Genomic DNA, 57,671 nt, shown 5'->3' with positions numbered 1-57,671 from the left:
CTCGCTGATCTAAGAAAACTGGACCTAGCCACATTTTCTTTTTTTGTATCTTTGGCGGGAACATCATCCTTATATGCTATAGCTTCAAGCGACCTAGCCTCTGGCTTATCTTTTTTACAAAATAAAGCAAAGTTGTCTTCTTCAGACGTGTTTTTAACAGCAAGCCTTAGTAAGGGCACCTCATTTTCTTCATTATCTTTTTTGATTTTGATAAGTAGTCTTATTTTTTTATTTTCTGGATTTTTATTTGTTAATGTTAAGTGTCTTAGCTTTTCGTCTTCATCAAAGCTTTCATCTTTTATTGTAAGGCCCTTATCTTCAAGGGAATATGAGCCCTTAATCCTCCTTAATTCTTCTAGGAGGCTTTGAATTTCTTCTATATTATCTTCTTTTTCATTTTCTCCAAGATAAATTTCTAATCTATTAAGGATATCTTGTATCCTATTGATTTCTTCTTCTGTAAATAAGTTTTTAACTACTTCTAGCTTTTCATTAGCATATAAATTTATCTCATCAATTCTTTTATCATCCCTCGCCTCTAAAACTAAGTCTTGATATCCCTTGTATTTTTCATTTTTTTTAGCTACTAAATTTGTGTACTCGTTTTCATCCTTAACTTTAATAATTTTTAGCTTCTTATCCTCGCCCTGATCTTCTGATTCAGATGTTTTCTCTTCATCATCCTCTTTTTCAATCAAATTATAGGCTTTATTAGCAAGGATAGCTTTATACTTGTCTATGAGCTTCAAATCTTCTTTGGACAAAGACGCTTTTTCTGTATCTTCTAGATTTTCATTAGAAGGATTATCCTCATTTTCACTTTCTCCATTATAAATATTAGGGTCACTTTGATTAGAATCTAGTTGATTTGATGCCAAGAGCAAGTTATTGTTCAAATAATTCTTCCTTAATAGACTTTTGCTTACACATTTTTTTATACTAGCATGATTATAGGCTTTGGGAAAGACACTTTCATTACAAGCTTTTGCCAGTGCGAATGGAGAATTAGAAACTAGAATTACTAACGCCAAAAATATACTAAAAATTTTTGATATTCTTTTTTTCATTCCTTAGTTCTCCTTCCTTTTTCTTTGATATATCCTATTACAATACTAATAATCCCCATAGCTGATAGAAAATATACTGGCCTCCATTCTTGTCCAGTTTGTGGTAGCATAGGCGGCTTTTTAAAAGCTACTTCTTGAGGAGTTGGATCTGGTTTTGGTGGAGTAGCTGGTTCTTTAGGAGTAGCTGGTTCTTTAGGAGTAGCTGGTTCCTTAGGAGTAGCTGGTTCCTTAGGAGTAGTTGGTAGATAAATATTTGTGATAACGAAGCTATTTTCGTAATTCTTAACTTTGACTTCGTATTTTTTTCTATTAAAATTTTTCTCAACCACTGTCCAAGAGATGCTAGAATCGAGGTTCTTCCAAACATAAGTCCAATTATTGTCCTTGTTTAGTCTTACACTCTCTTTTGATTTTCCATTGCCCAATAGTTCCACTTCTATAAAGCTTGGCCTTTCGTTTTCATAACCATCATCATCCCAAACCTTCAAGACATCTATGTCTATGGTCTTTTTGGTGCGAGTTTCTTTGGTAAGTTTAGGATATGCCCTTGATTTATCTAAATATATGCCTGTTTCTGTATCCTTTTCAGGAAGTAAAACAATAAAGGGATTACTCATATACTTGTCGGATCCTGTAAATAAATCCTCTCCAACAATAAGATATAGACCCTTGTTTAATCTCACATTCAATAAGCCCTTATCGTCGGTTTTTCCCTTACAAAACGCTTTAATCTTGTCTTTTTTTACATAGCCTTTTAGGGTATTAGCATATTCATTCCACTGACTTTTCTTAACTTTATCATAATTTATGGGGTATTTACTAAAGTCTTCACACAAGCTGATATTGTTATTTTTATCAATATTTCCTATTTTATATATGCTAAATTCAGCATCTTTTATGCCATAACTTCCATCAGTATAAGAAATTGTAAAATCTATTTGTTCTGGAGAATTAATATTATTACTTGCGTAAATATTTTGAAAATTAGAAATAAAGCTAAATAGCAATACAAAAAGACAAACTAGCTTGCTTTTATTTAGTTTATTCATTTATTCCTCCTCCATTTCATAAGTATGCTTATCGCTATTTTTCTTTTAAGCTTTTCTCTTTTCTAAGATCTATGAAGTCTTTTATCATAGAAAGGATGATTATAATAATCAAAGCAAATATTGAAACTAGTTTTATAATAGTTAGGAACATATTTTTCTTAACTTCTTCTTTTGCCTCTTTTCCCTTTGAGCTTTGTGGTGGATAGATTCTCTCTCCCCTAACTAGTAGCCTATGAGTATTAATTCCATAAGGCGTACATGTGAACAAAGTTACATAATCTTTTCCTTCAAAAACCTTTAGGGGTTCTACATTTTTAGGCAGAACCGTTTCTTTATTGATTACCTGATAATATAAATCTTCACCAAGAACTGACACTACAAATTGATCTCCGACTTCTATCTTGTGCAAATCTGTAAAAAGTTTTGCACTTGGCAAACCACAATGAGTTGACAAGGCAGCATGACTTGACGCTCCACCGATAGGCAAGGATGTTCCAGGCAAGTGGCCCACCCCCTTTTGGATAACTCCTTCATTTACCCCATGATAGATGGGAAGATAGACACCGATTTTTTCGATTTTAAGGTAACCCATCATCCCATCCTTAAATGGATTCAAATTTTCTTTGTAATTTTTAACTAGATTCGGATAATAAATAGCATCTTTTTCCTCAAAAATCTTTCTATTGTATAGACTAGCTTCATCCTTGATTTTTTTAATATCAATATTGGCAAATTCGTCTAAAGACTTTTCGTAATTTATAATCCCCCTGCTTTGGGTAAAATCATTTACATAATCACTTACATTGGGGTAGAAGAAAATAACGAAACCTATTACAAGTAATATTTTTAGAAAAATAGCTTTCTTTTTCTCCATAATCAATCTATGGGAAGGATCTTAATTCCTCCTCACCATTACCTTTCTTGTAATTTTATTTTTCCTCTAATTAGGCTAAAGCCTGCATAAAGAATAACTAGTCCACCAACCAAGGCGAATAACTTAGTTCCTGCTCCACCCACTTTAGGTAGTTGGGTACCTGAACTATTCTCTACATCAGAAGTTGCTTCCATAGTTACTGTGTCTGCTCCATTAGTGCCATCTTTCAAGACAACTTCTTTTTCTTCTGTAAGTAGGTTGTATCCGTCTGGTGCCTTTGTTTCTTTTAGCTTATAAGTTCCAGCCTTTATTCCTGTAAATTCGAGTTCACCATTCTTATCTGATGTTAAAACTGTTGCGTCTTTTTCTTGGTCAACCCAAGTAACCTTCTTTTGATTATTGGAATCATCTAATTTGTAGAATTTTCCTTCAGAGTTTTTAAGAACAAATTGTGCACCCTCAAGTTTTTTCTCCTTATCGCCTTTTGCATACTTCAAAACTTTGATTTTTCCTGAATATATTTTTACCTTTTCATCTGGAGTCTTTTCTATTTTGTTTTCATCTTTAGGGTCGTTTGAAAACTCGACATGGGCCTTGTTTTCTTCACCTTGATTTCCAAGAACAAAGTCTTTATTTACTCTTGTATCATAAGTAAGCTTTATTTCTTGACCAACTATAGCAGAATTATTTTTTACAAGCTCTAATATATTGAATGTAACACTTAAATCTTGACCATTTACAGCCTTTGTTATATTTGCTGTATTATCAGTATCTCCAATGGTAACTTTGATGCTATCTTTATCAATAGTTAATCCCTTAGGAAGGCTATCTTTTAGAACATATTCATACTTCTTATAGCCAGTTGGATCTGGAACTTTTCCTGTAATTGTGAAGCTTACCTTCTCGCCATAATCTGCAGATTTTGTTTTTGCTTCCTTTTTGATTGTTGGATAAATTCCCTTTACCTTAACTTCGCCATTAGGTATTGTAGATGTTAAAGAAACTATGGAACTTTGACCCTGGCTAGCTTCAGATGCTCCTTCAGGATGAACTAAATAATATCCAAGCTCTAAGCCTGTAAATGTTAATGTATCACCGGTTGCTTTTTGAACAGCTTGTCTAGTTTTATCAGCTATTTCACCCATGGCTGTTTTTGCAAAGTCAGCTACATTATCCTCAGTTATATTGATATACTTAACTTCCCCATCCACTACAATAGGATTAAGGTTTTTACCTGTATTATTTTGATCAACTATATAGGCTTTACCCTTTCCTGTAGTGAAAAAATCTTTCCAATCATCTGCTATCGTATAAGATACATTGTCATCTTTGTAAGTTAAGTCAAATATCTTATAAATTCCATAAGTCTTATCTTTAGTTGTTCCATTTACAGTTATCGAACCATTGCCTGCTGCGAAAGCGTTATTTATTCCCATACTTGTCAACAAAAGAACAAGGGCAAGTAGCATTTGAAATATTTTTTGAATCCTATTTTTCATATATCCTCCTTAAATAAAATAATTTCTATATTAATCTTCTTAACACATTTCATTTCTTAATAGCCTTAACTCGTATTGCCATTAACACATATCTTCTTCATAACTTCCTCCTAATTGATAAGTTAGAAAATTAATTATCTATGTTCTGTATTATAAAACATTTGAGAAATCCAGTCATTTTTTTATATATTTTTCTTTTTTACCATAAAAAGTTAGTTTTTTAATTGCTTTTTTAGTCAAATTATGTGATAATGATTATGTGTTTCATTCGATAGTGATTATGTATATCACATATTAGTTTTTGGAGTTATATTATGTTAGTAAATGGACAAGATAAAAAAATGATGAATCTGATGACTCACTTATATAGGTATAACAATGAGTGGCTAAACATTAGAAGTCTTATGCATTATTTAGGGGTTTCCAGAAAAACATTATATTCCTACCTAAACAGCTTAGAGCTCATATTCCAAGATCTAGTAGACTTTAATTATTGCGGATCAATGATAAAGTCAAGCTTCGATTCTAAATTTGGGCTTTTAACAATGCAGAGAACTTTTCTAAGCAAGTCTTTAATTGTAAATATATTAAAACTTACATTTTTCCAAAAAGATATTAATAAACTAGACCTTGCCATAGACCTTAACGTAAGCGAAACTTCGTTTACAATAGTGTCAAATTTTTAAATGACTCTTTGGAAGGTGTCTATAATCTCGACTATTCTTACTCAAGCCTACAATTTGTCGGTCAAGAAGAAGAAATAAGAAAATTCTTTATTAATTTCTTTATAGAAACAAACCCCTACCCTAATGAACGGATTTTTAATGACTTATTAGATGAGGAGTCTGTAAAAATTATAGTCCGTAATTTAGCACCATATATCCATGGCAAGATATATTACGCTCATTTTGAATACATTAAAATAGGCTTAGCTGTATCAATCATAAGACTAAGACAAGGATATAAGTTAGAAACAGACGAAAAAAACGCCATACTACTAAAAATAGTTAAAGATCTTTCTAAAAATAAAGATATAAGTAATTTTATTGAAAAGGAATTCCCTCACTCAGAAGACAAAGTAGAAGATATTTTGTACCAAATCTTAACCTACTTCTTTTACAATGACTTCTTATTCTTTATAGAAAAACCAGAAGTAATTCTAGATAATTCCTATGATTCGAATAAACTCTATGAATTTTATGACAAAAGCATAACTTATTTAATTAACAAGTATAAGCTAACTATAAGGGACAAAAAAGAGCTATATAGGTTGATATTCACCTACTTTAAATTCAAGATATCTAACATTGATGGAGTTGACTTCTTTGTAGACCATTCAGAATACTTTTTAAATTATGTAAAATTTTTCAATGTAGACTTCCACAAAGACTTAAATCGAATATTAAAAGAATACTTGGATATGCTTCATCCAAAGTTTAAGTATAAATTAAGGGACTTGGTCTATACAACCTACACCCTTCGGCCTGACCTAATACCCCAACTCATTAAAACATCAATGAAACCTAAGGCTTTAATCATTAGCCACGACGACCATTATTATACAAAATCCCTAGAAAATATAGTTAATCTATGGTTTGGAAATGTAATGGATGTGGACACCTTAGATGAATGTGAAATTGATTTCAAAAAAATAAAAAACTCAAACTATGACCTTGTAATAGCAGATTTTATAATAAAAGATGATATAGGTGATAAAATTATCTTTACCTTTGAGCAAATGCCTCTGATAAATGAAATTGCAGAGCTCGTCTTAAAAGTATCTCAAAAAAATATAGAAAAAGTCCTAAAAAAATATCCCGAAGAATTTGACCAATTTAGGATAATATTGGGCTATTAAAATCATACGATATGAGACTGTGTAAAATTTTGTGTATAGAAACCTCCTGATTAGGGTAAGTAAAAACTAATCAGGAGGAATTTTTATGCCAGAAAAAGATCAGAAACAAAACAAGCAAATATTGGCTCTTAGTATTAAATAAGCTAAAAGAAAAAGGAGTATAAGATATACTAATAATATCAACAGACAACCTACCTTTTTTGTATAATTCTATACAGTTCTTTTTAAATTCATATCTATATTTCATAAAAATACCCTCCTTACTGCTTTGTCCAGTAAAGAAGGTACATATCAATATCAGGATTTAGGTTGATACACAAAATTATTTACAGACCCGATTAATACTATAATACGTTTTTTAGCAACAAATAAACAATTTTCATAATGAATTTTCAATCTTTCTTTAACGCCATTATCTTTTAGCTTGCCTAAATAAAGATAACAGCACTAATCTAGCATCAAATCATAAATACCTAGTTCATCTTTATGCCCTGACTTTTTTATAGAGTCAATAAGTTTTTCAATATCATCCAAATAATTGATAGTATACTCATAATTTTTACGGTAATTCTTATTATGCGATTTGTAAAATTCACTAGCCTTAACAATAGATTTCTTTTTTTCAAACTCCTTATATAAGTTATCATAGTGGATAAAAACTAATTCGATTTCATGACTAGTATAGAAGTTAAATACTTGTTATCTATTGTAGGGTTTCTTTATGCATAAATTCTCATTTACAGAATCTAATATTCTAAATATTATTAATTCTTTATCATAATCAAATTGCAAGAATTCTCTCGTTAACTCATCTCCGCTCATCCTTAAATGAACTTTTCCCCTACCAAGGCTTCTCTGCTAAACTTTAACTTCTTATTATCTAACAAAATATCGATTATTGCCCACTCTGTTTTACCTTCGCATAAACATAAAATATAACAATTATTAAAATCAACTTCAATAAGCTTCTTAATTTTGTTCATTAATGACCTCGTTTTTAATGTAATTCTTGAAAGTCATAACACTCTTGTAGCTTGGCGAAGTTCCCTTTATATAATTAGACAATATAATATCACTCTTTTTAATGTCATTTCTTTTCACATATTCGCTCAACAAATTAAGTTTAGCCCTATTACTTTCATTCCTAGTAAGAAGATATATATTATCTAACCTCTCCATAAAATCCATTAATTCTGGATAGTGGGTAGAAAAAATAATAGTCGCACCCTTCTTATTAATAAGTGGATCTTTAAATAAATCAATAAAAGTCTTAACCAATTGCTTGTTAAAGTGGTTTTCCAATTCATCAATAATTAAATATCCCCCTGTTTTCAATACATCAAGCGACATATCAACAAGACTATTGCCCTTGATAGTACCAGAAGAAATAATCTCACCCCAGGCATTCCTATTACTAGATGAATAAAAACCCTTCGAATTTTTGAATTTTAATACAACATTACTATCAACATCATTATTCTCATGCCTAATATAGTCAATATTGCTATCAAATAAATTCAAAACCTCTGAACTTACACTAGAATCTACACTCAAAAGATTCAGGTTGACATTATCAATCATTTGTCTAAGTGGCAAATTCACACTTTTTGTTATAAGGGTAACTATACTATCATCACTTTTTAATAATTGGGTTGTAGTATCATCTAGATTATTCCTTACAGAATCTGCATTAATCTCATCCAGTCTTTGCTCAATAAAAGCTTTCAAATTGACCTTGGATTTAATATTTGACTTATTGATACTCCTCAAAAATTCATTTCTATAAACAAACTCAGGATGATTTTGATTTAATCTTTTTTCTATAAAACATGACAACTTGTGATAATTTTCCTTATAATAAAAAACAACGTCAAACTCAAAATCATTACTAGAAGCTAAAATCAAATTATTCGTCTCATTCAAACTCTTATTATTAATCACAATCCCTAAGATAAAATCAAGAATCTTGAGTAAAGATGTTTTTCCAACAGCATTCAACCCAACCATGGAAATAATAGAATTAGTATTTATACTCCCAGCAATATTATAGGTTCCAGTATTTTCTACAACCCTATCGTTAGTAAAAAAGTCAAAATTGACTTCGCCATCAAAAATATTAATATTTCTAAACTTGATATTTAAAATCTTGATGATCTCCATATGCCACCTCCTAAAACTATTATACCATAAAAATTAGCTTTAAACGTATTTTGCGTTTAAAGCTAATATAGAATTTATGACGATATTCACTTAACTTAGGATATGCTAGACCAATCAGCTCCCTACTTATCCTTATAGTTTTTCTTGTCAAAATTATCTATATAAGTCTTGACTCTCCTTGGTAGGTCTGACCATTCTTCCTTGCTATATTTGATATACTCCTTCATTAAATCCTTGTTATCAGCTACTTCTATCTTATCGGCATTTACTCCTGGTCCATCTGTTTTAACTAGGGGAACTCTTATATGTGGTTTTTGTTCAGTCTTTGGGGGATGGGCTTTTCTGTAAGATATAGCAATATCTAAATCACTATCTAGCTTTTCACATTCCTCTTTAATCTTATCTTGCAAAGAATCACAATTTTTATTTTCTTCATTCAGATACAATTCTGCTGAATTCTTGATAGCCTTATTTCTAGACTTATAATATTTTAGAGTCTCGAGGCTTCCTAGTTCAGCTTTGTTATCCAAATCAACCTCTGCCTGCATATTTTGTAGGCTTAACACATCCTCTTCCAGATGCTCTAGATCAGTCTTATATTTTTCAACTAGCAAAGAATTTATACTAGAAAACTGAGACGTCTTTACTGTCTCATAAGCTATTATTACAGATACAATGGATACGACAATAGGCGTAAATTTTTTTAGTAATTTATAAAATTTTTTAAATCCTTTGTGAAGCCTTTTCTTAAATACCGATTTCTTATTATTCGATTTATTTGTCATAATATTTTCTCCAATTAACATACTAAACCTCAAGGCTTAAAATAAAAGAGGCAAGCTGCCCCTTTTATTCCTATTATCCTACTGTATATACTGACATGTAAGATTCTTTTTAATTATTAGGCTTCTCTAGCCTCAGATCTTTTGTAAGCTACGAATGCGAATGCCATGATTGCAACACCAGCTACGATAAAGATTAGAGATCCGATACCACCTGTTTGTGGAATTGATACTTTCTTGTTGACGATTTTTTGTGCATTATCAGCTTGATTATCATCATCTATACCGAAGTCTATATCTTTTAAGTCTTGTTCACCATTTTTACCTATTGTAAATCCAAATTCAAGTGTTGCTTTATCAGCATCTACATAGTCTTTTGGTGCTTTTACTTCGACTAAAGTATATTTTCCAGGTTTTAGACCTGCAATTTCAAATTGACCAAGTTCATTTGATGTTAGTTTTAGTACACCTGCATCGTTTTTCTTCTTAGCTGTGAAGCCGTCCATGTTTTGTAGAGTTGCATTCCATGCAGCATCTCTTGCTTTTTCAAGCTTTTCTACATTTGCTTTTTCTTCAGGTGTTGGAGTTTCGCCTTTTTTAACTTTTGCATTGTATGCTTTAACTGCATCAACGAATGCTTCTTGTGCTTTTTCATATTCTGTACGTGTAGCTTTGGTACCTTCTACTAGGAAATTACCATCTTCATTTTTAACTACAAATTCTGCACCTGGAAGTCTTTCGCCTTCAACGTTTGTTTTAACGAATTTTGCACCATAAGTTACAACTTTTGGTTCTGAAGGGTTAAGTGGTTTTGGGTTGTTTGTTAGGTAGTTTGTAATTTTTGTTGTACCTTTACCATTTACTGCATATTCTGCTTCCCAACCTGTTAAAGTTTGTTCTTTTCCTTTTTCGTCTGTATATGTTACAGATGTTTCTACTACTTTGTATTCTCTATTTTTATCTAGATATTTCCATGTAGCTTCACCTTTTGTTTCACCTTCTGTGTATCCAATTTCTTGTTCATTTACAAATGTGTAATCTTTTGGTGCACCTACTAGGTCTTTTGCTTCAACATCTTTACCTGTTTGAGCATCTACTAATTTAAATTTAGCCTTTTCGTTCTTAGCCCATTTACCATCAGCCCATGTTTTGGTCACTTTTAAATTGCCATTATCATCTGGTTTGTTTGGTTTTGGTGTATTACCGTGTCCTGGGTTGTTACCATAGTGGAAGGTAATGTCGTTTGATTCTGGAACTTTTACTACTGACTTATCATTTACTTTTGCAGTGTATTTAAGTGTTAGAGTTTGTTTTTGCGCTTTGTTGTTTAGTTTTTCTAAACCTGCTTTTTCAAAATTTAGTACAAAGCCATCATCAGTTTGTGTTAAGGTATAGTCAGTATTTTCAGTTAAAGCTACTGTATCTGTTCCTTTTTTAAGTTCGATTGTTAGGTCTTTGTTATATGTTAGACCTTCTGTCATCTTATCGTCCCATTTTGCTGTTGCCCATTTTGTTTGAGCTGGGATTTCTGTAACTACCTTATAAGGAACTGATTGACCTACGCTCTTAACAGCAGTTGGTTTTTCTGATTTTTCATTTTCTAAATTAATTTCTAAAGATTTATCTTTTGTATCAGTTGTTAAGTCATCTTTAGTGATACCATTTACATCACCATTTTTAGCAGTGTCAAAGTTTTTATCGATTTTTGGTTTATCTTCAGTGTTCTTTGGATAAACGTGAGCAGCTGTTACAACACCTTTAGCATTTACTAATGGTAGTGTGATTTCAACTGGAACTGCTAACTTATCTGTAAGAACTTTACCATCTGCACTCTTGTATGAAGATAGGCTGTGGATTTCCACGATTTTATAAGTTGTTGGTTTGCTTTGATCTAGTTTAGATGTATCAAATTTATAACCATCAGCTGCTGTTGTTTCTCCACCTAAAACTTGATCCGCAAATCCTTTAGTTGTAGGATCTTGAATTCCAGCCACTGATGTTCCGTCTTTAGCGACGTATTTCCATTGTCCATCGACTTGTTTTTGCAAAGCAAAGAAAACACCACCGATTTCTGTTGCTTCATCAGTATATAAGCCTTTAATATCTTTTTCTTGATCACCATCAATATATTTGTCTGAACCTACATACTTATCCTTTAAAGCATTTTGAATATCTTCCAAGGTTTTGCCTTCTTTTGCAAGCAATTTGTGAACTGTAACAGACTTTGTTATTTCGTCTGTCCCAGCAGCTTTTGCACTTGTAAACGGTGCTACTAGGATTCCTAGGACCATTGCTAGTGCTGTGAAAATTGAAAATAATTTATTTTTCATATTCTCTCTCCTTTACTTATTTTTCAATTTTGTTGATATAACCTACGTACTAGGCTCCCCTCTTGTCCACCTATCAACGGGATTGGACAAGTGAATGATTTACTCATTCTTCTATATAATCCTCACCTTTGGTGGGGCTTACATACTAAGTCTTTCTGTGTAGAAAGCTATTACAATACTATTATATCAGTTTAGTACAACTTTTGTACACAGGCTTTTAATTTTTTTTATAACTATTGGTTTATTTCTCTTATAATTTTTAAAATCTGGCTCTTTTGGCAGTTAGCTTGGAGAACTTGGGATTATCCAAGTTCCTCCTTGCTTTTTTCTTTGTTTTTCTTTGCCAAGTAGACGCCAGCTAGGGTCATTAGCAAACTTCCTAGGATTGCGAAGCCAATCCAGACTCCAAGTCCTCCTGTATCAGGGTAGACTGATTTGTGGTTTTCGACTTCCGTTGCCCTTAGGTCAGACTTGTCTACATAGACTCTTTTGCCAGATTTGATTCTGTCTAGGTTGAGCTTGTAGCTTAGTTGGTCTAGGATTGTTAGGTCGTTGTAGAGGTCTTGTTTGACTTCTGCATTTACTCCATCACCTTTTTGGCTTGCCTTATCTAGGATTTGTCCCGTGTATTCTATTACTATGGACTTTTTGCTTTTGATTGTTCCCTTTTCTTTGTCGGCTACTGTGTAGTTTCCTTCTCCTAGCAAGTCTTTGATTAGGTATTTGGATACTACATTTGGGACAGTCTGTCTTGTGTCGGCATCGAAGTCCTTGTAGTCGGTCGGTTTTAGGTCATCAATTTTCTTTCCTTCATCGAGGACTGCCACCTTGATTTTTCCACCAATTTTTAGTTTAGGTACAATCTCCCAACCATTACCGAAAAATCTCAAGTAGGTTTCCTTTCCATCGTAGGTTACTTCGTTGTGGAGGTAGTTTAGGACAATCCTTTGGGTGAATTGTTTTTTATTTTGGTCTACAGATAGGATACGAGATTCCATCTGATCGTTTTTGCCAATTGTGAGGCTCGCCTTTAGTGGATCTTTTTCAAGTATTTGTATCTTACCATTTTTGAGTCTGAATTCTCTGATGAATTTTTTTGGTTTGATGTACTTGTCTGGAGCCTTGGTTTCTTTTAGGGCGTAGTAGCCTTCTTTGGTAACGTGGACTTTGAACTTACCATCTTTGTCAGATTTGATTTCTTTGCTGTATTCTTCATCTGTTAGTTCTCTGTACTTGTCACTTTCATTTTCCTTATACCAGAGTTTGAAGGTTGCTCCCGGAAGTTTTTTCTTATCCTCAGCATCTATTTTTACAAAGTCAATGTCCTTGTAGTTGATTACCTCGATTGGGTTTGTTCCTACTGGCTCAGTTACAAGTTGTGCTTTGCTTGTTTTGGTTGCTTTTCTTTTCACTTGTCTAGTAATTATTCCGCTTTTTGATACGTCAAATTCTAGGATGTGTGTTTCAATTCTCGTGTAGCCTTCTGGTGCTTTGGTTTCTACTAGGGCGTATTTACCTTCTGGTAGATTTTCAAATCGAAGTAAACCATCAGGACCTGATTTTTGGGTTAGTGCTTTATTATCAGAGCCTTTTACTGCTTCCCAAGCTGTTCCATTTTGTTTTTCTAAGCCAAATTCTGCTCCTTGAAGAGGTCGGGATTGTTGATCAATCTTTCTAAATACTATTGTATTTTTCGGATTTATTGCAGTAATTTGAAGGTCTTTCTTGCCCTCCTTGATGTTTATTTGTGAGTAGACTTTATTTTCCGTCTTGACCCTCATATATTCATAGCCACTTGCGTTGTAGCGTCTTAGCCTTGCTTCTGGTGAGTAGGATGTCTTGTCCTTATCGGCGATTTCACCTGTTAGTTTTACAACATAAGAAGAATCGCTATTGAGTGGTTGATATCCATCTTTCTGGTCACCGAATTTCGTCCAAGCTGGGTTTTCATCGTTTACAATTCTGTTGTAGAAGGTGTTTGCCACTTCTTGCATCCCGATATTGTCTGGAACATCGTAGGAGCTTGGCATTACAAAGTCTTTTTTGTAGTTAGGATCAACCTTGTAGATTTGCATACGCAAGTTCTTGACGTCCTTGCCTGGCTTGTAGATAAATTCAGCTTCCTTGGCAGTCGTAGCTTTTCTATTGATGTAAATAAAGTGTGTGAACTGCCCAGTTCTTGGGTCAAATCGGGTGATTTTCGATGATATATTTAGGTTGTTGCCTTCTTTGTCAGTCACATCTTTTTCGTCCAAGTCATAGATAACATTTATATTCTTAAAGCTAGCATCATTCATTGCTAGACCGACAGCCACATCATTTATAGAGTTTTTAATCTTGTTTGCTCTGATGTAGGCTTTGATGTTGGATTCAAATTTCTTTAGCTGATAGGTTCTCGCATAATCGGTGAAAGTGTAGGTGATGGTGTTGTTCACATCATCATAGTCTGCCTTGGCGATTGTACCTATTCCGTCTGCGAAGATATCTAGGCTTCTGATAAGGTCTTTTTTGTAAATACCCATCATGTCCATGTTTTCTGCGACTTTTACTGTGAAGTAGTCACCCGGACTTATGGTTGCTCCATCCTTGATGGTGAATGTGTTGGCAAAGTTCATACTTTGATTCATATTTGGATGGATTGAATCATCACCACTTGTCGTATCTCCCGGTTCTGGTCTTTCGACAGTCATGGTGGAAGCTAGTGTGATATTTTTGCTTTGGTCGATACCACTTCTGTCATTATTGTCATAATATGGATCGAGGTTTTTACCACCTACTGTGAAGTGCCAGATTTGTCCAGTCAACTTATGGCCTGGAGCAGGGGATGTTTCTTCGAGTTCGTATTGACCGATTGGAAGTTTGTCAAATGCTAATTTCCCATCATTGCCAACAGTTCCTTCGTAAATCCTCTTCTCGTCTGCCTCAGTATAGTCCACTCCGTCGTTTACGGCAGGCTTACTTATTCTACTTAGTTTGAATTTGGCACCAGTTAGTGTCTTGCCTTCCTCATCGGTCTTTTTGATTTCAAGCTTACCCTTTTCAGGTTTTTCGTTGATAATCTTGCCCATGTTTTTGGCTGTCGCACTTGTTACATAGTCGACTAGCTTTCCAGTATTTTGTGAGTTCGCTCCGGCATATTGGACGATGCTGTGAGCATTGTCATATTCCAGAGTGATTACTCCTCTACCCGGTGTTATATCACCAGTAGTTTCTGATATTTTTCCTTTTTCATAAGCTATGGTCATCTCCAAGACTGCATCATTGATTGGCTTGTAGCCTGCTGGTGCTTGTACTTCCATTAGCCTATAACGACCTGGTTTTAGGCCTCTGAAGCCGAAGAAACCATTGAAGGCTGAGGATACATAAGAGCCTGGCATATCAACATAATCATTTCCGATTTTCCTTTGGAGCTTAAAGATTGCACCTTCAAGTCTGTTATTGGTAACCGCTAGGTCATTTATACCCAAATTCGGATCATCACGTCCATGTTTTGAGAAGGTGATGTTGTAGGATTCTTCCTCATTGGTTAAGTCGAGTCCTTCTTTTGGTATCTCTTCTGCTTGTTTTTTCCTTGTCGTGTAGAGTGAGGAAATGTTGGCTTCAGTTTTGATGGTCTTGTAAGGGGTCGCATCTAGTAAGCTTGGTTCTATCCTACCACCATCAAGACCTAGCCAGTTTTGGTATTTGTTGTTTAGGCCATATTTGCCAGTCCAACCAGGATCTTTTATCTTGGCGATTGCTTGAGCACCTGCTTGGTAGGATGCTTTCTTGAAGGTCTTCCATTCGATTCCTCTTGTATTTTCATTGTAGACAGCTTGTTCAAAGTGTCTCGCTCCCTTGTAGAGTTCAAAGTCTAGCTGGATTTTAGCTAAATCATCTGCCGTGATTTCATCTGCCACGTGAGGAGCTACAGGGTGAGCCTTGTCGACCATTTTATCCCCTACTTTTTCGTGGGTGATGGTAACTTCTTTTTGGGCAGTACCATCTACAATAGCGTCATCATAGAAGCCTTCTACGTCCATAAAGTACAAGCCACCCGGGGTGAGGTTGATTTGGTCTTCGTCGAAGCCCCAATCGAACGGTCTCCACCTTGCGGTGTTAATCATTGTTACATTCTTCCTAGATAGGTCGTAGGAGTTTAGGATGTCGTCTGCCTTTATGTTTGGATCAGGATCATTAATTCTATAGGTCGTCCTGTAGGCAGTTTTTACCCCTTCTTTTAAAATGTGTGGGTGTTGTCCTGCTATATCGAACTCTTCTCTCTTGTGTTTTGGTTTGATTTGGACATTGATTGGGTCAGTACCCTTGTATCCTCTAAGGTCTATCATTATCCTTTGGACGAAAGTCTTTGCATTTGGATCTATATCTTTAATCTTTGATGCATATAAGATATCCTCATTGCTATTGATATTATTTTGTAATTTCGTTTTATCAGAAACCAAATAGTCTACCGTTGTCTGTTCTGGGCCATAATAGGTTGCGAACATCCTACCTTTTTCGGTTTTGACTTCTACATTCCACTTAGAAGAAGCTTTCTTGTAGCCAACTGGAGGCTTAGTTTCTTCGATTGTGTAGTAGCCTACCTTTAGCTTAACAATTTCACCTGTTTGGTCTCTGAATGTTACCTTACCATCTTTGTTTGATACCGCTGTTAAGAAAAAGTTTGGGTCAGGGTTTTGGTAGTTTTGATCAACCTTTCTTAGCAAGAACTCTCCTCCCTCAAGAGGTCTACCAATTGTATCTTTCTTGAAGATTGTAAGTTCAAGACCTGATTGCTTGTTCGAGATTTCCATGGTCTTGTTGGTGATTTCATCACCAGGGTCGTTTGGATCGTCTGGTGTGTCGTCCTTCTTTTGGAATACTGCTGTAACTTTTACATTAGAACTTGGCATTCTAAACATATTTGCAGAAAGCATGACCTTATTGCCATTTTCGTCCGTTACGATAAATTCTTTGAGCTCATATCCTCCGTCTGCTTTGGCAGTTAGGTAAACTGGCTCATTTTGTTTTGCCGCTAGCTTGCTTATAAGGACTCTACCATGGTCTGATTCTGTTACGGTTATGGTCTTTTCATCTCTTCCGATTGGCTTTGATGCTGTATAGACTGTTACATCACTTGCTGGCATTGTGAAGGATACTTCAGATTGGTTAAAGTCAACCTTCACATCTCCCGTGCCATCTGCCTTGGCAACTCTTACATTTAGGATTTGCCATCCATTTTCAGGGCTAATATTAGCCTTAATCTTTTGTCCTTCCTTTGCCTTCGTGTTAGTCAATGTCAATCTAGTATGCAAGTCAGCTCCATTAGAAATATTGTAGTCTTTTCCAGTACGCTGAGTGAAGCTTGCAGTGATATTTACATCATATTTTGGCATGGTAAAGACATATTCGCCCTTATCGTCAACTTCTATAGGTGTGTTGTTTAACTTTATTTGTTCGATTTCATAAGTTGGATTTGGTTTTACTGTAACTTTGACAAGCTCTCCTGCTTGTGGATTCGTCTTATCAACGCTGACAGTTCCATTTTTGATATCACTTGAAACACCAACATTGTAGCTTGGCGTTGTCTGTTTGAATGTGGCGTTAATTGACACGTCCTCATCTGGCATAACAAATGACTTTCTACCATTGCCTTCATCAGTTAGTGTTAATACTCCATTTAGCCCAGCGACAGAAATGGTATTAACTGCGAAGCCTGAGTTTGGAGTTAAAGTGAAAATTACCTTCTCGCCCTTGACCGCCTCTGTCTTTCCATCATCAATTTCAACATCTCCACCATCTCCTTTTTTTATAGAAATCTTGTGCTTAGTAGGAGTTGGTTGAGGTTGGTTTTTAAGTCCAAATGTAGCATTTATTCTTACATTTGATTTCGGCATTATGAATTTATTATTTGTTATAGGGATGTCATCACCTGTGATTTCATCATTATAATAAAGTGTTTTCAATTCATAACCAGACTTCGGCTTGATAGTAAGTGTGACTTCTTCTCCAGCCTTTGCCTTTGTCTTGTTCGGAGTAACTTTTCCGTTGTAAATATATCCATTGACTGTTACATCATAGGTCGGTTCTTGTGGTTGTGGCTTTCTCGTACCTCTGTATGTTATCTCCGGCTTCATTGGTGTGATTATCTCTACACCATTGTTTCCATGTCCCGTGTCTATGAATTTTCTTCCAGTTCGCACACCATTTGACACTTCATACTTGTAGTAAACTCTTTTTTTACCCTCTTGACCTTTTTCAACTCTAGTCTGACCTTCGTCCATATTGGGATCAGATTGTGTGGCATAGGTTATTGGGATAGCTTCTTCTTCGTAGCCATATTCATAAGTTATTTTTGTCTTGTCATTTATACTTGAGTCGCTTGAATAAGAATCTCCTACCCATTGTACAGTTTTGTCATATTGCTGATTTCTATTTGGATAGTAGTCAGAGCCTAGTCCTACTGCTTTGGTATATTTTGCTTCGACTTCAACTAAAATATAGCCTCTGTGGTCAGCCGGTATTTCTACTTGTATTCTTCTCGGTTTGCCATTTGTTGCTTCTTTTTGTTTAACAGATACGTTTATTTTTGTTTTGCTTGCATTTAAGGCTTGGTCTATGCTCGAAGCATTCACCTTATAAACATTGACATAGGTTTCTATATCTGCCGCATAACCCAAACGCAATTCTGCATTTTCTGGTTGTCTGTGGATTTCTATCAGCCTATCTCTTAAAGCCGTTTCTTCCTTGTATAAGAAGATTTGCTTAAATCTCGTTTGTCCCTTATTTATTTCAGTTATCTTTGTTTGAACCAAGCTTTCATTATGTTTGATATTAGCTCTACCAGATGACTTATCTGGATCTACCGCTTCCCAATCACCCGCTGCTCTGGATGTTCCCGCCATTCGATTGGCTGATTTCATAAGCATTCGTGGTGCTTCTACTGCCAGATTTTTTATTGGCTTTGATATATCAAAGATGTCTTTCCCTGGCATTGGTAGATTTTTCTTTGCGGATCTGACCATTCTTGCCATCAATGTTTTCGAGGATTTTCCGTCTGCACTTCTGTCCGAACCATTGTTCACTTCGTATGACCTACTTCTACTTGTAGCAAGTCCCTTGACTGGCTTCAAGTTCATATCGTCGAGGGTGTTGTACCACTCTCCATACCAATAGTGGTTGGCGTCATTGTAGTTGAAGAAGTCCATTCCAGTTCCTATTGTGCCTTGAAGTGGCAAGTCGGACTCTATAGTTACGGCTATGGTTTTATCCTTTCCTGCGAGGTTTTTAGGTTTTATTTGGATTCTTTCTTGGTTATTGTTTTTAACAAAGACTTTTGTGTCATAGTCAATATCAGCACCCACATATTGGAGGGAGTCCGGTGTTGACTGCCTGCCTACAAGTCTTACTGAAAGTATTTTGGTATTGTTTAGGTTAAGTCCTCTTTTTTCCTCTTGGGCATGGATTTCAAAATATGGATTTAATAAGGTATCTGGTGCCTTGTTTATGATATATACTTGCCTAAACTTCTTAGTCGCTTTGTTTACTTCCGTGATTCTACTTTCTAGCTTGTTTGGACTTCCATTTCTAGAATAGTATCTGTGATTCTTCTTATCAGAATCTCCAACAGTCTGCCATTGTTCTTCTGGCTTGACAACTTTTTTATCTGGATGGTTGTCCTTAAAGAAAATTCTGCCATCTTCTTTTATGGTTACTGTCCAATCGGTGTCGGCCGGTTCGTAACCTTGGGCTGGGCTGTATTCTTTTAGCTTGTAGATACCTGGCAAGAGCTTATCGAAGTTTACCATTCCCTTAGCATCAGAGTGTGCCCATTTTGTTTCATCACTTGGTTTAGGACCTGTAAGCTTGAAGGTTGCCCCACTTACTGCATCAGCCTGGGTCTCACCTGCTTGTTTTTCTCTTACTTTTTTGAACTTAAAGTCGTATCTTTTTCTTTCGTTTCTGAGACTTAGAGCACCTTCTGTTAGGTAAGGTCCAAGGATGTTTCCACCTTCATAGCCAACCTTTACCTTATCTCCTTCAACAATTTTTGTTACTTTGGTGTAGAAGTCTGGCTTCCAGTAGGTTGCCTTGTTTGTAGCACCTGGCTCATTGAAGTTTTCAAAGTAATCAATTCCAGTACCTACGCCCGCCTTTTCATCCTTGTATGGGATTTTGACATCTATTACTATAGGCTTGTCAGTTTGTGGGAGGTCTAGCTCAAACCTATTGGAAGCTTCTCCTTGTTTTTGGACTAATTTGGCGGTAGCTTCAATCTTGGTTAGCTTGTAGTTTTCTAGCTTGATATCTTCTACTGCTGTTGTAACTTTCTTATCAAGTTGGAATATTTGATAGTCGCGTCCTTGGACAGCTCTTCCAGCATACCAATCCATGTTTGGATCGTCAGGTTTTTCCCTGTGGATTTGCACCTTGGATGCTCCAACAGTCTTACCTTCTGGGTTTACTACATATCTTTGGATTACATACTTTTCTGTTTTATTGACAGCTATAATCCTCGTACCGACCTTGTATGGGTCCTTACTTTTATCTGTATAGCCTGTCCATCTATGGTCTCCCAGAGTCCATGTAGAAGAATCTCTTCCTCCTACGTTGACCCAATTGTCATCATCCGCAAGGATTGATTTGTTTACATTGATATTGGTGTTGTTTTCTGGGCCTTTTAGGTATTGGTAGATTTTTACTCCCTCATCATTTACAACTAAGGACCATTTTTGATCCGATTTCTTGTAGCCTGATGGGGCTTCAAGTTCTATAACGGTGTAGATACCTTTTGGTAGTTTCTTATCAAACGCAACCAAACCATTTTCATTTGATTGACCTGTAGTAAATGGGGTTTCTTTGCCATTAGCATAGGAAGATACGAGGAATTTCGCTCCCTTGAGTGGACCTCCGTCTTCGTCCTTCTTGTAGATTTTAAATTCCTTGCCTTTTGGTTTGTTGGATATCTTTAGGAATATATTTTGACCTACAACTGCATTCCCCTCGACATTGATACCAGTTTCTGTGATTGTTACAGTTCCATCAGTTACTACGTCAACTTGCCATTTTTTGTTAGACTTTACATAGTCTGTTGGTGCTTGAATTTCTTCTAGTCTGTACCTACCAGGTTTTAAATTATCAAAGGTAAGCACTCCATTGGTATCTGTTCGTCTGTAAATTCGTCTTTTGAGCTTATCTATTAGAACAAATTCTGCTCCAGCTAGTTTCTTATTTGGATTAGATGCGTCTAATTTGATGATGTTGAACTTGGCTGGGGTGTAGGATTTATTTATCATCATTACATCCTGACTGTAGAATTTTGGTATTTCTTTTTTTGCTTGTTGGGCAACAGCCGAGTTCGAGTTTACTTTGGATGCAAATCCTGATTCTTGATAGCTTGGTCGGTTAGGATTTGAGAGTCCACGATTGTTTGCCATGTAGAATACTCTGAATTTGTTTCTGAATTTTTGGAGGTCATTTACCTTGAAGGTTTGTTCGATTACATAACCCTCGTTCATAGAAGAGATTCGTGGCATAGATATTTTGAGTGGAGTCCATTCATTCATCTTGCCAGTATTCTTGATTTGTGTCGGATCGTATTCAACCCCGATTCCATTTTGTCTATCAGAAAAATAGTTATTATAATCAACTGACCCGCTGAATACTCGTTCATAGGTGTATGGATCTCTTTCAGGTCTGACACCCATTGATAGGGGCATGTTCGCTACGTTTGATGTTATTTGCGGTGTATCAGGGTCTGCTTTTGGTAAACATCTATAGATTTTTATATCCTCTAAGCCGAAAGCTGGATAATCTCCCGCTATTGGCCAACGTATCATATTTGTATCAGACCTATAGTTTGTTGTAGCCCAGTTAAAGTAAAGAGTCCTAGATTCTTTATTTGGACTTTTCTTTGGGTTATAGTAGGCAATTGCTGTAAAGTACCATTGTCCATCTTTTAGGTAGACATCCCTAAAGTAATAGGCCTGGGCTGGTGAATTACCATCCCTTGCATCGTAGTCTTCATAGTTGGCATTAACCATAAATGATAGTACGGGGTTGCTTGAAGCATCAAAGTTTCCACTATTTCCTGGCGCTACTTGGATTACATAGTTATAGATACCATTTCTCTTTGCTGAATACTTGGATGGGATAATGCCCTCGATTTCTAGGTTGAAGGTTGTTTCTCCATTGCCAGAATTTCCATTAAATACATAAGTCAACAAGTTTGTATCGTAGTCAAAGTAAGGATCTGCTATATCGACTCCTTGAGAGTTTTTGATAGTAGGAATTTTGTTAACGTATTGAGTTAAGTCCAAGTTTTTGTCGAATTGAATTTCAAATCTCTTACCCTTGGAGGAATCTTTTACCTTGATATTTGCCTTATACTTGTAGGATTCATATCGGTAGGCCTCCCAAATGCCAGGGCGTTGGCCAAAAGATCCATATCTATTTTCAACAAGTTCAATTGATTGACTTACATGTATTACAGGAGCTTTCTTGTCCGTATCTTCTACTATTTTATTGTCTATCCAATAGTCAACACCATTTGTAGGTGTACCTTCTCCCTCTTTAAATCGAGGATTGTAGAAAACCTGTTGTTTGCTATCGACTGTAACATCAAAGACTACTTGTGATTCTTGGTAGTTGTCAGGGCTTTGTAGTTCTTCTATTACATACTTTCCTTCAGGAAGGTCTCCAAAGTTAACTTCCCCCTTGCTATCTGATACTAAGGTCTTAATAATCTTGGTGCTGTTTTGGGCCTTGATTGTAAATGTTGCTCCAGCAAGTGGTTTTTTGTTTTGGTCAACTTTCTTTATTTCCACTGGTTTCGTTTTGAACTTTTCGTTAGTGACATTTACTATGGTGTTTTTCCCCGCACTAGTGTTAGAGAATTTAACAGCATTGCCTTCTAGTTTTGCCTGATTACTATCCCTATCTGTTAGCCAGTCGTATTTTAGTTGTTCACTCTGTGATATTTTACCTTTTACTTCTACCAAGAAGCCCCAGTTTCCATTAAACCTATCCTTAGGAAAGCTTATTGTGTAGGCCTTTTCTCCATCATATTTTGAACCTCTTATCGGATGCTCACTGGCAACATTTAATACTTGATCCAAATGAATCTCACCCATGTTTTGAATGTTCATTCGGCGTTGAACTTCGTTTCTAATTTCTGGCATAACATCATATACTTTTATATCGCTGATTTTATTATCAACTGACATATTAAGTATTGTGTCTCTGTCTGTCGTGCCTCCATTGATACTACCCAAGGCTCTTAGGTAGATATATGTTTTGAAGTTTCCTTCATCATCAACTGTACCAAAGTGCATAGTGTTCATATAACCTGGATAGTCGGGATGTTTGATTGTAGCTGTTGGAGATGCTCCACCTTTGACGGTTGCGTACTTTCCTTCTGCACTTACTCTTCCTTCTATGTCGACAGAAATAGTTGTGTTGTTATCGTTAAGCTTGTAGCCATCTGGTGCTCTAGTTTCTATGAGTTGGTAAGATCCTGGTGCAAGGTTTTTGAATGTCGCCTCACCATTCTCATCAGTTTCGACTTCGGGGCCACCTAGAAGTTGGAATCTCGCTCCAGGAAGCGTCTTTTTTGTTTCTTTATCGGTCTTGACAAGAGTAAATGACCCATACTTTTTCTCTACATATTCAACCCCTTTGTTTTGGAGGTAATGCATGTGCTCTGTTTTTAAATACCAACTATAGTTTTCGAAAAATCGGAAGGTCTTTTTTTCCTTTATATTGTTATTTACTACGGTTTGTTCTACTTTTTCTGGCAAGTCTTGGATAACACGGGATCTATATTTAGTAAAGCTTCCATCCTTTGCAATCTTCCATGTTTTTACATTTGGTATTACGAAAAATCTACTGGTTACTGTGCCATCATCACTGGCAGGTTGGGTTGTTTCTCCCAAGACTTCTTCATTTTCATCTTCTGCATTGACAACTTTTATGGTATGTTTAGGAATTTTTGCTCCATTTTCCATTGACCAATCTTGTCGAATAGCCAAGTCTATTGCCTTAGATATATCTACTCCACCTAGGCTATATTTTTGCTTGGTCATATCCAAGTTCGCTTGGTATTCGTAGGCTGCAATTGTTCCTACTGGTTGATCAGTGTTTGGATTTGTGTATTGGTCTGGGATGGTTCCATTCAAGTTATTTTCTGATACTTTTATCATCTTACCAAATGTATCACGGTTATTTTTATTTGTATCTACTTGATAGACTGCCATCTGGGATGATGTTAGGATTTGATTTTTGAGAGTTCTGGTTTCTAGTGGAAGCTTGGTTTCTTTTTTCTTTCCATTATCGTCTTTCTCATCTCCAGTGGAAATGGCATCCGTTACAGTCCATTTGGATGAAGTATCATTGGCAAATTCACCCCTGATTGTAGTTCTGTTGTTTATGCCTACACGGGTTGGTGTTTCTTCTATGACCTTTTCTTTTGTGTAACCTTCTACAGCGACAGCTCTTTTCGCACCAAGTTTGTCTTTTACAATTGTAGATATGTCGAGCATATATTTTTCTTGTTTGTTGACTACTGGTGTGTAGAAGGTTAGGGTTAGGTCTCTGGTATTTGTTTCATGGTCGTAGTGTTTGGAATCGTTGATGCCAAGATTTCCTTTGATAGGGTTGTCGGACAAGTTGTGGGATGGAGTTTGAATTTCGCCAAGTCCTGAGCCCTTCACTGTTGTGAAGTTCATTTTGAAGTTTAAAGAGTTTAAGTCTTTATCTGATGCCACCATGACTTTCCAATTGTAACCCTTTAGTTCACCATCTTGGATATCAGGTAGGGCTGTCGCATCCATGTTGACCTTGTAGTTTTCGTTATCTGGCTCAATTATTTGGGTTACATCATGCCTGCCTGGTTCTATGATTGATCCAGCAGGATTACCATTCTTGTCAACTTTTTGTGGGAGAAGGTCTCTTGGTGGGTCGTTTACTCCTAAACCTTTTACCTTGTTTATTACTGTGAATGTTTCATCCTCATCTAAGGTTATATTATCAGGCTTGTAGTCGACTGGAACATTTATTGGCAATTCTAGATCTTCTTTGATTTCCTCAGCGATTTGATATCTTATCTTGTTTTCATCAGGAAAGTATTTTGGTCTAGCTATGACTCTGCCATTATATTCGATGTTTGGTAATGAATCATGGTCGTTTACCTTGAGTTTATCATCTAGGATTATATCAAAATATTGGTGGGTCCCGATAGGACCATCTTTAGTTGATGCCAAGAAGATTGTCTGGATAATAAATTTCTTGCCTTCAAGGTCTGGTTTTGAGTTCTTTACAAAGAACATCTGTGGTTTGAAGTCTTTATCGGCGTATTTTTCAATCAAGGCTTTTAAGGCATCCTCATTGTCAGCCATAAGCTTAGCTTGGTCAGATCTTTGTAGCTTGTATTTTTCTCCTAGTTCTGTTAGGAACTTTTGGATTTCTACTAGACCGTTTTTCTCATCGGCTAGGGCTTTTTTTAGTTCCTTGTCAGCCTTTTGGAGATTTGTTAGACCTAGTAGGGACTTGACTCCTTCTAGTAGGCCCTTCTTTTCTTCTTTATTTTGAGCTTTTCCTTTTTCCTCTTTTATTAGTTTTGATAGTTCTTCCTTCTTTTTTTCTTTCTCTTCTTTTGTGGCAGATTGAGCTTCTTTCTTTATTTCGGTACTTGAAGTTTTGTCTTGTTTTTTATCTGCTTGAGCTTTTTCTTTTTCGGAAGGAGAGTTTTTATTTTCCTTTGCTGGCTTGTTTTCTTTGTTTGCTTCTTTTTTATTACTATCAGTTGCCTTAGAAGTGTTTTTGTTAGTTTCTTCTTTTTTATTTTGGTCAGCCTTAGCTTTTTCTTCTTTTTCTTTTTCCTTCTTAGCTTCTTCTTTTTTATTTGCTTCTGCTTCTTTTTCTTCTTTAGCCTTTGCTTCGGCAGCCTTTTTTTCTTTTTCTTCGGCTGCTTTTTTGTCCTCAGCTTTCTTTTCCTTGGCTATTCTTTTTTCTTCTTCTGCCTTGGCTTTTTCTTCGGCTTGTTTTTTCTTTTCTTCCTTCTTCGAATGGGCTTCGTCATCGTCTGATGATTTGTCTTCTTCTTTTACGAAGCGTGGGCTTTTTACTTCTCTGGAGTTTATAGCGTATTTTTCTATGCTCGTATCTTTTTTGTTTACCTTGCTTCTTACTGTTAGTTTTAGGATGTAGGAAGCTGGTAGGTCTAGGTCTAGTTTTTCTTGGTAAGGGATTTTTGTTGAGTATTCTTTTTGGAGGGCAAAGCCTTTGTCGCTTGCCTTGTAGTAGTCGAGATAGATTTCTGTGTTTTCTTCTTTTATGTTTGTTAGGGAGAGTTTGTATTCGATTTTGTTTTTTTCTTGGGCTTTGGATTCTTCGTCTGCCTTGTCTTTGGAGATTAGGTAGTCGGTGTAGTTTATTTCGTCTGCCTTTTCTTCGCTTTCTTCTTTTTTGTAGTTTATGGTTCTAAGTTCGTCTTCGCCTTCTTTGATGTGGGTTAGTCTTAGTTCTTTTTCTTCTGGGTCATCTTCTTTTTGGTATTCGATGAATTTGTAGGATATTCTTTGAAGGTCTATGTTTGTTTGACCTTGGTCTAGGGATAGGTCAAAGGAGTATAGTTTTTTGTTGTCTATTGTTTTTTTGTCGATTGTTCCTTCTAGGGTGTAGGTTATTTCTTTTTCTATGCTTGGTGTTGTTATTGTTTTGCTATGTAGGCTCTTGTCATCGTCCGCCTTGTTTTCTTGTATTTTTGTTTCTTTGCCGTCTAGGAGGATTTTTGTTATTTTGATGTCCTTTAGGGCTTGGGTCTTGTATGTTATAAGGCTTAGATTTAGTGGGGAGTCTGATTTTGTTGATGCTTGTTTTTTTGTTACTTTTATTTCATAGATTATGGCATCTTCTTTGTTATTTAGTTTGGCTTTTTGGCTTATGGTGTAGTTGTTTTTGTTTTCTTCTAGCCTTTGAGGGTTTTGGTCCATGGATGTTTGTGTTTCTGTTTGCTCTTTTCTTTCTTCATTGTTAGGATCTTCCTCAGTGCTTTCTTGGTCATCGTCTATATAGCTTTGTTGGTTTTTTTCTCCTGAGTCTGCTATTCTTATTGATGTTGGCATTTGTTTTGGCTTTTTTGCCATGGATATGGCATAGACATTGGTTGGTATGCACATAGTGATGGCTAGGGTCAAGGAAAATAGCTTGACCATAAACTCTCTAATTCTTCTCTTCATACTTCTTCCCTCCGATTATAAGTGCTTATAAAAGTGCAAGGATGAGATTTTTATTGCAAAATTCCATGATTGCTACATAAATTCGTAAATTACTATACTAATTTAAATAGAGAAATTATTCTTAGTATCCTGCTTATTATTATTTTAACTGATATATAAAATAAATACAATACTTTTTAAGATTATTTTTATATCATTATATCAAAAACCCAATTTGTCTAAAAAATTTTCAATAAAGTTATAAAATAACTGTCATTTACGCAAGGTGTCGCAAAAGCTATGAACTTTGCCTTTTTTTGAAAGCTTGTAGGGGTTGATATTTGCAGATTATTTACACCTAGCATAAACTTAAAAGATACTTACTTAATAAAGGCGTTAATAAATCATCCTACTCGTTAAAAATTTTAGATAAATTGTTTGTAGCTAGGTGGAGGCTTAAAAAGGGAAATATTTTTAACTTCCTTCTATATATATATGATATGCTTCTTTCTTGGTGCTTTTTGCTAGTTTTATAAAGATGATAAGACTTTTTGCTTTGGGGTGCTGATTAGAAAGAGCTAATCTTAAATCTAAATCTGCTAGTAGGAGTTGACATACTAAGAGTTTGCCATTTTTATTAGAACACACCATCTGACCTAGGAAGAAGCCTTGCTTTTATATGAAGATATCCTTGCGTATTCGTTGGCTTGGAGCTTAGATTTATCTGTTAGATTTCTTGTATCATATACCCATAGTCATTCTATGGACAAAAACAATGGAATACTATACATTAAACATAGTGTTGTGGAATGTTTTAGATTTCTATAGCTTTGACTATTTTGAGGAGACTACAACCACATAACTATGTTTTTTTGTTAATTAGTTAGATATCGCTAGACGATTTATTGTACAAGGATACGAGGCATAACTTATGTGGACGCACAACAATAATTTTAAGGAGTTTTCTATGATTTATTTGGGTATTGATGTTTCTAAGTTTAAGCACAACTGCTTTCTTGCTGATGAGGATGACTTCGATAAGGGGTGTCATTTTGAAATTAAGAATTCTAAAGAAGGTTTTGAGTATTTACTGAGAAAACTTTCTGATTTTAATAAAGATAAAATTAGAATAGGATTAGAATCAACCGGTCACTATCATCTCAATCTTTCAAGATTTCTACTAGATTTGAATTTTAACATTCATTTCTTTAACCCTTATCAAACTAGTCTTTACAGAAAGGCTGATAGTTTTAGAAATACAAAAACTGACAAAGTTGATGCTTTCTTCATTGCAAAGCTTCTAAGAGCTACTTGCTCTAATCCTACTCATAATGAATTGTATCATAATTATGAACTTAAGTCACTAACTAGGTATAAATCTTCTTTAAAAAATGATAGGGCTAAGCTTAAAAATACTATTGTAGGGCATTTAGATTTAATATTTCCTGAATTAGATAAAGTGTGCAAGGATGTATTCTGCAAATACACATTAGAAGTATTAAAAGAATATCCATCAGTAGATAAGATTGCCAATGCTAACCTAACTAGGCTAACTAACCTAATTAAAAAGGCTTCTAATGGTAGTCATTCTAAAGATAAGGCCAGAGAAATTAGGGAGGCTGCAAGGAAGTCTATAGGTATTAATTCACCTGCTGTATCTTTTAGGTTAGTTCAAGATATTAAAGCCTTAGAATTCTTAATAGAGCAAATTGATGAAGTCAATGAGCAAATCAAAGCACTCTTAGATGAAATGGATAATCCAATAATGTCTATACCTGGAGTAGGTATAGAGATAGGGCCTAGTCTAATAGCTGAAATTGGAAACATAGAAAATTTTGAAAGCCCAAGCAAACTCTTAGCCTATGCAGGACTTGATCCATCAATTAACCAATCAGGAACAATGAATTCATCCTACAGTAGCATGAGCAAAAGAGGAAGTTCATACTTAAGGGACGCTCTATTCCTAGCAGCCTTTCTCATATGCCAAAATGATGAAACGTTTAGACTCTACTATGAGAAAAAGAAAAGTGAAGGTAAACATCATTACGTAGCTTTAACCAATGTAGCTAGAAAATTGACCAGGGTAATATTTTATCTTTTAAAAAACAATCAGAAATTTGTAAGTCAATCAAGCTAAGCAGATATTAAATTTAATCCAAATTTTAAGCTATCAAAAGTGATAGCTTATTTGTCATGCCTAGAATTCGTTATTTTACCTAGCGAAAGTCTATTAGCATTGAATAAATTAGGATTTTATTCAACTTTTTATTAATTTTAATTTATTAATTATTACTTGACTTCCGATAGTTGGTCTCCTCACTTCGTTGAAAGTGGTACAGAAATTCAAACTATTTTTTCATATTTTTAGTGACAGTTTGTTCCCTCACTGAGAGTGAAGTTTTGTAAATTCACTCTCAGTGAGGATTTTCTTTATTTGTTCATATTTTTCCTCTTCGCTATATTGAGTTTTTACATACTTGGATAACGGTGTGATATATCCTATTGAGCTATGTAGTCTTTGGGTATTGTAATAGTATATCCGATATTCTACTATTATGATATATTCATTTATTTTTAAATGGTCCGTTTTTCCTATTTCTGTTTTCATGCTGTTAAATAGTGTCCCTATATATCTATTGTCTACTGCTTTTCTAGGGCGTGACATACTTTGAGTTATTTTATATTCTTTTAAAGTGTCACGATATGTTTTACTTACGAATGGGCTTCCTCTGTCTGATGATATCATTGTTGGTATGCAATATTTCTTTATGGATTTTTCTATTGTTTCTATTGCTACTTGGCTATTGTTTTTGTTGCTTATGGTGTAACCTACTATCATTCTTGTGTTTATTGATATTGTTACACATATGTATATTTTCTTGTTTTCTATTTTTTCTTCTGTGAAGTCTATTGACCATATCTCTTAATCTCGTTCATTTTTGCTTAGGTGGTTCAGTTTGTTTTCCGCTCTATATTCTTTTGTATTTTTGCTTGTATGCACATTTTTTATTTTATTTGATTTATATCTTGCTTCTAATTTTAGTTCTTTTAGTATCTTGCTTATTTTGTTTTCAGACATTTTTATACCATAGTTTTTTAGGTATATTTTTAGTCTTCTTCTTCCGTAAGTTCCGAAGTTTTCGTAGAATGCTTTTTCTACAATTTTAATCTCTTCTTCGCTAAAGTATTTATTTACTGGGTGCTTTTTCCTGTAGTAATAGTTTGTTTTCTTTATTTCTTATGTTTTGCATACTTTGCTTACAGGATATTCTTTTAGTTTGTCTAGGGCAAAGTCTACCTTTTCTCTTTCTTTTGAGCAAAGTATTCGTTGGCTTTTTTTAATATTTCATTCTCCATTTTAAGATCATCTAGTTCTTTTCTAAGCTTTACTAGCTCTTTTGCGTTTATTACGCTTTTGTTGGTAAATGATTGTTTTCCTTCTTCTAGATATTGTTTTTTCCATCTGTGTATTGTTTGTCTGTCTAAATCATACATTTCACACAGTTCTCTAACGCTTTTATTTGCTTTTAGGTGCATTTCTACTACATTTATTTTGAATTCTGGGTTAAATGTTCTTCTTAAATCTTTTGGCATGACTTCTCTCCTTTGTCATTAAGAGATTTGTTTGAATTCATTATACCAGCTTCGTTCGAATGACAGAGGGGAATGTTCGTTCGGATTTACAGTGAGGGTATTGTTGGATTTATAGAGATGGTGACTTGGTCGGATTGACAGACAGAGCTCTTTGTTTGAAATTCAAATAGAGTTCCTATTCGTTTGTTTTTTAGAGAAGCTTTTTGCCTTGGACTTGTGGGGCTTTCATGGCTATTATTATGTATAAGAAAACTGCCCTAGGAGTTGGGCAGTTGCATTCTAATATTATAGTATGTTTTGTAGATTTTTTATTTTAGCTGACTAATTTACTTATTGGGCATCCCTCCTTGAGCAAGTTTATATTTCTGATCTTTGTTTGTTGATAGGAGTTAAAGATCTTTTGTTTTTTTTCTTTTTCTGAATAGACTTTCCATGTTCCATTTAAGATGAAGTTTTGGCCCTTATTTTCGATAAAGGCCTTAACATCATCTAGGGGATAGCCTAGAAAGAGTCCTATCTCGTGAGGAAAGTCTTGTATTCGTAGTCTTTGAGATAGGGTTTTCAGGCATGAATCGATATTGTTACTATTATAGCCTAGTTGTTCAATGAATGATTGGATTTCCTCATCTTGGAGGATTTTTTCTAGTTGGTTTTTTCTATATACTAGGACTAGGTAACCCTTATTCTTTTTGGCTATTAGTCTAAAGTGCAAGTCGCATGAGGGACATTTTTTGACACACCCTTGCCAAGTTTTGATCAGACACCTTACATAGCTTGTATCTTCTGATCTTATTTGGAAAAGATTTGCTGCTTTTATTCCCGCAAGGACTGGGGATGCGTGATAGACTAGTAGATCCTCTCTCATTTTATTTTTTCTAATAGACTCTTAGCAAGTGCTCTTACTTGATCAAGAGCTTCATCGTCTGGATCGTCATAGGCAATAAGACCATCAGCTGCAAGGTTGATTCCGTCATCTTTGCATCTTTCTTGCCAGTCATACATCCATTGGCCATCATTCCATTCATAAGAGCCGAAGATTACTGTTGGTTTGTTTTCTAGATCGTTTTCTACTTCTTCAAACATTGGTTCGAATTCGCCATCTTCTAGTTGTTCATTTCCCATTGCTGGACATCCAAAAGCAAATCCATCGAAGTCTGCGATATTGTCTTTGCTAAATTCTCCAGCGAAGAATAGTTCTGCTTCTTGTCCTTCTGCCTTAACTGCTTCAAGGAATGTTTCTGCCATCTTTTCTGTGTGACCTGTTCCTGACCAATATATTACTGCTACTTTTGCCATTTTTTTATTCTCCTTTAATTTTCAAAATTTTTATGTTAACTTCATCTAGTGATGATAGTGATAACCTTTATCAGTATTTTTGTAAAAAAAATTAAGTTTCCTTAATTTTTAGCATCCACAACCACATGATGAGTGGTGATCTTTCTTTGATGAGTCACAAGCTGTGCAGTCCTTGCATCCAGCATGGCCATCTTCTGCTATAAATCTTGTGTAAATTACATAAGCACATACAGCAAGAATTATTATAAGTAAAATTATTGATTGTATGTTCATATTGTTCTCCTTTTTTTTAGGGAAGAGCCCTCCTCCAAGCCTATGATAGGCTTGGAGAAAGTAGTTGGTATTAAGCTACGGATTCTTCGTAGCTTAATACTTTCTTTCCTTTGGATGGTTTTCTAATTAATAGATAGATTAGTAGGATTAATCCTGCGAAGCCAAGGATTGTTCCAATGTTGAATATTCCGTATAGGATGAGGTTTGCTATGTTGTAGAAAATTAGAGATACTAGGTAAGCAAAGCCCATTTGATAAGCTATTGTTAGGGCTGTCCATTTGTTATCTGCCATTTCTGTCTTGATAGCTCCTACTGCTGCGAAGCATGGCATGCAGAGCATGTTGAATAATAGGAAGGAGTATCCAGCTACTGGTGTTGCTAGGGCGTGGTTGAAGGCTGTTAGTAATTCTTGTGATTCTTCAGTTACTTCTGCACCTAGACCAAGTACAACTCCCATTGTTGCTACTACGTTCTCTTTGGCAACGAAGCCTGTGATTGTAGCAACTGTTGCTTGCCATGAATCAAAGCCTATTGGCTTAAAGATTACAGCAATGATTGATCCTAAGCTTGCAAGGATTGATGTTTCTGTGTCAGCTTCAACTAGGTTTAGTCTGAAGTCGAAGTTAGACAAGAGCCAAATAACTATTGTTGATAGGAATATTACTGTTCCAGCTCTTTTTGCGTAAGCTTTAGATTTGTTGTAGACATCTGTTACGACTGATTTTGCTCTTGGAGCATGGTAAGGAGGTAATTCCATTATGAATGGTGCTGGATCAGCTTGTAATTCCTTGAATTTCTTTAAGATGATACCAGAAACAACTATACTAGCAATACCTATCATGTAGAATGAGAAGGATACTAGAGCTGAGTGTTCTGGGAAGAATGCACCTACGATTAGGGCAATTACTGGTAGTTTAGCAGAGCATGGCATGAAGGTTGATGTCATGATTGTGATTTTTCTATCTCTGTCAGACTCTATTGTTCTTGATGCTTGGACACCTGGTACACCACATCCTGTTGCTATCATGGCTGGGATGAAAGATTTACCTGAAAGTCCAAATCTTCTGAAGACTCTGTCCATGACGAAGGCAACCCTTGCCATGTATCCGACATCTTCTAGGATACTTAGGAGGGCAAATAGTACCATCATTTGTGGTAGGAAGCCAAGTACAGCTCCAACACCGGCGATGATACCATCTGTAACAAGTGAATGAAGAACTGGGTTAATGCCCATAGCATCCATTGCACTAGAAGCCCAAGGAGTAAGGGTGTCTTCGAAGAAGCCATTTACCGCGTCCGTTCCCATAGTTCCTGGTGATTTTTGATATACTGACAAGAAGTAAACTAAGAACATTACTAGGGCAAAGATTGGTAGACCAAAAATTCTGCTAGTAACAATCTTATCTATCTTATCAGTTATTGATAGTTTTGGTTTTGCTTTAACAAGAACTTCGCTTGAAAGTTCTTCTAGATTTGCATATCTTGCTGAAGTTATGATACTTTCTGCATTATCTTCTTCTTTTTGTTCGTATTCTTCTCTGATTTTAGCTACAGCATTAAGATCTGATGTTGAAATATTTAAGTGTTCTAGGCTTTCCTCGTCATTTTCGAAAAGCTTAATTGCATAATATCTTGATAATTTGTCATCAATTTTTTTAGAATAATCATTTTCAATCTTAGCTAAAACTTCTTCAAGTTCATCATCAAAAACAAGTGGCTTTGGACTAACATTTTTATCCTTTAGCTCAACTGCTTCTTTGATTAGCTTATCAATACCTTGGCTTTTCATAGCGACAATTTCTACGATTGGACAAGAAAGCTTCTTTGATAGGGCTTCTACGTCAATCTTATCACCCTTAGCCTTTACTATATCCATCATGTTTAGGGCTATAATAACTGGAATATTAAGCTCTAACAATTGGCTAGTTAGGTAGAGGTTTCTAACTAGGTTTGAACCATCGACTAAGTTTATGATTAGGTCTGGTCTTTCACCAACTAGATATTGTCTACTAACAACTTCTTCCATTGTATATGGAGAAAGTGAATAAATACCTGGAAGGTCTTCGATTATTATATCTTTGTGACCCCTAAGGACACCTTGTTTCTTATCTACAGTTACTCCTGGCCAGTTACCAACTCTTTGATTAGAACCTGTTAGGTCATTGAAAAGTGTGGTTTTACCTGAGTTTGGGTTTCCTGCGAGTGCTATTTTATAAGTCATATCTCTTCCACCTCGATATTCTTTGCATCTTCTTTTCTGATAGTAAGTTCATATCCTCTGAGGCTGATTTGGATAGGATCTCCCAAAGGTGCGACCTTTCTTATGTACAACTCGGTACTCTTAGTAATACCCATATCCATAATTCTTCTTTTTGTAGGTGAATCTCCTTTGATTTTGCCTACCTTGACAGTCTTTCCAACTGCCACTTGATCTAAAGTTTTCATCTAAATCTCCTTAACTATAATTCGTTTAGCCAAATCCTTGCTCAAGGCAAAGCGGTTGCCATCGATAACAAAAATATAGTTGATTCCATCAAATTTTTGTAAGCTAATGATTCTGCCCTTGGCAAAACCAAGATTGTTCAAATGTTTTTTGACAGCATCTGTCCCCTTGATGTTGACAATTTCTGCTGTTTCGCCTTCATTTAATAATGTTACTGGCATAAGATCTCCAATCTATATGTTAATTACAATTTATTTTAGAAATATTGTAATTTAACTAAATTTTCATTTGTTAACCTCTAGCTATAATATATCACATTAAGAAATAATAATCAATATCAAAAGAAAATAATTTTTATTTTCATTGTTTTGTTGAAATACTGGGTTTGTTAATGTTTTCTTGGCTTAAATTCATGAAAAAATCGGAAATAAATTTTCGATTTAGAAAATTTTCTTTAAAAAATTTTATATTTTTGAAATAATTTGGGTACTCATTAATTGTTTTTGCTTTTTATAAGACTTGTTAGTTGGATTGCCCTATTGGAAAGAAAGCTCGCTTAAAGGAGCAAAGGCTAGGTTAGAATTTCTTTTTTTGACGTCTTATTGTTACTTAACTTTTAGATTTGCTTGTGAGATTCCTCGCTTCCCCGTTTAAGCTCTGTCGGAATGACAGGACGGACTGTCATACAGAGGTGCGGAGCAACACCCTATGTCATCCCGAATGAGCAAGCAAGCTTTCGAGGAGGGATCTCTTTCTTTGTCGTCTTTTTTCTCCTTGACTCTTAGACTTACTTGTGAGATTTCTCCTCACTTCGTTCGTTCGAAATGACAGGAGGAATGTTCGTACTACATGACACACGTCATCCTAAGGAATATTAGTTGGAATGACAGTAGGTGGCCGTTCGTTCACTTTCCTTCATTGTGGAAAGAAATATTAGAAATGACTGTGGATGAGCATTCATATGAAATAAAAAGTGTGGGGTGTTAAGGCTTAGTTATTGGGGTTTTTCATAATTTTTACGGGAAAGACTTATAAAATATTATAAGAAAAAAGAGTGGCTATTCGTTTTTACAGGATGATATGTCAGTCGACTGTTTTTTCGAATTTCCACTCTTTATTTTTTAGTTTCTCACTCTGATATAGCCCATAGGGTTATAGAGAGCCCAGGATGTGTTTCTTAGGAGGTCTGCTCCGAATACTATTTGGATGTCTTTGTCATTTAGGGCTTTTTCTACTTGGCTTGTTGGTAGGTGGACTTGGTTTTCATCTATGGTGAAGGTGAATTTGCTTTCATAGAGGACTTCGTCTTCTTCTATGCCTAGTAGGTCAATGGTTTGTTTTACATCTTCGTTTTCTACTCGCATGGTCTTTGCTATATTTTCAGAAATTATAGTGAGGGGGCGAGATGTGTCTATAGCTGCCTTGTAGGTTTTTTTGTTAAAGATTAGCTTAAAGACTGGGGTATTGTCCTTGCCTTTTCTTGTTTGCCTTTTGATATCTGAGCTTTGGACTTCGAATTGACCCTTTCTTAAATCTCCCCTAAAGACTAGTTGGCTTATGATATTCCAACCTAGGATTATGTCTGCTGGGAATTTGTTGCCAAATTGGTCATCTTTAAGCTTGATTACTTGGTCTTTGCAGATTACAACTGGCACGTCAAGAAGTTTTAGGGCTCCTAGGGTCATTGATGAGAGTTTCGCCCTCCTGAAGCCCCTTTCTTTGTCAATTGCTTCTTTGTCTATGTATGTTATGTCAAGTTCTTTTGCTAGGCTTTCTGGTATTAGGGTGTTTCCCCTTGTGTCAAACATAGCTGTTACTGGTTTTTTGTCCACTAGAATGCCGATAAATATATAGTTTAGGTATTTTTGATCTGATACTGGTATTGGTGTAAATTCCATTGGGTCTCCTTTTGTTATTCTTATTAATATTATAACATATATTTGCATTTTAAAAATCCCACTAGTTGGGATTTTCTTGTGGGATTAGTTGATATTTATTTCTTGGTCAAGTCTTTGGATAAGCTCTTCAATGTTTTGCCTAAAGTCCCTAAGCTCAGCAAGTTTTTTCTTGATTTCGCCGTTTACCCTAAGGTCGGTAAAGATGTTATCGAAGAATACGTCGAAGAAGTTATCCTCCATGGTGTCGGATATTTCTAGGGGTAGGGAAATGTCGACATCTTTTAGTTCTTTTCTGAGCTCTTCTAATTCCAGAGTCATTCTTTCGATTTCCTTGTTGGCTTTTTTGATTTTGCTTCTTTTCATTAAGCTTGTTATGCCTTCTCCTCCAAGGAGGTCAAAAAGTGACCAGTTTGATGCCGATTTTAGAAAGTTAAGGGCTTCATCTGTGCTTTTTAAGACGACTTGTGCTTTTTCTTTTGCTTCTTGCAATTCTTGTAATCTTGCCATAAATACTCCTTTAAATGTTAAGATATATTCTAAGTAGTCCCAATATTAGGATATGAACTGGATAAAATAGATAGTTTATCCATTTGTTTTGCTTGCCTCTTTTTCCATTATAGCAAATTGTAAGGGCGAATCCCAAAAAAGAATATAGCTCCTTGATTATTGAAAGATAGGCAAGACCTGCCGAAAGAATCGGATAATCGTAGAATATATAGAAGATGTAGGCTAAGATTATGGCGTGGTAGTCATAGTCTAGGCTTAGAAACATCGCTATAAAAGAAAAGGCTATTACGATTATGATTGATCCTATATACCAGATATATCTACTTCTTATTTTTGTTTTTAGGCTATCAATAATCCATATTGTTATAAGGCAAAGGGCTAGGGTAAACATCATGTTGTTCCAGTAGGGATCGAAAAGCTCTTTGGATGTGAATAGGTCGAAGGGGATTTCTGATATAAGGCCAAATATTAGGAGATTAAGGAGGTATTTAGCCCTTGATTTCGTCTTAAAGTATCCCTCAACTATAAAAAATATGAAGATTGGAAAGGCTATCCTTCCTAGGATGGATAGGAAATTGGATAGGTAAAGGAGAAAGCCCCTACCATCTAAGAAGGGGGTAATTAGAGCGTTATTTACATGGTCTATTAGCATTGATAAGAATGCTATATATTTTAGGCTAGCTCCGTCTAATATTTGTATTTTTTTGATTTTTGTATGATCAAATCGTTTTTGCATAAATCTCCTTTTTTGTCTTTAGCTGTTCATCTTCTCTTCTCGCATCTGTTCGTAAGTTTTATTGTTTATTTCATCAATTTTTGCCATATCGAAGTTCTTTTGGCCTAGCTTAATCTTGATATTATCTTGGATTAGGTTGTATATCACTGTTGCTATAGGCATTGATGTAACCATGCCTACAATTCCAAAGAGTCCAGCTCCTATGAAGACTGATATGAATATCCATATGGCTGGAAGACCCTGACGTTTGCCTATTACAAGGGGATATAGGATTTTTTCTTGTAATTGTTGGATGGCAAGGACAAAGACCAAGAAGACTAGGGCTTGGGATGGTGATTGGATAAAAATTAATATCACACCTATACCTGTTGCTATTAGGGGACCAAAGTATGGAATTATATCAAAGGCACCAACAAGAATTGCTATCATTCCTGCCATAGGAAGCTTTAGTAACAACATGCCTATAAAGCAAATAGTTCCGATAGACAAGCATGATAAAAGTTTTGTCTCAAAAAATCTTGAAAATGAGTCGTAGGTTAGTTTTGCAAAGTAGTTGATATGCTCGACAGTTTTATCATCAAAATTCGCATAGAACAATTTATTTGACCCATCTCTTAAGGCTTTCTTGTTCATTGATACATAAATCGAAAAGAAAAATCCCATAATTACAGACATTAGCCATGATGAGAAGGAGTTAAAGAGACTGGATGTTTTGCTAAGTAGTCCCATATCCTTACCATTTACTAGGCTTGTTATGTCTTTGGTGATGTTTTCTATGTCGAGTTTGTTTAGCTTGTTGATTACCTCGGCTGCTATTTGATTAAAGAGTTTTTGGTTGTTTAGATATTCTATAAGCTTATCCATAAAGACTGGAATATTATCAATTAGAGATGATATGGCAGCTACAAGTTCTGGTATGAATACTGTTAGCATTATGGTAAAAAGCCCAAAGAATATTATCCATGATAGGCTTAGGGATAGGGCGAGGACTAGGGTCCTGTGCTTATTTTTGTCTATGAGCCTACCAAAGAGTTTTTCTTGGAAAAAGTTCATAGGTAGGTTGATAATAAAGGCTATGACCAAGCCATACATAATTGGCCTAAATACAGAGTAGGCTCCTAGCAAAAGTCCCTTCAAAGCATCTATATACCAGAAGGCAAAAAATACTATAAGTAAGATTATACCTATCTTTAAAATTTCTTTGTTTTTATCTTCTAAAAATTTTCTATCGTTCATATGTACTCCAAAAAAATAAATGGCCCATGCCCTAGGTCAATGACCTTAGCTTATGGGAAATCCTAGCTAGAAAAGCATTGATTGGCAAGAGCCTTGATGTAAAAAATCAGTATCTATTTTGAATATCCTTGTCGTTATTTTCTTTGTTTTTCTTTTCGTATTCGGATCTTGTCATGACATCTACGATATTAACATTTACAGTAACGACATCAAGACCTGTCATTTCTTTTACATTACTTGTTACTACTCTTTTGATATCAGAAAAGATTCTTGTAGCATTTTTGCCATATTCTATTATTACGTCTAAATTTACCTTGGCTTCTTTCTCCCCAACTTCTACATTTACTCCTGCAGTTGAGTGTTCGTCACGACCAGAGAAGAAAGATCCGATGGAGTCGGCAATATTTCCCTTCATTTCTAGGATGCCGTCTACGTTCTTTATGGCAATTCTTGCAATTTTAGCTACAACCTTATCTTCTATTATAAGCTTGCTTTCTTCGTAAGCTAGTTCTCTTTTTTCATTGAGTTCTTTTATTGTTTCTTTATTTTCTGTCATCTTTTTCTCCTTTATCTAAATAGGCTCTTTAAAAAGTTTATATATTGGTAGTCCCTATCGAAATAGGCCCCAATAGTATAGGCTATAAACATAACAAGTATTATTCCCATGGTCCTAAAAAAGCCGAAGTTAAATAGGCAAAATAGGAAAATTAGACCTAGGCTAGAGGCTATAAGCTTAGCCTTATTTCTCCTATAAAAGGCTAGTCTTTTCTCTTTTTCCGCCTCTTCTTTGTCCATCCTTCTCATTTCTAGGTCATAGACAGTAAAATTTTTGGTATTTTCTTCTTTATTCTTATCCATTCCTAGTCCTTTTCCCTTCTATCCTTGGCTTTCTGGAAATACAAGTCTATTTCCATTTCTCTTAGACCTGTTAGCTCTTCTAAAGCTTTTCTTATTTCAGCTTTGATTGTTTCAGAAAGACTTAGCAAATCAACCTCATCACGAACTTCAATTTTAGAAGCTAGTTTTATTTTTCCTTCCTTGGTCAATATCTTTACATCTTGGCCAAGAGCTTTGACTCCAAATTTCTCTATGGCTATCCTTGCGAGGCTTTCTAGAGAGTATCGCTTGATAAGGATATTGCCAGCTTCATTTTCTATAAGATATTCATAATCAGTCTTTGACGATATGATTAAATCAATTATTATCATTATGGCAAGGGCTAGTAGGATTAATCCTAAGATAACAAATACCCTTCTAATATTAGGATTTTGTAAATAATAGAGGATAGCAAATAGCATATCTTGCTTGATGATTCCTACTGTTATAAAAATAGCACCCAAGAGGATCAATACTATAGCCATCAAGGAATAAATAAGTCTTTTAAATTTTCCCATAAGTCCTCCTCCTAATATTGATACCCCCATAAGGGTGCTTTAATCTTCTTATTCAATTTTAAGACTAAGACTAAGCCATTTGTGGTCGAGTTCATCTTTTTCACTTTCTAGATTTTTAATCTCGGAAAAAGTCCTTGCGACCAAGTCGCTATCTTCGTAGAAGCCTTCTTTTAGGCAAAGATCTGTTAGGTCTTTGATAGTTTTTTCTATCTCTTCTTGCCTTTCTTCTATTTCTCTGATATCGGCCTTAATCTTTCTAAGTTCATTTTTCTTGATATTTTCTTTTTGCCTATCCTTTTTGATTTGAGTCTTGGTTTGTAGGTCTTTTTTCTCATCTTCAAGATTCATCTCACGGAGCTTTTGTTCGTAATATGAGTAGTTACCTAAATATTCATCCATCCCATCTTTTTTCATCTCAAGGATTTTGCCAGCAATTTTATTTAGGAAGTACCTATCGTGGCTAATGATTAGGACGGTTCCCTCATAATCGAGGATGGCATCTTCTAAGATTTCCTTGCTATCTATGTCTAGGTGGTTGGTCGGCTCATCCATAAGGATAAAGTTGGTATCGGATATCATAAGTTTTAGTAGGGATATCCTCGATCTTTCTCCACCAGATAATTCTCCAACTAGCCTATTTACATCATCCTCATAGAACATAAATTTGGCTAGGTAGGATCTAATCTCATAGTTAGTAAGCATTGGGTAGGCCTTGGATACTTCTTCAAAGATAGTATTGTCTAGGTCGAGAGATTTCTGTTCCTGGTCAAAGTAGCCTATGTTAACTGATTGACCCAGCCTTAAATCTCCTCCACTTTTTGCTTCTTCTCCCATAATTATCCTAAAAAGAGTCGTCTTTCCTATACCATTTTCCCCGATTATGGCACATCTTTCTTTCCTATAAAGGTTAAAGGATATGTTTGAAAAAATCTCCTCCGGCCCGAAGGACTTAGCAAGGTCTTTTACCTTTAAGACATCGACTCCCGATTGGATACGAGGGGTGAATTTTAGATGCATTGAATCTCTTAGCTCGACTGGCTTTTCAATTCTTTCCATCTTATCTAGAAGTTTTTGCCTAGACCTTGATTGGGAAATGCCTCTTTTCCTCTTGCTACCGCCGAGATTTTTGAGCCTGTCGATAATTTCTTCTTGTCTTTCGATTTCTTTTTGTTGGGACTTGTATTGGTGAAGTCTTACTTCAAGGTCTTTTTTCCTTTGAGCCATAAAGGTCGTGTAGTTACCCTCATAGCTACTTAGCCTTCCATTTTCCAGCATAAAAATCTTATTTACAGTATTATCAAGAAAATACCTATCGTGGGAGATAACTATGACCGAGCCCTTGTAGTTTTTGATAAAAGTTTCAAGAAAGCGGATAGCCCCTATGTCAAGATGGTTGGTTGGCTCATCTAGTAAGATTAGGTCTGGTTTTTCTAAAAGTAGATGCGCAAGTTCCACTCTCGCCTTCTGACCTCCAGAAAGCTCGGATATGTTTTTGTCGAAGTCCTCCTTAGCAAAGCCCATGGCTGTTAGGGTGCCTTCGATTTCGCTTCTTATGGCATAGCCATTTTTGTCAGCAAATTCTTCGGACTTTTCTGTGTAAGACTTCATTATGAAATCAAGCTTTGTCGGATCTTTTTCCTTAGCCATGGCATGTTCTAGGGCTCTCATGTCCTCTTCTAGGCTTAGGAGATTGTCAAAGACACCCAAGACAAATTCATGGATGGTCATATCCGTATCAAGGCTAAGGATTTGCTTGAGATAACCTACTTTTGTGTCATTTGCTATATAGATTTCCCCAGAGTCGGGGCTGATTTCTCCAGTTAGGATATTAAAAAGTGTTGTCTTGCCTGCCCCATTCGCACCAATAAGCCCAGCCTTATCGCCTTTTTCGATTTTAAAGCTTAGCTTGTCAAAGATGTCCTTTAAGGGGTATGACTTAGCAAGGTTTGATGCTGTTAAAACATTCATTTAAAATATAAAATCCTCTGGAGAGTTCATGAAGTAGGTTAGGGTGAAGAGGGACTCATCTAGGTGGACTGATTCTATAACGACATTGTTTTTTACCTTTAGGTCGACTGGAGAGAAGTTCCAAATTCCCTTAACACCGCCTTCGCAAAGGATGTCTGCTAATTCTTGGGCAGCTTCTTTTGGTGTTGCTATTATTCCTATGTCTATTTTGTTTTCTTTTAGATAATCCCTTAGCTTCTTTACATCTAAAATTTCTATATCATCTTTTGTAGCATCACTTATGAAGTCAGGGTTCTTGTCAAAGACAGCCTTAAATTCATAACCGAGGTCTCTAAAGGACCTATATTTGTAGAGGGCATGGCCTATATTACCAAAGCCTACTAGGATCATAGAGTAGGTCTTATCTACGCCTATAATTTTTGATAACTCATCAATCAATTCTGAAACATTGTAGCCATAGCCTTGTTGGCCGAAACAACCAAAATGGTTTAGGTCTTGTCTAATTTGGCTTGCAGTAAGCCCTGTGATTTCTGATAGTTCCTTAGAAGAAACTCTGATGATACCCTTCTCGTTGATGCTTTCTAGGTATCGGTAATACTTTGGCAGTCTTTTTATGACTGATAAAGAAATATTTTGCTTGGTCATTTACTTCTCCAATCCTTTCTAATTTGTTAAGTCTTGTTTATCTTCTTTATTATTTTCTAAAAGCAAGTCATTGTCTTGGGCTAGGTGAGAGTTTAAGATTGAAAGGTCTTTTTCACTTAACTCTCTTTCTTCTACTAAAGCTTCGCTAGTTTCATCTTCCTTATTTTCAGTAATAACTTCTTCGCTATCTTTTGGGGCTTTTTCTATTTGCTCTTCAAGCTTTCTTTGAGGGTTTAGCTTTATGTAGTTTATTATATGAATAAAATACACTATTATTAGGGCGGTATAGAAAATCATCTGATTATATTTCAAAAGATAAGTATTAGGCAAGATTATACGGGCTGGAAGTTGTGGGATAAATCTAGCGAGTATAAGGATAGCATGAGCACTTAGGCACATAAAGGCTAGGGCTGTGATAAAGCCTACAAAGATGGAAAAGTGAAGGGCCTTTCCATCAAAGAGGACTACAAGTCCAAAGACTAGCATCATAAGCCAACTTATGAGAAATAAGCCATTCCACAAAAGCCCAATCAAGCTATTGTTCATAAAAACTCCAGCAAGGGTTAGGGCAAAGACAAGAATACTTGTGATTGCTATTATGAAACTTAGATTTCTTTCAGTAGTTTTAAGCATAAGAACCTCTAATTATTCTTTTTTGACTTATACCTTAGGTTTGAGTCTAGAATCCTTTTTCTAATTCTTAGATGGTTAGGGGTGATTTCGATTAACTCGTCTTCTTCCACAAATTCCATCATCTCTTCAACAGACATTTTCTTTGCAGGAGTAAGCATTATAGCATCATCGCTTCCGCTTGCACGAGTGTTGGTTAGTTTTTTCTTCTTGCAGACATTTACATCTATATCAAGGCCCTTAGCATTCATTCCTACTACAAGACCCTCATAAACTTCATCGCTTGGTTCTATGAAAAGGAGGCCTCTTGTTTGAGCTGAATTTAGTCCGTAGGCTGTAGCAATTCCAGTTTCACTTGCTATTAGGCTTCCTACATTTCTGTGTTCCATATCGCCCTTGTAGAGGTCATAGCCTTCGAATTCTGAGTTAAGGATACCTGTACCCTTGGTATCGGTCATAAACTCTGTCCTGTAGCCTATAAGGCCCCTTGCAGGGATTCTAAAGATTAGCCTGTTGTAGCCTGAACCAGATGGTTTCATATCAATCATCTCGCCCTTTCTCCTACCAAGTTTTTCAATAACTGAACCAGAGTAAGCTTGATCTACATCAATGGTTGCAATCTCTATCGGTTCAGTTTTCTTACCCAATTCATTAGTCTTAAACATTACTTCTGGCTTTGATACTTGAAACTCGTAACCTTCACGTCTAAGATTTTCTATGAGAACTGAAAGGTGAAGCTCACCACGACCTGATACCTTGAAGGCTTCTGTCGAATCGGTAGTTTCTACCCTTAGGGAAACATCAGTTTCTTTTTCCTTAAAGAGCCTATCTCTAAGGTGTCTACTTGTTACATATTTGCCATCACGACCAGCAAATGGTGAGTCATTTACAGAGAAGGTCATAGATAGGGTTGGCTCAGAAATTTTGGTAAACTCTATAGGTTCACTATCTTCTTCTGTACATATAGTATCTCCTATATTTATATCCTCCATACCAGAAAGTGCTACAATTGAACCAAACTTAGATTCTTCAACTTCTTTTCTTTCTAGACCGTCAAATTCATAAATTGTTACGATTTTAGATTTTGTGTGTCTGTCAGGATCATTGTAGTTGGTAATTATGGCGTTGGCATTTTTCTTGATTACTCCACTTTCTACCTTGCCTATGGCAATTCTTCCTAGATAGTCGTTATAGTCAGTAGTAGATACCAAGACCTTGAATGGAGCATTTTCATCTGCATTAAAGGCTGGTGTGTAGTCGATAATTGTATCCAAAAGGTCAGTCATATCATCCTTCACTACTCCCTTTTCATTAGAAGCCCAGCCATTCTTGGCTGAAGCATAGACGAAAGGACTTTCTAGGTAGGACTCATCAGCATCAAGGCTAATAAATAAATCGAGGATTTCATCTTCTACTTCATCTATTCTTTGATCAGCTCTATCGACCTTGTTGATACAAACAATGGCTGGAAGATTTAGCTCGATTGCCTTCTTTAATACAAACTTGGTTTGTGGCATTGGGCCTTCGTGGCTGTCAACAACTAGGACAACTGATTCTGCCATATTAAGAACCCTCTCTACCTCTCCACCAAAGTCAGCGTGGCCTGGAGTATCTATAATATTAATCTTTTTATCCTTATAAAAAACAGCAGTGTTTTTGGAAAGGATGGTTATTCCACGTTCTTTTTCGATAGTGTTCGAGTCCATAACTCTTTCCTTAACTTCTTGATTATCTCTAAATAAGCCACTAGTCTTTAGCAAACCATCTACAAGGGTAGTCTTACCATGGTCTACGTGGGCAATAATGGCTACATTTCTTACATCTTCTCTATTCATAAAACCTTCTTTCATTCTAACAAATTCTATCAATATATTATATCCCATGTTAATATCTTATCAATATTAAACGATAAAAAAACATCCTTTTTCGGATGTTAGACAGAAATATTCGCAATTTTTTTGTTAAAATTATGAGTTTTTTGCTCTTATTTATAAAAAACCAATGCAGCAATTACATTTTCTTCAACTACAAGCTCATCGGATATGGCACTGACAAGCATAATCCCCCTGCCATTTTCCGCCAAAGGATCGTCACTATTTTTGATATTTATACCAGCTCCCTCGTCTTTAACCTTTACTAGGCAATAGTCATCATCAACTAGGACTAGGCAGTTGATTTTTCTATCGAAGACCTTCTTGTTGCCATGCTTGTAAGAATTTATTATAAGTTCATCCAAGATAAGCCTTAGTTTAAAGACAAAGTCCTTGTCGTCAAATCTCCTTTTTATGACTTCCAAGGCCTCATTATTAAATTTTTTTATAGAATTGATATCTGTATTTATCTCGCAACTTATAATATCCATATTTTTCTCCTAGTTAATACATACCCAGTTCTAAAAAAATATATCTTTAAAAATGAATTTAAAGAAAGAATGTTTATAAATTAGATAAAGGTGGTATAATATAGGTGTAAGATGAATGAAAGGAGACATTCTAATATGAAATATGTATGTACAGCATGTGGTTATATCTATGACCCAGCTGAAGGCGATGTAGATAACGGTATCGAAGCAGGTACAGAATTTGACCAACTTCCAGAAGATTGGACTTGCCCAGTTTGTGGTGTTGGCAAAGACATGTTCGAAGCTAAATAACTATCGAATGATGGGCTCCTAGGAGCCCTTTTTAACTAAATTTTTTTTAAATCCCTATAAGCTATTTTTTCTTATTAAACTAAAGAAAACGATGTTTACTTATAAATATAGGGTATAATAAAGAAGCAAAATGAATGAAAGGAGACATTCTAATATGAAATATGTATGTACAGCATGTGGTTACATCTATGACCCAGCTGAAGGTGATGTAGATAATGGTATAGCAGCAGGCACAGAATTTGACCAACTTCCAGATGATTGGATGTGCCCAGTTTGTGGCGCTACAAAAGATATGTTCGAAGCTGAATAGTTTTTTGTACAGAAGCCGAATAATTTTTGATTATTTAATAAAATTTTTTACGAAAAAAGCCTGTGTATGGACTTACCCCAAAAGTTAGACCAAAAAGCTAACTTTGAAAGGTCAGTTCAGTATCAGGCTTTTTTCGTCCTTAATACTTTAAGTAGGATTAAAGCAGTAAGGGATAGGATAAAGACTCCAAGAAGGTGGATGTATATCCTATTTCCATTTGGAGCTTCATAATTGTTCTTTTTTTTCTTTTCGATTTTTATTGGATTGAGCTTACTTCTATCTTCGTTTGGACCTATTTCTAGGAGGAGGGTATCATTTTTTTGATTCTCAAGATAGTCCTTCTTGTAGTCATCTTCTGATAAATATTCACTATTTGAGTTTTCTGAAGTTTGGCTATCTAAACCAGTGCTACTTGATGTTGTTATTGGAACATTTTCATCCTTGCTATTTGCAGGATTTTTTTCTTGTTCGGATTTTTCTTTTTTCTTATCCGTTGTTTCTTGGGGGATATTTCTATCCGTCAAGCTTCCCTTTTCTCCGCCCTTTTTTAAATTATCCTTACTCGCTTCCTTATCACTTGGCTTTGTCTTATCTTCTTTAGGGCTTAGCTCTTCTTTCTTTTTGTCTGTTTCACGAGTTTTCGCTTCTTGCTTGAGCTTTTTATCACTTGGAAGAGAATCTTTTATTGGGTAAGCCTGCTTATTTTTAGGTGTTTCCAGTTCTTCTGTTATTATTATCTTATCTTTTCCATCTCCTTGGCCTTCTCCTTCGCTAGTTTCAACCTTTGTATTTGAAGGCGGATTTTCTTCATCCGAGGCATGGGTAAAATCAGCACAAAAAATAGAAAGCATAACAAGAAGGATAAGACTTAGGAGGAATTTATATCTTTTTTTCATAATTTCCTCACATTCTCCTACGATTATCTTACACTTAAAAGCTTAAAAACTCAAATTCCTTACATATTTTATTCAAAATAAAAAAGAGCCCGAAGACTCTTATTCGTCAGATAACTCATCTGTTTGATACCAGCCCTTACCCATAACTGTAGATGTATTTACTATAGTTATAAAAGCATGAGGATCGATATTTTTGATAAATATTTGAAATTTCGGTGCTTCCATCTTGCTAGTCGTGCATAGATAAACTGAAAAATCCCTACCCATATAAAGCCCCTTGGCCTTTAGGACAGTTGCAGACCTGTTTAGGTCATCTTTTATAAAATGACCTATCTCTTCAGTCTTAGATGTGATTATTATAAACATCTTAGCCTGATTCATAGATGAGATTATTATATCTACGCAAAGACCCTTGATTAATAAACCAAAGATAGAAAATAGTCCGATTTCTATACCGAAGACCAAAATTGATGCACAAGTAAAGAGTGAATCTACGAAAAGAAGGGACTTTCCTACTTCTAGGTGGGAATATTTCTTAACTATCATGGCTATAATATCAGTTCCACCAGAGCTTGCTGCTATGTTAAACAAGATAGCAGAGCCGACCGAGCTCATTATCAGAGTGAAAAATAACTCAAGCATGGTGTTGTTGGTAAGGGTTCCATCAATAGGAACTATCTTATCAAGAAGCAAGGCTGTAAGCGAGTTTAGAATTGCTACATAGCCAGTTCTGAGGGTGAATTTTTTACCTAGGATAAAAAAAGCAATCACTAGAAGGGTTAAGTTTATGAACAAGGTTAGCTGAGGCCTAGTGAAAGGCACAAACATACTTGCTATAATACTCATTCCTTCAACTCCACCTATTACAAAGCTGTTGGGATATTTGAAGAAATGAGTTCCGCAGGCCATGAATATGGCTGCGAAGCTCATTAAAAATATCCTTTTTTGCTTACTCATAGGGTCGTGATTGTAGATTCTCCTATTTCTATCTTCTAAGTAGGAATTTATTGAATATTTGTGTTTTTTTGCTCCATGCTCAGAACTAGTTTGCAATTTTTACTCCTTATTTATCTGAGTAGTTGTCGAAGTATCCTTGGATTAGAACGATTGGTGTTCCCTTATCTCCTGAACCACTAGTTAAGTCGCAAAGAGATCCTAGTAGGTCTGTGATTTGTCTTGGAGTTGTACCAAGGGTTTCGTTTTTGCCTATAAGCTTTTCAGCCTTGTGGCTAATTTTTTCTCTAATAGCCTCATCCCTATCTTCACCACTTAGGCCAGTTAGTTCTGCATCGGCTATATATTTAATCTTGATTTCATTTGGTGTTCCCAAAAGTCCATCTGTGAAAGCTGGGGAAACAACTGGATCAGCAAGCTCCCAAATTTTTCCTACTGGGTCTTTGAAGGCTCCATCACCGTAGATCATAACTTCAATTTTCTTGTCAAATTCATCTATTAGTCTTTTTTGTAAGCTATCTACAAAAATTTGTCCATCTCTTGGGAAGAGTTTAACCTTATTTTCTGTTGATAGGTTAGATCCTAATAGACCGTATTTTTCATTGTAGCCTGATCCATCAATTGGACTTGTCATTATTTCATCTAATTTTAGGACTTTACCTGCACCATTTTCTTCTAGTTTTCTTTTTACAAGATTTCTAGTGTGGATTGATGATACTAGGATTTGGTCTGTGAACTTTAGAGCGTCAACTGGATTGTTTAGAAAATGGATTTCTGAGTTTGGTGCAATTTCCTTATATAGGTCTGGATAAGAAATTCCTGTAAATTCATGCTTGTAGTCTTTAGCAAGTTTCTTGTATTGGTCTATATCCAAAACATCTTGGTAAGGATTAATGTCAGAGTTAAACAAATCCATCTCATCCATTAGCCAGTTACCTACTTCATCTTGTGGGTAAGATAGGCAGATGTGAAGTTTCTTTCCTGTTAGGGCAAAGGCCTTTAGGAGGATAGAAAATCTATTTCTGCTTAGGATTGGGAATAAGATTGCTAGCTCATCACCTTCAAACTTATTGTTGACATCTTTTGCAATATCTTCTATTGTTACATAGTTACCTTGAGAACGAGCAACTAGGGATTCTGTTACACATACAACATCTTTGTCGCGTAATTTAATGTCTCCCTTATCGCTTGCTTTTTTTACTACATCAAAAACTGTAGTAACTAGATCGTCGCCTTCTTTGATTATTGGGGCTCTAAGACCCATTGATACTGTTCCAATTATTCTTTCCATATTTTAATCCCCTTTCGTTTGAATTATACAATAATTAAATCTTCATTACAATACAGCGTAATAAAGGATTTCGCACAGTTTTCGTTACTTTTTTTGTAAGGGAAAATAGTAAGTTCTATGCTAATTATTAGTTAGTAAAACGAAGTTATTTAAAATATTTAACTTTATTACTAGTATAGCATATTTTTTAGAGAAACGTTACCATATCTTGGAAGTTTTTAAAAATTTTTTTCAAAAAAGATGCTAAAATTAACTTCTAGCATCAAATTTATGTTGGCACTTAGGACACTTGACCTTTATTTTACCCTTATTTTTTGGAATCCTCAACTCTTGTTTACAATTTGGACATTTTATATATTTGTAAGTCTTGTCTTTTTTGTTTTTCTTTTTGATTTTTAGCTCACTTTTTATAGGATCTAGAAATTTTTCTTTGAAGTTTCTATTTTCCATGAGCCTTTGGTATTTATTGGTTGATAAGACCCTAAAAAGTGCATAGAAGACTATGAGTAAGGAAATCGTGCTTAATATTTTACTGCTTATAGCAAAAGATATAAGACTTACAATTATTCCCGCCCATATCAAAAATATTCCATATTCATCAATTCCAGCTCTATTATTCATCTAATCCCCTTACTAATTCATCCATGATTTTGGATATGTCACCTTTTATCACATAATCCGCCCTATTATCCCTGCTTGTTGGATCTTGGTTTATTAATACTAGCTTATTGCCCCTATAGAAATCCAAAAGACCTGCAGCAGGATAGACAACTAGGGAAGTTCCTCCTACTATGAGAACATCGGCGTTTGCTATAAGATTTATTGCATAGCTTATATTGTTTTGGTCTAGCCCTTCTCCATACAAGACTATGTCTGGTCTAACAAGACCCCCACAAGAATCACATTTGACTAAGTCCTTGAAGGCTTTGACATAGGAAAGATCGAAGGCCTTGCCACAACTTGTGCAATAATAATCACGAAGGTTGCCATGAAGCTCGATTACGTTTTTGCTTCCCGCTTCTTGGTGGAGGCTGTCTATGTTTTGAGTTATAACTGCCTTTAGCTTACCCATTTTTTCAAGTTTAGCAAGGGCATAGTGGCAAGCATTTGGCTTTATGCCATCTAGCATTAAATTTTCCTTGCAATAGGTCATGAATTTGTCAGGATGATTTACGAAAAATTCATGGCTAAGCATATATTCTGGAGAATAGTCAGATTTGTTTTCCCTGTTGTAAAGGCCAGTAGCTGACCTAAAGTCAGGAACTCCTGATGCAGTAGATACTCCAGCTCCTCCAAAAAATACTATGTTATTAGAATTTCTTATTAATTCTTTTACTTCATTAATTTCTCCCATATAAGCCTCCTAGGATAAATCAAGATTTCTTTCTATATATTTAACATTTACTAGATATAAAACTAAGTCTGCTAGCAGATAATATACAAGGGGTGTTATTATTTTATATAGGCCATCATCTCCTATGGCAAAGGGAAAAATAAAGGCAAGGTCCATGCCTGAATGGCTTACCAAGGCTCCATCTATTAGGATAAGGGCTTTGAAATGAGTAAGGCCTATGGCTGGAATTATAAGAAGGGCTAGACTTATTAGCATGCCCAACCAGGATACTTTTCCAGTAAAACGAGTCCTCGCCATGTTAAGATTTAGGGCAAGGGCTAGGAGATTGTATAAGCTTAGACCAAAGACTAGGTAGTAGATAAAATCTCCCCCTATATCGTAGCCAAGAAGGTCAAGACTAATACTAAAGAAAAAGCCCGTAAGTAAATAAAAGATCGAAAGGCCCAAAATTTTTGATAGAACAATAGTCCTTGTCGATATTGGCAGACTAAAGCTAAGCATAGATCTCTTGGTAAAATAATCCTTGTATAGGTAATTAATAGCAAAGATAAAATTTATTCCTACAAAAAATATTATACTTGATATAAATAAGATATCTGTGATTTGCCTATTTGCCAAAAATATCTTCAAGGAAGTAAGCCTTGTCAATAAAAATATCCCAAGCATTATCAAAATCTGGATAGCAAAGATAGTAGTTATATAAGTCTTGTTAGTTTTTAGGTCGTATTTAATAAATTTAATCATAAATGTCCATACACTTCCTTGTAATAATCAGCTATGTCCATGCCATAGTCCCTTCTAATATCAGCTGCCTTCTTGTGAAGAAGGACCTTGCCCTTATCGAGAAAGACCACATCCTCAAAGAGGTTTTCTAAATCTTTTATCTGGTGGGTAGTTATGATAAAGGTTTTATCGCTAGAAAGTTTATCTATGATAGCATCAAGAACTGCTTGCTTGGCAACTGGGTCGACCCCATCTACCGGCTCATCCATTATATAAATCTCGGCGTCTCTTGAAAGATTAAGACTAATCAAAAGCCTTTCCCTAAGTCCCTTAGATAGGTCTTTGGTCTTTTTATCAAGGGGAATCCTTAGATATTCGATTAGCATATCAGCCCTCTTCCTATCAAAATCCTTGTAGAAATCCTCATACATACAAAGAGTTTCTCTAACAGTAAGTCTCTCATAAAGATAATAGGAATCTGGCAAATAAGAAATCATAGCCTTAGTTTCAAGGACTGGTTTTTTAGAATCAATAAGAATTTCTCCCTTATCCTTTCTCAAAAGTCCAACTATTAACTTAATGAGGGTCGATTTGCCAGAGCCATTAGGACCAAGAAGGCCAAGAACCCTACCCTTTTCAATATCAAGACTCAAATCATCAATAGCTATAGCATTCTTATATTTTTTTGTTAAATTATTTATACTAATAATCTTATCCATTAGCCATACTCCTCAATCTAAGCAAGTTAAGAGCATCTTCTATATCGTAGGATAGAAGATCCATCTTATCCAAAAACTCATTAATAAACTTATTGGCAAACTCATCTTTAAGACGAGCTAAAACTTGAGCATCAAAGCTTAGATAATAATAATCTAGCCTTTTTTCGATAAAACCTGCCTTTAGCATCATCTCTATCGCTTCATCCACATAGGAGGGATTAACCTTAAACTTGTTAGTAAAAAACTTCTTGGCATAAAGCTTATCCCCATTCTTTAGCTTGCCCGAAATAATCTCAAAGGCAAGGAAATCTCTCATTTCTTCTTGTTTTGACCTATAAATCATAACACCTCAACTAATAAAATCTATATCCAAATCGTACATCTTGACAGCATCCATTAAGACCCTCATAAGCTTATCACCATAAGAACCAAGATTAGTAAAAATCATCTTGTAATTACTTATCCTAAAGGGCTTATCGACATAAAGCAATTGATCGAAAAGGGCATCAAGATTATCTACCCTATAAGCAAAATCAAAATTCTCATTGAAAATTTCATAAAAAGTATCCTTATCGAAAAACAAATTAGCATCTATATCTATCATGGCCTTATCCTTTCAAAAGTCTTATAGTGGTCCTTAGTGTAATAAACATTAAAATCCTCATCATAAATTATCCTATCAGGTCCACGTCTGCCACCTGAATAATTGACATCGGCCTCCCTGTACTTAGCCTTGGGGAGTTTCTCTTCATAATTTCCAAAATAATCTCCACCAATAACACCCTTATCAGTAACATCCCAAAGATTACCCTCCCTAGGCTTAAAGCCCAAGGCTTGCGCTTGTTTCTTGGTCAAATAATTCGGAGGAAGCTTTTTATATTCAAGTAGATAGCCGGTCACATCTTCCAAACTATAATAAGATTTGTCTTTATCATAAGTAAGCTTATCAGTATTAGTTTGTCCAGAACTTTCCTCTAACTTCTTTGAATCAAAGTGAACCTCACCACCACTAATTAACTTACAAGAGCTAAAAAGAAATAAGAAAAGAATAAGTAAATAAGAAAAATACTTTTTGACTTTCATTTTTAATCTCCTTATGGTATCATTATAACAGATTATCCTCTGGGAAAGTAAGAAATTAATAAAAATCTAAAGAATTTTTCAAAAAGATTTGACAAGTAATTTTAACTGTCGTATAATGTAATAGTCAGTTGATGACGGGGTGTGGCGCAGCTTGGTAGCGCGCGTGTTTTGGGAACATGAGGTCGAAGGTTCGAATCCTTTCACCCCGACCATATTAAAGTCCAGGCCATAGGCCTGGCTTTTTTTTATTGTTATGTTGGCAGCTATTGGCTTTGAGAAGGTGAGGCTCGAAGTCTAGAATCCTTTCACCCCTACTTATAGTATTTAGCCAGCTTTTCTCTCTGTTTTTTTGTATTTTAAAAGGGCTTGCTTTTTGCAAGTCCCTTTGTTTGGTCTTATTTGAATACGTCTGCGTCAAATTCTAGTTCATCTCCTGCTATGTTGGCCTTGATTGGCTCTGGGCTGTAGGATTTGATGTCTAGGCTTACTGTCTTGTCGTTTTTTGACCATTTGCCAGTATAGACATTTTGACCGTTTATTAGTCTTACGTTTTTGTCGTTATCTAGGAAAAGTGTGTAGCCTTCCAAGAAGTAGTAGCCTGCCATGGATTCCTTGGCCTTGAAGTTATCATAGTAGATCAAGTCCTTGATTTTGAGGTTGCCATTGTTTATGCTTGATAAGAGATCATCTACTAGGGCGAAGCCTTCATAGTCTATGTCATAGAGGGTGTTTTCTTTTTCGTCTAAGCTCCTATGAGTCAAGCTCCCCTTTATTAGTTCGACATTTCTTCCCTTATCATGGAGACCAACATAGTAGTCGAAGGCCTTGGTTGTTTGACCAAGTTTTTCTTTTGCTCTGATTTTATATACATAAATCTCATCTTTGGATTTTATAGCCTTACCCATTAGCTCTGAGCTTGTTATGGATATAGTAGAGTTGCCCTTGATGTGGTCTTTTATATATTTATCGTACTTTTCTTTTTTCTTGTCGGAATTTTGCTCGGAATTGTCTTCCTTTTTTTCCTTTTCTTTTTCCTTTTTCTTATCTTCTTCTTTTTTGTCTTCTTCTGGAGCTTGGATATCCTTGGCTGATTCTTTGAGGCCTCCAACCTTATAATCTTTTCCCTTGTCTGCAAAGATTATGTTTAAGTCCTTGTATTTGTTGTAGTTTAGTACAATTCTTACATTTACTTCGTCACCATTTTCCAGATTGCGCTCCTTGCTTATGGCATATCTCATAGTTTTTTCTATGTCATCTATAAGCCTTGAGCTTGATACGACTTCTTTAGTTTTCTTGTTATAGATTCTTCCTTCAAAGTCTGCTACAAAAGATGCTTTGTTAAGTTTGATATCAAGACTTGCAGCACCACTTTCTCCTTCGGCTTTTATATCAAGATAGTAGCTTAAATCCACGCTTACGTCTTTTATTTGTGAGTCCTTGTATTTTTTTATGCCTAGAAAGGCAAGGGAAGCTACTATTATAGCAATTAGGGCAAAGCCTATGATTTTTCCAATCTTATTTTCCCTAGGTGGGCCTAGTTCTTCTAGAAGTTCATTTATATCCTTGTAGATTTCATCTTCATCATCGTAGTCTTCTTCATCTGAGTTTTCTTCTTCATCTTGATCAGTATTTAATTCTTCTTGATTTTCATCAGAGTTATCTACATTTTCTTCTGTTTGATTTTCTTCATCTTCGTAATCTAGTTTATCATCATCATCTAGCCTTCTGCCACAGGAGGGGCAGAATTTACTATCATCAACTATTTCTTCTTTACAAAATTTACATTTCATAATTTCTCCTAACTCCCTATTTATACGTCCTCTAGGGTTAGATAAGGCTTACCGCTAGCCTTTGGTGCATAGCTTCTGCCCTTAAATATTATAAGAATTAGTAGGGTTGCTATATAAGGAATCATTGATATAAACTCTATTGGTATAGCTATGTTTTTTGATCCTAGATAGGTTGCTATGGCTTGGGCAAGACCGAAGAATAAGGATCCTAGCACAACACCTTGTGGTTTCCAATTGCCGAAGATTACTGTTACTAGGGCTATATAGCCTTGACCTGCTATTAGGGTTGGTGAGAAGCTTGATACTACTGCAAGGGACATGCTCGCACCACCTAGGCCTCCCATAAAACCAGAAAATATTACACATAGGTATCTTACTCTACTTACATTTATATTAAGGGTTTCAGCTGCCTTAGGATGTTCACCTACAGCTATTATTCTAAGGCCTAGTTTTGTCTTATACAAGACAAAGTATAGGACTACAACCATGATTAGGGATAAGTAAACTGTAGCGTATTGACCGAAGATATTGTTAAAGACCTGGCTATCTGAAATAGACCTAAAGAGTCTAGGTATCTTATTTTCTAGTGGTATTGATGGGGTTTGGGTAGCTCCCTGAAAGATTAGTCTTGATAGGAAAAGAGCAAGTCCAGGAGCTAGGGTATTTATCGCTATACCTGAAATAGTCTGATCTCCTGCAAGAGTTACTGATACGAATGCGTGAATTAATCCAAAAATCGCACCAGCAAGACCACCTGCTAGGAAGGCTAGCCAAGGATTGCCTAGGTAGTAGCCTGCTACTGCTCCCGTAAGAGCTCCTATGGTCATCATTCCTTCAAGGCCTATGTTTACAACTCCAGATTTTTCGGAAATCATTCCGCCAAGGCCTGTTAGTAGGACAGGAGCCGCATTGGAGAAGGTGTTTCCTATAATCAGAGCTAGTATTGTCATGTTAATCATTGTCCACTTCCTCCTTGTTTTCTTCTATCTTTTCTGTTACATAAGAAAGGTCGACAGCAACTTTTTTATTTTTCTTATTAGCTTTATTCTTTTTAAGCTTAGCCTTAATTATCCTAAAGACTAAAGGAATTGCTGTAAATAGGATAATTGTTCCGATTATTATAGAGATAATCTCACTTGGTACTCCCATAGCTCTTTGTAGGTTGTTACCTGCATATTTGAGTGAACCAAAGAAGAGTCCCGAAAAGATTACTCCAATAGGGTTGTTACTTGCCAAAAGTGATACTGCCAGTCCATCGAAACCAAAGTTTTGCATGGATGATAGGACAGAAAGATTGTAGGTAAAACCAAGAACTTGAGTAACACCAGCTAGGGCACAAATAGCTCCGGAAATCGCCATGGATTGGACGATTTTCTTTCCTGAATCAATTCCTCCATATTCACTGGCTTCCCTATTAAGACCGACTGCCTTTAGTTCATAGCCAAGACTTGTCTTATTTAGGATATACCAGACTATTATAACTGCTACTATGGCAAGGATGCTTCCCCAATGGATTGGAGCCCTAAAGAAGTGAGAGAAGAATCCATTAAATCTTTTGGCTGCATCAGTAAAAAGGGTAATCTTTGCAGCATCCTTTACATCAAAAGATCCCATAGAGTTGGGTTGTTTATAGCGATAGGCTATGAAGTTTTGCAAGTAAAAGGCTATCCAGTTAAGCATTATTGTTGAAATTACTTCATGGATACCGAATTTAGCCTTAACAAAGCCAGCTAAGGCTCCGTAGATTGCCCCTACTAGCATAGCTAAAATTATAGCAACTAGAGGAAGGATAAGGGGAGGAAGATTTAGCTTGTAGCCGACTAAGAAGGCCACAATTGTTCCTACTATAAATTGTCCCTCAGCTCCCATATTGAAAAGGCCTGTTTGGAAGGCGAAGCATACACCAAGGCCTGTCATGATGATAGGAGTTGATGTAACTATGGCCCAGCCCATGTGCCTTGGACTTTTAAAGACTCCTAGGAATAAGTTTCTGAAGCCTTCTATTGGATCAAAGCCTGCTACAATTAGAACTAAGGCTCCAACAGCAAGGCCTAGGATTACAGATATTATGGTAAAAAGTATTCTCGATGATCCAAGATTTATTTTCTTTTTGCTGATTTTTTTCTCACTCATCTAAGCCTCCTGCCATAAGTCTTCCTATCTCAAACTCGTCAGTCTTTTTAGGATCTTTCTCTCCTACGATTTTTCCATCATAGATTACTAGAATCCTGTCAGATAAGTCCATTATCTCGTCAAGCTCAAAGCTTATAAGAAGAACTGCCTTGTTCTGATTTCTAAGTTCAACTAGGTATTGGTGGATAAATTCTATAGCTCCAACATCAAGACCCCTTGTAGGTTGAGCTGCTATTAGGACATCAGGATTGTTTGCGATTTCTCTTGCAATAATAACCTTTTGTTGGTTACCGCCTGATAGGCTAACTGCCTTTTCATTAATATCTGCTGGT

48 protein-coding genes and 1 tRNA gene (2 of these 49 cut by a window edge) are annotated in these 57,671 nt (G+C 35.6%); 6 read left to right on the top strand and 43 right to left on the bottom strand.

The window, feature by feature from the left end:
• The 4 genes in view from P6936_RS01865 to P6936_RS01850 are tightly spaced (at most 38 nt apart) and all read right to left on the bottom strand, a layout consistent with a single transcriptional unit that may run on beyond the window.
• Positions 1–1,067, bottom strand: the beginning of a protein-coding gene (locus P6936_RS01865; protein WP_276880680.1) for a DUF7604 domain-containing protein. 2,017 nt of this gene lie to the left of the window's left edge; the window shows 1,067 of its 3,084 coding nt (coding positions 1–1,067); the start codon lies at positions 1,065–1,067; its stop codon lies off the left edge, out of view.
• Positions 1,064–2,116, bottom strand: a complete 1,053-nt coding sequence (locus P6936_RS01860; protein WP_276880679.1) for a Cna B-type domain-containing protein — start codon at positions 2,114–2,116, stop codon at positions 1,064–1,066. The genes P6936_RS01865 and P6936_RS01860 overlap by 4 nt, the downstream gene beginning before the upstream one ends.
• 34 nt (positions 2,117–2,150) lie before the next feature.
• Positions 2,151–2,990, bottom strand: a complete 840-nt coding sequence (locus P6936_RS01855) for a class C sortase (protein ID WP_276880678.1) — start codon at positions 2,988–2,990, stop codon at positions 2,151–2,153.
• A 38-nt stretch (positions 2,991–3,028) separates the two neighbouring features.
• On the bottom strand, positions 3,029–4,489 hold the full coding sequence (locus P6936_RS01850; RefSeq protein ID WP_276880677.1) for a SpaH/EbpB family LPXTG-anchored major pilin: 1,461 nt from the start codon (positions 4,487–4,489) through the stop codon (positions 3,029–3,031).
• Between the two features lie 314 nt (positions 4,490–4,803).
• On the opposite strand from P6936_RS01850, the gene P6936_RS01845 reads away from it, so the two are divergent.
• Both P6936_RS01845 and P6936_RS01840 read left to right on the top strand, forming a co-directional pair.
• Complete coding sequence (locus P6936_RS01845) at positions 4,804–5,175, top strand: hypothetical protein (RefSeq protein WP_276880676.1); 372 nt, start codon at positions 4,804–4,806, stop codon at positions 5,173–5,175.
• An 8-nt stretch (positions 5,176–5,183) separates the two neighbouring features.
• Positions 5,184–6,347: a hypothetical protein gene (locus P6936_RS01840; protein ID WP_276880675.1), complete on the top strand. Its 1,164-nt coding sequence runs from the start codon at positions 5,184–5,186 to the stop codon at positions 6,345–6,347.
• A 969-nt stretch (positions 6,348–7,316) separates the two neighbouring features.
• On the opposite strand, the gene P6936_RS01835 is transcribed toward P6936_RS01840, so the two are convergent.
• The 4 genes from P6936_RS01835 to P6936_RS01820 all read right to left on the bottom strand — a co-directional run bounded on the left by P6936_RS01835 (position 7,317) and on the right by P6936_RS01820 (position 26,834).
• On the bottom strand, positions 7,317–8,507 hold the full coding sequence (locus P6936_RS01835; protein ID WP_276880674.1) for an AAA family ATPase: 1,191 nt from the start codon (positions 8,505–8,507) through the stop codon (positions 7,317–7,319).
• A gap of 122 nt (positions 8,508–8,629) precedes the next feature.
• Positions 8,630–9,292 (bottom strand): hypothetical protein, encoded by a 663-nt coding sequence (locus P6936_RS01830; protein ID WP_276880673.1) that lies wholly within the window; start codon positions 9,290–9,292, stop codon positions 8,630–8,632.
• 116 nt (positions 9,293–9,408) lie between these two features.
• Positions 9,409–11,619 (bottom strand): isopeptide-forming domain-containing fimbrial protein, encoded by a 2,211-nt coding sequence (locus tag P6936_RS01825; RefSeq protein ID WP_276880672.1) that lies wholly within the window; start codon positions 11,617–11,619, stop codon positions 9,409–9,411.
• Between the two features lie 302 nt (positions 11,620–11,921).
• Complete coding sequence (locus P6936_RS01820; protein WP_276880671.1) at positions 11,922–26,834, bottom strand: SpaA isopeptide-forming pilin-related protein; 14,913 nt, start codon at positions 26,832–26,834, stop codon at positions 11,922–11,924.
• 946 nt (positions 26,835–27,780) lie between these two features.
• Between P6936_RS01820 and P6936_RS01815 the strand changes: the two genes are divergently transcribed.
• Positions 27,781–28,950, top strand: coding sequence for an IS110 family transposase (locus tag P6936_RS01815; protein WP_276880670.1), 1,170 nt, complete (start codon positions 27,781–27,783; stop codon positions 28,948–28,950).
• Between the two features lie 246 nt (positions 28,951–29,196).
• Here P6936_RS01815 and P6936_RS01810 read toward each other — a convergent pair whose 3' ends face one another.
• The 21 genes from P6936_RS01810 to P6936_RS01715 form a co-directional block, all read right to left on the bottom strand.
• Positions 29,197–29,724 (bottom strand): DDE-type integrase/transposase/recombinase, encoded by a 528-nt coding sequence (locus P6936_RS01810; protein WP_276880687.1) that lies wholly within the window; start codon positions 29,722–29,724, stop codon positions 29,197–29,199.
• Between the two features lie 12 nt (positions 29,725–29,736).
• On the bottom strand, positions 29,737–29,982 hold the full coding sequence (locus P6936_RS08180) for an IS3 family transposase (protein ID WP_423775380.1): 246 nt from the start codon (positions 29,980–29,982) through the stop codon (positions 29,737–29,739).
• A gap of 125 nt (positions 29,983–30,107) precedes the next feature.
• Positions 30,108–30,407 carry a transposase gene (locus P6936_RS01805; RefSeq protein ID WP_276880669.1) on the bottom strand — a complete coding sequence of 100 codons (300 nt, stop codon included), beginning with the start codon at positions 30,405–30,407 and terminating at the stop codon, positions 30,108–30,110.
• Between the two features lie 313 nt (positions 30,408–30,720).
• Complete coding sequence (locus tag P6936_RS01800) at positions 30,721–31,272, bottom strand: DUF3793 family protein (protein ID WP_276864536.1); 552 nt, start codon at positions 31,270–31,272, stop codon at positions 30,721–30,723.
• Positions 31,269–31,703 carry a flavodoxin gene (locus P6936_RS01795; RefSeq protein ID WP_004836830.1) on the bottom strand — a complete coding sequence of 145 codons (435 nt, stop codon included), beginning with the start codon at positions 31,701–31,703 and terminating at the stop codon, positions 31,269–31,271. The genes P6936_RS01800 and P6936_RS01795 overlap by 4 nt, the downstream gene beginning before the upstream one ends.
• Before the next feature lie 108 nt (positions 31,704–31,811).
• Positions 31,812–31,976 carry a FeoB-associated Cys-rich membrane protein gene (locus P6936_RS01790; protein ID WP_156440778.1) on the bottom strand — a complete coding sequence of 55 codons (165 nt, stop codon included), beginning with the start codon at positions 31,974–31,976 and terminating at the stop codon, positions 31,812–31,814.
• A gap of 70 nt (positions 31,977–32,046) precedes the next feature.
• Positions 32,047–34,197 carry a ferrous iron transport protein B gene (gene feoB, locus P6936_RS01785; protein WP_276880668.1) on the bottom strand — a complete coding sequence of 717 codons (2,151 nt, stop codon included), beginning with the start codon at positions 34,195–34,197 and terminating at the stop codon, positions 32,047–32,049.
• Complete coding sequence (locus tag P6936_RS01780) at positions 34,194–34,421, bottom strand: FeoA family protein (RefSeq protein ID WP_004836827.1); 228 nt, start codon at positions 34,419–34,421, stop codon at positions 34,194–34,196. Before P6936_RS01780 ends, feoB begins: the two co-directional genes overlap by 4 nt.
• Positions 34,422–34,640, bottom strand: a complete 219-nt coding sequence (locus P6936_RS01775; RefSeq protein ID WP_276880667.1) for a FeoA family protein — start codon at positions 34,638–34,640, stop codon at positions 34,422–34,424.
• 900 nt (positions 34,641–35,540) lie between these two features.
• A complete protein-coding gene (locus tag P6936_RS01770; RefSeq protein WP_004836824.1) occupies positions 35,541–36,317 on the bottom strand; it encodes an aspartyl protease family protein in 777 nt (258 codons plus the stop codon).
• Positions 36,318–36,401: 84 nt separating this feature from the next.
• Positions 36,402–36,824 carry a hypothetical protein gene (locus tag P6936_RS01765; protein ID WP_004836823.1) on the bottom strand — a complete coding sequence of 141 codons (423 nt, stop codon included), beginning with the start codon at positions 36,822–36,824 and terminating at the stop codon, positions 36,402–36,404.
• A gap of 10 nt (positions 36,825–36,834) precedes the next feature.
• On the bottom strand, positions 36,835–37,560 hold the full coding sequence (locus tag P6936_RS01760) for a TraX family protein (protein WP_004836822.1): 726 nt from the start codon (positions 37,558–37,560) through the stop codon (positions 36,835–36,837).
• 18 nt (positions 37,561–37,578) lie between these two features.
• Positions 37,579–38,796 carry an AI-2E family transporter gene (locus P6936_RS01755; protein WP_276880664.1) on the bottom strand — a complete coding sequence of 406 codons (1,218 nt, stop codon included), beginning with the start codon at positions 38,794–38,796 and terminating at the stop codon, positions 37,579–37,581.
• A gap of 106 nt (positions 38,797–38,902) precedes the next feature.
• Positions 38,903–39,352 carry an Asp23/Gls24 family envelope stress response protein gene (locus P6936_RS01750; RefSeq protein ID WP_004836819.1) on the bottom strand — a complete coding sequence of 150 codons (450 nt, stop codon included), beginning with the start codon at positions 39,350–39,352 and terminating at the stop codon, positions 38,903–38,905.
• Positions 39,353–39,363: 11 nt separating this feature from the next.
• A complete protein-coding gene (locus P6936_RS01745; RefSeq protein ID WP_004836818.1) occupies positions 39,364–39,654 on the bottom strand; it encodes a DUF2273 domain-containing protein in 291 nt (96 codons plus the stop codon).
• Positions 39,655–39,656: 2 nt separating this feature from the next.
• Positions 39,657–40,190, bottom strand: coding sequence for an alkaline shock response membrane anchor protein AmaP (gene amaP, locus P6936_RS01740; RefSeq protein WP_276880662.1), 534 nt, complete (start codon positions 40,188–40,190; stop codon positions 39,657–39,659).
• 48 nt (positions 40,191–40,238) lie between these two features.
• Positions 40,239–42,158, bottom strand: a complete 1,920-nt coding sequence (gene abc-f, locus P6936_RS01735) for a ribosomal protection-like ABC-F family protein (RefSeq protein ID WP_276880661.1) — start codon at positions 42,156–42,158, stop codon at positions 40,239–40,241.
• On the bottom strand, positions 42,159–42,803 hold the full coding sequence (locus P6936_RS01730; protein ID WP_004836814.1) for a redox-sensing transcriptional repressor Rex: 645 nt from the start codon (positions 42,801–42,803) through the stop codon (positions 42,159–42,161). It lies immediately after the preceding gene.
• Positions 42,804–42,821: 18 nt separating this feature from the next.
• A complete protein-coding gene (locus P6936_RS01725; protein WP_276864521.1) occupies positions 42,822–43,436 on the bottom strand; it encodes a hypothetical protein in 615 nt (204 codons plus the stop codon).
• 8 nt (positions 43,437–43,444) lie between these two features.
• Complete coding sequence (gene typA, locus P6936_RS01720; RefSeq protein ID WP_060929277.1) at positions 43,445–45,268, bottom strand: translational GTPase TypA; 1,824 nt, start codon at positions 45,266–45,268, stop codon at positions 43,445–43,447.
• Positions 45,269–45,417: 149 nt separating this feature from the next.
• Positions 45,418–45,795: an ATP-binding protein gene (locus tag P6936_RS01715; protein WP_004836811.1), complete on the bottom strand. Its 378-nt coding sequence runs from the start codon at positions 45,793–45,795 to the stop codon at positions 45,418–45,420.
• A gap of 135 nt (positions 45,796–45,930) precedes the next feature.
• Between P6936_RS01715 and rd (P6936_RS01710) the strand changes: the two genes are divergently transcribed.
• Both rd (P6936_RS01710) and rd (P6936_RS01705) read left to right on the top strand, forming a co-directional pair.
• Positions 45,931–46,086 (top strand): rubredoxin, encoded by a 156-nt coding sequence (rd, locus tag P6936_RS01710; RefSeq protein ID WP_040349421.1) that lies wholly within the window; start codon positions 45,931–45,933, stop codon positions 46,084–46,086.
• Between the two features lie 154 nt (positions 46,087–46,240).
• Positions 46,241–46,396, top strand: a complete 156-nt coding sequence (rd, locus tag P6936_RS01705) for a rubredoxin (RefSeq protein ID WP_060929269.1) — start codon at positions 46,241–46,243, stop codon at positions 46,394–46,396.
• 122 nt (positions 46,397–46,518) lie between these two features.
• Here rd (P6936_RS01705) and P6936_RS01700 read toward each other — a convergent pair whose 3' ends face one another.
• From P6936_RS01700 to P6936_RS01655, 10 genes are all read right to left on the bottom strand, one after another.
• Entirely contained in the window at positions 46,519–47,292 is a 774-nt protein-coding gene (locus tag P6936_RS01700) for a hypothetical protein (RefSeq protein WP_276880660.1), read from the bottom strand.
• 99 nt (positions 47,293–47,391) lie between these two features.
• Positions 47,392–48,345 carry a YitT family protein gene (locus tag P6936_RS01695; RefSeq protein WP_276862792.1) on the bottom strand — a complete coding sequence of 318 codons (954 nt, stop codon included), beginning with the start codon at positions 48,343–48,345 and terminating at the stop codon, positions 47,392–47,394.
• 10 nt (positions 48,346–48,355) lie between these two features.
• Positions 48,356–49,537: a coenzyme F420-0:L-glutamate ligase gene (locus P6936_RS01690; protein ID WP_060929271.1), complete on the bottom strand. Its 1,182-nt coding sequence runs from the start codon at positions 49,535–49,537 to the stop codon at positions 48,356–48,358.
• 249 nt (positions 49,538–49,786) lie between these two features.
• Entirely contained in the window at positions 49,787–50,158 is a 372-nt protein-coding gene (locus P6936_RS01685) for an MJ0042-type zinc finger domain-containing protein (RefSeq protein ID WP_004836805.1), read from the bottom strand.
• Positions 50,151–50,891: an NAD-dependent protein deacylase gene (locus P6936_RS01680; protein ID WP_276862791.1), complete on the bottom strand. Its 741-nt coding sequence runs from the start codon at positions 50,889–50,891 to the stop codon at positions 50,151–50,153. Before P6936_RS01680 ends, P6936_RS01685 begins: the two co-directional genes overlap by 8 nt.
• 9 nt (positions 50,892–50,900) lie before the next feature.
• Positions 50,901–51,635: a hypothetical protein gene (locus P6936_RS01675; RefSeq protein ID WP_004836803.1), complete on the bottom strand. Its 735-nt coding sequence runs from the start codon at positions 51,633–51,635 to the stop codon at positions 50,901–50,903.
• Positions 51,632–52,333, bottom strand: coding sequence for an ABC transporter ATP-binding protein (locus P6936_RS01670; protein WP_276880659.1), 702 nt, complete (start codon positions 52,331–52,333; stop codon positions 51,632–51,634). Before P6936_RS01670 ends, P6936_RS01675 begins: the two co-directional genes overlap by 4 nt.
• Positions 52,326–52,676, bottom strand: coding sequence for a GntR family transcriptional regulator (locus tag P6936_RS01665; protein ID WP_276880658.1), 351 nt, complete (start codon positions 52,674–52,676; stop codon positions 52,326–52,328). The genes P6936_RS01670 and P6936_RS01665 overlap by 8 nt, the downstream gene beginning before the upstream one ends.
• A gap of 6 nt (positions 52,677–52,682) precedes the next feature.
• Positions 52,683–52,937: a barstar family protein gene (locus P6936_RS01660; protein ID WP_276880657.1), complete on the bottom strand. Its 255-nt coding sequence runs from the start codon at positions 52,935–52,937 to the stop codon at positions 52,683–52,685.
• The gene (locus tag P6936_RS01655) at positions 52,934–53,416 is read right to left on the bottom strand and encodes a ribonuclease domain-containing protein (RefSeq protein ID WP_276880656.1); all 483 of its coding nucleotides are present in this window, start codon (positions 53,414–53,416) and stop codon (positions 52,934–52,936) included. Before P6936_RS01655 ends, P6936_RS01660 begins: the two co-directional genes overlap by 4 nt.
• A 135-nt stretch (positions 53,417–53,551) precedes the next feature.
• Between P6936_RS01655 and P6936_RS01650 the strand changes: the two genes are divergently transcribed.
• Positions 53,552–53,628 (top strand) — tRNA-Pro (locus P6936_RS01650).
• Between the two features lie 183 nt (positions 53,629–53,811).
• Here the strand turns inward: P6936_RS01650 and P6936_RS01645 are convergent.
• The 4 genes in view from P6936_RS01645 to P6936_RS01630 are tightly spaced (at most 20 nt apart) and all read right to left on the bottom strand, a layout consistent with a single transcriptional unit that may run on beyond the window.
• Positions 53,812–55,206 carry a zinc ribbon domain-containing protein gene (locus P6936_RS01645; RefSeq protein ID WP_276880655.1) on the bottom strand — a complete coding sequence of 465 codons (1,395 nt, stop codon included), beginning with the start codon at positions 55,204–55,206 and terminating at the stop codon, positions 53,812–53,814.
• Positions 55,207–55,226: 20 nt separating this feature from the next.
• Positions 55,227–56,165 (bottom strand): ABC transporter permease, encoded by a 939-nt coding sequence (locus P6936_RS01640; protein WP_004836798.1) that lies wholly within the window; start codon positions 56,163–56,165, stop codon positions 55,227–55,229.
• Entirely contained in the window at positions 56,158–57,339 is a 1,182-nt protein-coding gene (locus P6936_RS01635; protein ID WP_060929103.1) for an ABC transporter permease, read from the bottom strand. The genes P6936_RS01640 and P6936_RS01635 overlap by 8 nt, the downstream gene beginning before the upstream one ends.
• A protein-coding gene (locus P6936_RS01630) for an ABC transporter ATP-binding protein (protein ID WP_276880654.1) crosses the window boundary here: on the bottom strand, positions 57,332–57,671 show its 3' end. It continues 1,190 nt past the right edge of the window; 340 of the gene's 1,530 nt are visible here — the last part of the coding sequence; its start codon lies beyond the right edge, outside the window; it ends in the stop codon at positions 57,332–57,334. The genes P6936_RS01635 and P6936_RS01630 overlap by 8 nt, the downstream gene beginning before the upstream one ends.

This window comes from Anaerococcus tetradius (genome assembly GCF_947087635.1).
Lineage (GTDB): Bacteria > Bacillota > Clostridia > Tissierellales > Peptoniphilaceae > Anaerococcus > Anaerococcus tetradius.
Note: the sequence above shows the minus strand (reverse complement) of the source record. Positions and strands in the feature narration are given on the sequence as shown.

Bases quoted from the DNA above. Each gene is read 5' to 3' on its own strand.
- P6936_RS01860 (WP_276880679.1), bottom strand. From the start codon at position 2,116: ATGAATAAACTAAATAAAAGCAAGCTAGTTTGTCTTTTTGTATTGCTA.
- P6936_RS01855 (WP_276880678.1), bottom strand. From the start codon at position 2,990: ATGGAGAAAAAGAAAGCTATTTTTCTAAAAATATTACTTGTAATAGGT.
- P6936_RS01850 (WP_276880677.1), bottom strand. From the start codon at position 4,489: ATGAAAAATAGGATTCAAAAAATATTTCAAATGCTACTTGCCCTTGTT.
- P6936_RS01845 (WP_276880676.1), top strand. From the start codon at position 4,804: ATGTTAGTAAATGGACAAGATAAAAAAATGATGAATCTGATGACTCAC.
- P6936_RS01835 (WP_276880674.1), bottom strand. From the start codon at position 8,507: ATGGAGATCATCAAGATTTTAAATATCAAGTTTAGAAATATTAATATT.
- P6936_RS01830 (WP_276880673.1), bottom strand. From the start codon at position 9,292: ATGACAAATAAATCGAATAATAAGAAATCGGTATTTAAGAAAAGGCTT.
- P6936_RS01825 (WP_276880672.1), bottom strand. From the start codon at position 11,619: ATGAAAAATAAATTATTTTCAATTTTCACAGCACTAGCAATGGTCCTA.
- P6936_RS01820 (WP_276880671.1), bottom strand. From the start codon at position 26,834: ATGAAGAGAAGAATTAGAGAGTTTATGGTCAAGCTATTTTCCTTGACC.
- P6936_RS01815 (WP_276880670.1), top strand. From the start codon at position 27,781: ATGATTTATTTGGGTATTGATGTTTCTAAGTTTAAGCACAACTGCTTT.
- P6936_RS01805 (WP_276880669.1), bottom strand. From the start codon at position 30,407: ATGCCAAAAGATTTAAGAAGAACATTTAACCCAGAATTCAAAATAAAT.
- P6936_RS01800 (WP_276864536.1), bottom strand. From the start codon at position 31,272: ATGAGAGAGGATCTACTAGTCTATCACGCATCCCCAGTCCTTGCGGGA.
- P6936_RS01795 (WP_004836830.1), bottom strand. From the start codon at position 31,703: ATGGCAAAAGTAGCAGTAATATATTGGTCAGGAACAGGTCACACAGAA.
- P6936_RS01790 (WP_156440778.1), bottom strand. From the start codon at position 31,976: ATGAACATACAATCAATAATTTTACTTATAATAATTCTTGCTGTATGT.
- feoB (WP_276880668.1), bottom strand. From the start codon at position 34,197: ATGACTTATAAAATAGCACTCGCAGGAAACCCAAACTCAGGTAAAACC.
- P6936_RS01780 (WP_004836827.1), bottom strand. From the start codon at position 34,421: ATGAAAACTTTAGATCAAGTGGCAGTTGGAAAGACTGTCAAGGTAGGC.
- P6936_RS01775 (WP_276880667.1), bottom strand. From the start codon at position 34,640: ATGCCAGTAACATTATTAAATGAAGGCGAAACAGCAGAAATTGTCAAC.
- P6936_RS01770 (WP_004836824.1), bottom strand. From the start codon at position 36,317: ATGGAATTTACACCAATACCAGTATCAGATCAAAAATACCTAAACTAT.
- P6936_RS01765 (WP_004836823.1), bottom strand. From the start codon at position 36,824: ATGGCAAGATTACAAGAATTGCAAGAAGCAAAAGAAAAAGCACAAGTC.
- P6936_RS01760 (WP_004836822.1), bottom strand. From the start codon at position 37,560: ATGCAAAAACGATTTGATCATACAAAAATCAAAAAAATACAAATATTA.
- P6936_RS01755 (WP_276880664.1), bottom strand. From the start codon at position 38,796: ATGAACGATAGAAAATTTTTAGAAGATAAAAACAAAGAAATTTTAAAG.
- P6936_RS01750 (WP_004836819.1), bottom strand. From the start codon at position 39,352: ATGACAGAAAATAAAGAAACAATAAAAGAACTCAATGAAAAAAGAGAA.
- P6936_RS01745 (WP_004836818.1), bottom strand. From the start codon at position 39,654: ATGGATAAGAATAAAGAAGAAAATACCAAAAATTTTACTGTCTATGAC.
- amaP (WP_276880662.1), bottom strand. From the start codon at position 40,190: ATGGGAAAATTTAAAAGACTTATTTATTCCTTGATGGCTATAGTATTG.
- abc-f (WP_276880661.1), bottom strand. From the start codon at position 42,158: ATGAATGTTTTAACAGCATCAAACCTTGCTAAGTCATACCCCTTAAAG.
- P6936_RS01730 (WP_004836814.1), bottom strand. From the start codon at position 42,803: ATGACCAAGCAAAATATTTCTTTATCAGTCATAAAAAGACTGCCAAAG.
- P6936_RS01725 (WP_276864521.1), bottom strand. From the start codon at position 43,436: ATGCTTAAAACTACTGAAAGAAATCTAAGTTTCATAATAGCAATCACA.
- typA (WP_060929277.1), bottom strand. From the start codon at position 45,268: ATGAATAGAGAAGATGTAAGAAATGTAGCCATTATTGCCCACGTAGAC.
- P6936_RS01715 (WP_004836811.1), bottom strand. From the start codon at position 45,795: ATGGATATTATAAGTTGCGAGATAAATACAGATATCAATTCTATAAAA.
- rd (WP_040349421.1), top strand. From the start codon at position 45,931: ATGAAATATGTATGTACAGCATGTGGTTATATCTATGACCCAGCTGAA.
- rd (WP_060929269.1), top strand. From the start codon at position 46,241: ATGAAATATGTATGTACAGCATGTGGTTACATCTATGACCCAGCTGAA.
- P6936_RS01700 (WP_276880660.1), bottom strand. From the start codon at position 47,292: ATGAAAAAAAGATATAAATTCCTCCTAAGTCTTATCCTTCTTGTTATG.
- P6936_RS01690 (WP_060929271.1), bottom strand. From the start codon at position 49,537: ATGGAAAGAATAATTGGAACAGTATCAATGGGTCTTAGAGCCCCAATA.
- P6936_RS01685 (WP_004836805.1), bottom strand. From the start codon at position 50,158: ATGAATAATAGAGCTGGAATTGATGAATATGGAATATTTTTGATATGG.
- P6936_RS01680 (WP_276862791.1), bottom strand. From the start codon at position 50,891: ATGGGAGAAATTAATGAAGTAAAAGAATTAATAAGAAATTCTAATAAC.
- P6936_RS01675 (WP_004836803.1), bottom strand. From the start codon at position 51,635: ATGATTAAATTTATTAAATACGACCTAAAAACTAACAAGACTTATATA.
- P6936_RS01670 (WP_276880659.1), bottom strand. From the start codon at position 52,333: ATGGATAAGATTATTAGTATAAATAATTTAACAAAAAAATATAAGAAT.
- P6936_RS01665 (WP_276880658.1), bottom strand. From the start codon at position 52,676: ATGATTTATAGGTCAAAACAAGAAGAAATGAGAGATTTCCTTGCCTTT.
- P6936_RS01660 (WP_276880657.1), bottom strand. From the start codon at position 52,937: ATGATAGATATAGATGCTAATTTGTTTTTCGATAAGGATACTTTTTAT.
- P6936_RS01655 (WP_276880656.1), bottom strand. From the start codon at position 53,416: ATGAAAGTCAAAAAGTATTTTTCTTATTTACTTATTCTTTTCTTATTT.
- P6936_RS01645 (WP_276880655.1), bottom strand. From the start codon at position 55,206: ATGAAATGTAAATTTTGTAAAGAAGAAATAGTTGATGATAGTAAATTC.
- P6936_RS01640 (WP_004836798.1), bottom strand. From the start codon at position 56,165: ATGATTAACATGACAATACTAGCTCTGATTATAGGAAACACCTTCTCC.
- P6936_RS01635 (WP_060929103.1), bottom strand. From the start codon at position 57,339: ATGAGTGAGAAAAAAATCAGCAAAAAGAAAATAAATCTTGGATCATCG.